General features: G+C 46.5%; 61 protein-coding genes and 1 riboswitch (2 of these 62 cut by a window edge). Of the genes, 38 read left to right on the top strand and 23 right to left on the bottom strand.

Features of this window, described 5'->3' with window-relative positions:
- The 6 genes from argF to EXZ60_RS06080 all read left to right on the top strand — a co-directional run.
- Positions 1-456, top strand: the 3' end of a protein-coding gene (gene argF, locus EXZ60_RS06105) for an ornithine carbamoyltransferase (protein ID WP_277435454.1). It extends 549 nt beyond the left edge of the window; 456 of the gene's 1,005 nt are visible here — the last part of the coding sequence; its start codon lies beyond the left edge, outside the window; it ends in the stop codon at positions 454-456.
- Positions 457-916: 460 nt separating this feature from the next.
- Positions 917-1,846 (top strand): aspartate carbamoyltransferase, encoded by a 930-nt coding sequence (gene pyrB, locus EXZ60_RS06100; RefSeq protein WP_013855987.1) that lies wholly within the window; start codon positions 917-919, stop codon positions 1,844-1,846.
- A gap of 16 nt (positions 1,847-1,862) precedes the next feature.
- Entirely contained in the window at positions 1,863-2,330 is a 468-nt protein-coding gene (gene pyrI / locus EXZ60_RS06095) for an aspartate carbamoyltransferase regulatory subunit (RefSeq protein ID WP_277435453.1), read from the top strand.
- 119 nt (positions 2,331-2,449) lie between these two features.
- Positions 2,450-2,839, top strand: coding sequence for a RidA family protein (locus EXZ60_RS06090; protein ID WP_013855986.1), 390 nt, complete (start codon positions 2,450-2,452; stop codon positions 2,837-2,839).
- Between the two features lie 189 nt (positions 2,840-3,028).
- Positions 3,029-3,580, top strand: a complete 552-nt coding sequence (locus tag EXZ60_RS06085) for a heme NO-binding domain-containing protein (RefSeq protein WP_064625910.1) — start codon at positions 3,029-3,031, stop codon at positions 3,578-3,580.
- Positions 3,573-4,520 (top strand): ATP-binding protein, encoded by a 948-nt coding sequence (locus EXZ60_RS06080; RefSeq protein WP_017047037.1) that lies wholly within the window; start codon positions 3,573-3,575, stop codon positions 4,518-4,520. Before EXZ60_RS06085 ends, EXZ60_RS06080 begins: the two co-directional genes overlap by 8 nt.
- A gap of 8 nt (positions 4,521-4,528) precedes the next feature.
- Here the strand turns inward: EXZ60_RS06080 and EXZ60_RS06075 are convergent, their stop codons facing one another.
- The 8 genes from EXZ60_RS06075 to mlaF form a co-directional block, all read right to left on the bottom strand.
- Positions 4,529-5,275 carry a 1-acylglycerol-3-phosphate O-acyltransferase gene (locus EXZ60_RS06075; protein ID WP_277435452.1) on the bottom strand — a complete coding sequence of 249 codons (747 nt, stop codon included), beginning with the start codon at positions 5,273-5,275 and terminating at the stop codon, positions 4,529-4,531.
- Between the two features lie 89 nt (positions 5,276-5,364).
- On the bottom strand, positions 5,365-6,630 hold the full coding sequence (murA, locus tag EXZ60_RS06070) for a UDP-N-acetylglucosamine 1-carboxyvinyltransferase (protein WP_026029130.1): 1,266 nt from the start codon (positions 6,628-6,630) through the stop codon (positions 5,365-5,367).
- 9 nt (positions 6,631-6,639) lie between these two features.
- The gene (gene ibaG / locus EXZ60_RS06065) at positions 6,640-6,894 is read right to left on the bottom strand and encodes a BolA family iron metabolism protein IbaG (protein WP_013855981.1); all 255 of its coding nucleotides are present in this window, start codon (positions 6,892-6,894) and stop codon (positions 6,640-6,642) included.
- 13 nt (positions 6,895-6,907) lie between these two features.
- Positions 6,908-7,216: a lipid asymmetry maintenance protein MlaB gene (locus tag EXZ60_RS06060; RefSeq protein WP_199868120.1), complete on the bottom strand. Its 309-nt coding sequence runs from the start codon at positions 7,214-7,216 to the stop codon at positions 6,908-6,910.
- Entirely contained in the window at positions 7,213-7,851 is a 639-nt protein-coding gene (mlaC, locus tag EXZ60_RS06055; protein WP_029190030.1) for a phospholipid-binding protein MlaC, read from the bottom strand. Before mlaC ends, EXZ60_RS06060 begins: the two co-directional genes overlap by 4 nt.
- Positions 7,852-7,901: 50 nt before the next feature.
- Positions 7,902-8,393: an outer membrane lipid asymmetry maintenance protein MlaD gene (gene mlaD / locus EXZ60_RS06050; RefSeq protein ID WP_010318826.1), complete on the bottom strand. Its 492-nt coding sequence runs from the start codon at positions 8,391-8,393 to the stop codon at positions 7,902-7,904.
- Between the two features lie 2 nt (positions 8,394-8,395).
- Positions 8,396-9,187 carry a lipid asymmetry maintenance ABC transporter permease subunit MlaE gene (gene mlaE / locus EXZ60_RS06045; RefSeq protein WP_013855979.1) on the bottom strand — a complete coding sequence of 264 codons (792 nt, stop codon included), beginning with the start codon at positions 9,185-9,187 and terminating at the stop codon, positions 8,396-8,398.
- Positions 9,184-9,981: a phospholipid ABC transporter ATP-binding protein MlaF gene (mlaF, locus tag EXZ60_RS06040; protein ID WP_026029128.1), complete on the bottom strand. Its 798-nt coding sequence runs from the start codon at positions 9,979-9,981 to the stop codon at positions 9,184-9,186. Before mlaF ends, mlaE begins: the two co-directional genes overlap by 4 nt.
- Positions 9,982-10,252: 271 nt before the next feature.
- Here mlaF and EXZ60_RS06035 point away from each other — a divergent pair, with 271 nt between their 5' ends.
- The 12 genes from EXZ60_RS06035 (at position 10,253) to mgtE (ending at position 19,479) form a co-directional block, all read left to right on the top strand.
- Positions 10,253-11,218: a calcium/sodium antiporter gene (locus tag EXZ60_RS06035; RefSeq protein ID WP_277435451.1), complete on the top strand. Its 966-nt coding sequence runs from the start codon at positions 10,253-10,255 to the stop codon at positions 11,216-11,218.
- Positions 11,219-11,237: 19 nt separating this feature from the next.
- The gene (gene kdsD, locus EXZ60_RS06030) at positions 11,238-12,212 is read left to right on the top strand and encodes an arabinose-5-phosphate isomerase KdsD (protein ID WP_277435450.1); all 975 of its coding nucleotides are present in this window, start codon (positions 11,238-11,240) and stop codon (positions 12,210-12,212) included.
- Positions 12,209-12,766, top strand: a complete 558-nt coding sequence (kdsC, locus tag EXZ60_RS06025) for a 3-deoxy-manno-octulosonate-8-phosphatase KdsC (RefSeq protein WP_277435449.1) — start codon at positions 12,209-12,211, stop codon at positions 12,764-12,766. The genes kdsD and kdsC overlap by 4 nt, the downstream gene beginning before the upstream one ends.
- Positions 12,763-13,326 (top strand): LPS export ABC transporter periplasmic protein LptC, encoded by a 564-nt coding sequence (gene lptC, locus EXZ60_RS06020; protein WP_013855973.1) that lies wholly within the window; start codon positions 12,763-12,765, stop codon positions 13,324-13,326. Before kdsC ends, lptC begins: the two co-directional genes overlap by 4 nt.
- Positions 13,307-13,807 (top strand): lipopolysaccharide transport periplasmic protein LptA, encoded by a 501-nt coding sequence (gene lptA, locus EXZ60_RS06015; RefSeq protein ID WP_013855972.1) that lies wholly within the window; start codon positions 13,307-13,309, stop codon positions 13,805-13,807. Before lptC ends, lptA begins: the two co-directional genes overlap by 20 nt.
- A 2-nt stretch (positions 13,808-13,809) precedes the next feature.
- Positions 13,810-14,535, top strand: coding sequence for an LPS export ABC transporter ATP-binding protein (lptB, locus tag EXZ60_RS06010; protein WP_013855971.1), 726 nt, complete (start codon positions 13,810-13,812; stop codon positions 14,533-14,535).
- Positions 14,536-14,586: 51 nt separating this feature from the next.
- Entirely contained in the window at positions 14,587-16,047 is a 1,461-nt protein-coding gene (locus EXZ60_RS06005) for an RNA polymerase factor sigma-54 (protein ID WP_013855970.1), read from the top strand.
- Positions 16,048-16,072: 25 nt separating this feature from the next.
- Positions 16,073-16,360 carry a ribosome hibernation promoting factor gene (gene hpf / locus EXZ60_RS06000; RefSeq protein ID WP_013855969.1) on the top strand — a complete coding sequence of 96 codons (288 nt, stop codon included), beginning with the start codon at positions 16,073-16,075 and terminating at the stop codon, positions 16,358-16,360.
- 2 nt (positions 16,361-16,362) lie between these two features.
- The gene (ptsN, locus tag EXZ60_RS05995) at positions 16,363-16,809 is read left to right on the top strand and encodes a PTS IIA-like nitrogen regulatory protein PtsN (protein WP_013855968.1); all 447 of its coding nucleotides are present in this window, start codon (positions 16,363-16,365) and stop codon (positions 16,807-16,809) included.
- A gap of 16 nt (positions 16,810-16,825) precedes the next feature.
- Positions 16,826-17,683, top strand: coding sequence for an RNase adapter RapZ (rapZ, locus tag EXZ60_RS05990; protein WP_010318814.1), 858 nt, complete (start codon positions 16,826-16,828; stop codon positions 17,681-17,683).
- Positions 17,684-17,693: 10 nt separating this feature from the next.
- On the top strand, positions 17,694-17,972 hold the full coding sequence (locus tag EXZ60_RS05985; RefSeq protein WP_277435448.1) for an HPr family phosphocarrier protein: 279 nt from the start codon (positions 17,694-17,696) through the stop codon (positions 17,970-17,972).
- Positions 17,973-18,123: 151 nt separating this feature from the next.
- Positions 18,124-19,479: a magnesium transporter gene (gene mgtE / locus EXZ60_RS05980; protein ID WP_013855966.1), complete on the top strand. Its 1,356-nt coding sequence runs from the start codon at positions 18,124-18,126 to the stop codon at positions 19,477-19,479.
- A gap of 97 nt (positions 19,480-19,576) precedes the next feature.
- On the opposite strand, the gene pmbA is transcribed toward mgtE, so the two are convergent.
- Positions 19,577-20,920 carry a metalloprotease PmbA gene (pmbA, locus tag EXZ60_RS05975; protein ID WP_277435447.1) on the bottom strand — a complete coding sequence of 448 codons (1,344 nt, stop codon included), beginning with the start codon at positions 20,918-20,920 and terminating at the stop codon, positions 19,577-19,579.
- 108 nt (positions 20,921-21,028) lie between these two features.
- Between pmbA and yjgA the strand changes: the two genes are divergently transcribed.
- The gene (yjgA, locus tag EXZ60_RS05970; RefSeq protein WP_010318810.1) at positions 21,029-21,556 is read left to right on the top strand and encodes a ribosome biogenesis factor YjgA; all 528 of its coding nucleotides are present in this window, start codon (positions 21,029-21,031) and stop codon (positions 21,554-21,556) included.
- Positions 21,557-21,611: 55 nt separating this feature from the next.
- Here yjgA and thiQ read toward each other — a convergent pair whose 3' ends face one another.
- The 5 genes from thiQ to mpl form a co-directional block, all read right to left on the bottom strand.
- Positions 21,612-22,316, bottom strand: coding sequence for a thiamine ABC transporter ATP-binding protein (gene thiQ, locus EXZ60_RS05965; protein WP_017046452.1), 705 nt, complete (start codon positions 22,314-22,316; stop codon positions 21,612-21,614).
- Positions 22,310-23,905: a thiamine/thiamine pyrophosphate ABC transporter permease ThiP gene (gene thiP, locus EXZ60_RS05960; protein WP_277435446.1), complete on the bottom strand. Its 1,596-nt coding sequence runs from the start codon at positions 23,903-23,905 to the stop codon at positions 22,310-22,312. Before thiP ends, thiQ begins: the two co-directional genes overlap by 7 nt.
- A gap of 13 nt (positions 23,906-23,918) precedes the next feature.
- A complete protein-coding gene (gene thiB, locus EXZ60_RS05955; RefSeq protein WP_277435445.1) occupies positions 23,919-24,911 on the bottom strand; it encodes a thiamine ABC transporter substrate binding subunit in 993 nt (330 codons plus the stop codon).
- Positions 24,912-24,977: 66 nt separating this feature from the next.
- Positions 24,978-25,097, bottom strand: a riboswitch (TPP riboswitch).
- Positions 25,098-25,126: 29 nt separating this feature from the next.
- Positions 25,127-25,756 (bottom strand): flavin prenyltransferase UbiX, encoded by a 630-nt coding sequence (locus EXZ60_RS05950; protein ID WP_277435444.1) that lies wholly within the window; start codon positions 25,754-25,756, stop codon positions 25,127-25,129.
- 29 nt (positions 25,757-25,785) lie between these two features.
- Entirely contained in the window at positions 25,786-27,144 is a 1,359-nt protein-coding gene (mpl, locus tag EXZ60_RS05945; RefSeq protein WP_064625920.1) for a UDP-N-acetylmuramate:L-alanyl-gamma-D-glutamyl-meso-diaminopimelate ligase, read from the bottom strand.
- A 271-nt stretch (positions 27,145-27,415) separates the two neighbouring features.
- Between mpl and fbp the strand changes: the two genes are divergently transcribed.
- Together fbp and ppa are read left to right on the top strand one after the other, a co-directional pair.
- Positions 27,416-28,426, top strand: a complete 1,011-nt coding sequence (gene fbp / locus EXZ60_RS05940; RefSeq protein ID WP_013855958.1) for a class 1 fructose-bisphosphatase — start codon at positions 27,416-27,418, stop codon at positions 28,424-28,426.
- A 177-nt stretch (positions 28,427-28,603) separates the two neighbouring features.
- Positions 28,604-29,131 (top strand): inorganic diphosphatase, encoded by a 528-nt coding sequence (gene ppa / locus EXZ60_RS05935; protein WP_010318803.1) that lies wholly within the window; start codon positions 28,604-28,606, stop codon positions 29,129-29,131.
- A gap of 234 nt (positions 29,132-29,365) precedes the next feature.
- Here ppa and EXZ60_RS05930 read toward each other — a convergent pair whose 3' ends face one another.
- The 3 genes from EXZ60_RS05930 to EXZ60_RS05920 are packed head-to-tail and all read right to left on the bottom strand — an operon-like array spanning position 29,366 to position 35,230.
- Positions 29,366-29,713 carry a gamma-glutamylcyclotransferase gene (locus tag EXZ60_RS05930; protein WP_029190032.1) on the bottom strand — a complete coding sequence of 116 codons (348 nt, stop codon included), beginning with the start codon at positions 29,711-29,713 and terminating at the stop codon, positions 29,366-29,368.
- A gap of 10 nt (positions 29,714-29,723) precedes the next feature.
- Entirely contained in the window at positions 29,724-33,521 is a 3,798-nt protein-coding gene (locus EXZ60_RS05925; RefSeq protein WP_277435443.1) for a translocation/assembly module TamB domain-containing protein, read from the bottom strand.
- Positions 33,518-35,230 carry an autotransporter assembly complex family protein gene (locus EXZ60_RS05920; protein ID WP_013855954.1) on the bottom strand — a complete coding sequence of 571 codons (1,713 nt, stop codon included), beginning with the start codon at positions 35,228-35,230 and terminating at the stop codon, positions 33,518-33,520. Before EXZ60_RS05920 ends, EXZ60_RS05925 begins: the two co-directional genes overlap by 4 nt.
- A 167-nt stretch (positions 35,231-35,397) precedes the next feature.
- Between EXZ60_RS05920 and msrA the strand changes: the two genes are divergently transcribed.
- The 8 genes from msrA to EXZ60_RS05880 all read left to right on the top strand — a co-directional run bounded on the left by msrA (position 35,398) and on the right by EXZ60_RS05880 (position 41,680).
- A complete protein-coding gene (gene msrA / locus EXZ60_RS05915; protein WP_277435442.1) occupies positions 35,398-36,036 on the top strand; it encodes a peptide-methionine (S)-S-oxide reductase MsrA in 639 nt (212 codons plus the stop codon).
- A 114-nt stretch (positions 36,037-36,150) separates the two neighbouring features.
- Positions 36,151-36,702: a YtfJ family protein gene (locus EXZ60_RS05910; protein ID WP_277435441.1), complete on the top strand. Its 552-nt coding sequence runs from the start codon at positions 36,151-36,153 to the stop codon at positions 36,700-36,702.
- Between the two features lie 140 nt (positions 36,703-36,842).
- The gene (locus tag EXZ60_RS05905; protein WP_081989810.1) at positions 36,843-37,136 is read left to right on the top strand and encodes a DUF2607 family protein; all 294 of its coding nucleotides are present in this window, start codon (positions 36,843-36,845) and stop codon (positions 37,134-37,136) included.
- A 95-nt stretch (positions 37,137-37,231) separates the two neighbouring features.
- Complete coding sequence (locus EXZ60_RS05900; RefSeq protein WP_277435440.1) at positions 37,232-37,933, top strand: DUF2796 domain-containing protein; 702 nt, start codon at positions 37,232-37,234, stop codon at positions 37,931-37,933.
- 69 nt (positions 37,934-38,002) lie between these two features.
- The gene (locus tag EXZ60_RS05895) at positions 38,003-38,719 is read left to right on the top strand and encodes an ABC transporter ATP-binding protein (protein WP_013855948.1); all 717 of its coding nucleotides are present in this window, start codon (positions 38,003-38,005) and stop codon (positions 38,717-38,719) included.
- Positions 38,716-39,975 (top strand): FtsX-like permease family protein, encoded by a 1,260-nt coding sequence (locus tag EXZ60_RS05890; RefSeq protein ID WP_017042870.1) that lies wholly within the window; start codon positions 38,716-38,718, stop codon positions 39,973-39,975. The genes EXZ60_RS05895 and EXZ60_RS05890 overlap by 4 nt, the downstream gene beginning before the upstream one ends.
- A gap of 9 nt (positions 39,976-39,984) precedes the next feature.
- Positions 39,985-40,485, top strand: a complete 501-nt coding sequence (locus tag EXZ60_RS05885) for a DUF3299 domain-containing protein (RefSeq protein ID WP_064625926.1) — start codon at positions 39,985-39,987, stop codon at positions 40,483-40,485.
- A gap of 295 nt (positions 40,486-40,780) precedes the next feature.
- Entirely contained in the window at positions 40,781-41,680 is a 900-nt protein-coding gene (locus EXZ60_RS05880; RefSeq protein ID WP_013855945.1) for a TIGR03899 family protein, read from the top strand.
- 42 nt (positions 41,681-41,722) lie between these two features.
- On the opposite strand, the gene cysC is transcribed toward EXZ60_RS05880, so the two are convergent.
- From cysC to cobA, 4 genes are all read right to left on the bottom strand, one after another.
- Positions 41,723-42,340 (bottom strand): adenylyl-sulfate kinase, encoded by a 618-nt coding sequence (gene cysC / locus EXZ60_RS05875; RefSeq protein ID WP_277435439.1) that lies wholly within the window; start codon positions 42,338-42,340, stop codon positions 41,723-41,725.
- 78 nt (positions 42,341-42,418) lie between these two features.
- Complete coding sequence (gene cysN / locus EXZ60_RS05870; protein WP_017049184.1) at positions 42,419-43,849, bottom strand: sulfate adenylyltransferase subunit CysN; 1,431 nt, start codon at positions 43,847-43,849, stop codon at positions 42,419-42,421.
- 17 nt (positions 43,850-43,866) lie between these two features.
- Positions 43,867-44,781: a sulfate adenylyltransferase subunit CysD gene (gene cysD / locus EXZ60_RS05865; protein WP_017046727.1), complete on the bottom strand. Its 915-nt coding sequence runs from the start codon at positions 44,779-44,781 to the stop codon at positions 43,867-43,869.
- A gap of 85 nt (positions 44,782-44,866) precedes the next feature.
- Positions 44,867-45,745, bottom strand: coding sequence for a uroporphyrinogen-III C-methyltransferase (gene cobA, locus EXZ60_RS05860; protein WP_094133341.1), 879 nt, complete (start codon positions 45,743-45,745; stop codon positions 44,867-44,869).
- 289 nt (positions 45,746-46,034) lie between these two features.
- Here cobA and cpdB point away from each other — a divergent pair, with 289 nt between their 5' ends.
- The 8 genes from cpdB (at position 46,035) to EXZ60_RS05820 (ending at position 54,074) form a co-directional block, all read left to right on the top strand.
- Positions 46,035-48,002, top strand: coding sequence for a 2',3'-cyclic-nucleotide 2'-phosphodiesterase (cpdB, locus tag EXZ60_RS05855; protein ID WP_017042864.1), 1,968 nt, complete (start codon positions 46,035-46,037; stop codon positions 48,000-48,002).
- A 316-nt stretch (positions 48,003-48,318) separates the two neighbouring features.
- Positions 48,319-48,906, top strand: a complete 588-nt coding sequence (locus EXZ60_RS05850) for a DedA family protein (protein WP_081245125.1) — start codon at positions 48,319-48,321, stop codon at positions 48,904-48,906.
- On the top strand, positions 48,903-50,036 hold the full coding sequence (locus EXZ60_RS05845) for a hypothetical protein (protein ID WP_017042863.1): 1,134 nt from the start codon (positions 48,903-48,905) through the stop codon (positions 50,034-50,036). Before EXZ60_RS05850 ends, EXZ60_RS05845 begins: the two co-directional genes overlap by 4 nt.
- 34 nt (positions 50,037-50,070) lie before the next feature.
- Positions 50,071-50,619 carry a hypothetical protein gene (locus EXZ60_RS05840; protein ID WP_013855937.1) on the top strand — a complete coding sequence of 183 codons (549 nt, stop codon included), beginning with the start codon at positions 50,071-50,073 and terminating at the stop codon, positions 50,617-50,619.
- Position 50,620: 1 nt separating this feature from the next.
- Positions 50,621-51,388 (top strand): NRDE family protein, encoded by a 768-nt coding sequence (locus tag EXZ60_RS05835; protein WP_277435438.1) that lies wholly within the window; start codon positions 50,621-50,623, stop codon positions 51,386-51,388.
- Positions 51,389-51,398: 10 nt separating this feature from the next.
- On the top strand, positions 51,399-51,836 hold the full coding sequence (locus EXZ60_RS05830) for a YHS domain-containing (seleno)protein (RefSeq protein ID WP_017049191.1): 438 nt from the start codon (positions 51,399-51,401) through the stop codon (positions 51,834-51,836).
- A gap of 13 nt (positions 51,837-51,849) precedes the next feature.
- On the top strand, positions 51,850-52,302 hold the full coding sequence (locus EXZ60_RS05825; RefSeq protein WP_013855934.1) for a hypothetical protein: 453 nt from the start codon (positions 51,850-51,852) through the stop codon (positions 52,300-52,302).
- 2 nt (positions 52,303-52,304) lie between these two features.
- Positions 52,305-54,074: a GNAT family N-acyltransferase gene (locus EXZ60_RS05820; protein WP_088729170.1), complete on the top strand. Its 1,770-nt coding sequence runs from the start codon at positions 52,305-52,307 to the stop codon at positions 54,072-54,074.
- Positions 54,075-54,124: 50 nt separating this feature from the next.
- Here EXZ60_RS05820 and dbpA read toward each other — a convergent pair whose 3' ends face one another.
- On the bottom strand, positions 54,125-55,510 hold the full coding sequence (gene dbpA / locus EXZ60_RS05815) for an ATP-dependent RNA helicase DbpA (protein ID WP_017042859.1): 1,386 nt from the start codon (positions 55,508-55,510) through the stop codon (positions 54,125-54,127).
- Between the two features lie 177 nt (positions 55,511-55,687).
- On the opposite strand from dbpA, the gene EXZ60_RS05810 reads away from it, so the two are divergent.
- Positions 55,688-56,140, top strand: a complete 453-nt coding sequence (locus tag EXZ60_RS05810; protein ID WP_277435437.1) for a GNAT family N-acetyltransferase — start codon at positions 55,688-55,690, stop codon at positions 56,138-56,140.
- 23 nt (positions 56,141-56,163) lie between these two features.
- Here the strand turns inward: EXZ60_RS05810 and EXZ60_RS05805 are convergent, their stop codons facing one another.
- A protein-coding gene (locus EXZ60_RS05805; RefSeq protein WP_064625935.1) for a LysM-like peptidoglycan-binding domain-containing protein crosses the window boundary here: on the bottom strand, positions 56,164-56,576 show its 3' portion. 151 nt of this gene lie beyond the right edge of the window; only the last 413 of its 564 coding nucleotides appear in the window; its start codon lies off the right edge, out of view — the gene reads right to left on this strand; the stop codon is at positions 56,164-56,166.

Raw genomic sequence — 56,576 nt, 5'->3', positions numbered from 1 at the left:
GATATTCGCCTTGTGGCACCCAAACAGTTTTGGCCAGAAGCATCACTCGTCACCACTTGCCAAGAAATTGCCAAGCAGACGGGAGCCAAAATCACGCTCACTGAAAATGTACAAGAAGGCGTGCAAGGATGCGATTTTCTCTATACCGACGTTTGGGTTTCCATGGGCGAATCAGCCGATGCATGGGATGAACGCGTGGCCTTAATGACACCTTACCAAATCAATATGAATGTGATTAAGCAAACTGATAATCCACAGGTAAAATTTATGCACTGCTTGCCTGCGTTTCATAACGACGAAACCACTGTAGGTAAAGAGGTGGCGGAAAAATATGGTATGAAAGGTTTGGAAGTCACCGAAGAGGTGTTTGAGTCTGAATATTCGATTGTGTTTGATGAAGCTGAAAACCGCATGCACACCATCAAAGCTGTGATGGTCGCGACTCTCGGCGCTTAAAAAAAACAAGGCAACAATGGATCGAAGCCCGATGAACTTACATGAGTAAGTGATTCGGGTGAGTGAAAACAGCTAACGCCGCGACAGTGCCAAAGCGACTTTTAATCCTCAAAATCATTGGTGCTGTCGCAAGGCAGCAAGAGAACGAAGCCCGATGAACTTACATGAGTAAGTGATTCGGGTGAGTGAAAGCAGCTAACGCAGCGACAGTGCCAATGATGAAGAGGATTGCGAGGTAATCGCTTGCGCTCACACAACGAAAGCGTATAATTCCCAGCAATTTGTCTGAGGGGTAGCTATGAAAACGGACGTTGTTATTCACATCTACAACGCAATTCGATTCAATGTAGGTCAGCGTGCTGACTTACTGGGCGCGTTATTTTTCCCCTCTCTTGATTTTTAAAGCCTCCCTATTGGGGGGCTTTTTTATGGCTATTAGAAAATTATAGGGAAGACGACCATGGTGAATTCGCTTTATCAAAAGCACATTATTTCGATTCCGGAGCTCTCTCGTGACGAGCTGGAATTGATTGTGAAAACCGCAGGCCAACTCAAAGCGGAACCAAAACCAGAGCTGATCAAGCACAAAGTGGTAGCAAGCTGCTTTTTTGAGCCGTCGACTCGTACTCGTTTGTCTTTTGAAACCGCTATTCAACGCATCGGCGGCAGCGTGATTGGCTTTGATAATGGTGGCAATACGTCACTGGCGAAAAAAGGCGAAACATTGGCCGATTCTGTACAAGTGATCTCCTCTTATGTGGATGCGTTTGTGATGCGCCACCCCCAAGAAGGCGCAGCACGTTTAGCCTCTGAATTTTCAAACGGCGTTCCTGTGATTAACGCTGGCGACGGTGCTAACCAGCACCCAACCCAAACACTGCTTGATTTGTTCACCATTGCCGAAACACAAGGCCGTTTAGATAACATTAATATCGCCTTTGTTGGCGACTTGAAATATGGCCGTACCGTCCATTCTTTAACCCAAGCTTTGGCTAAATTTAACCACATTCGCTTCTTCTTTGTTGCGCCGGATGCGCTGGCTATGCCTGACTATATTTGCGAAGAGTTAGATGATGCAGGCATTGAGTACAGCCTGCACACCGATATGGAAAGCGTTATTCCACAGTTAGATATTCTGTATATGACGCGCGTCCAAAAAGAGCGCTTTGATGAATCAGAGTACGCGCACATTAAATCGGCGTATATTTTAACAGCCGCCATGCTTGAAGGTGCGCGTGATAACTTAAAAGTGCTGCATCCGCTTCCGCGCGTGGATGAAATCACCGTTGATGTGGACAAAACGAAGCACGCTTACTTCTTCCAACAAGCAGAAAACGGGGTCTACGCCCGTGAAGCTTTGCTGGCGCTTGTGTTAAACGAAACCCTGTAATAAAGGAGCCCCAACCATGACTAAAGAGACTCAATTGCAGGTTGAAGCAATTAAAAACGGCACGGTTATCGACCACATTCCTGCGCAAATCGGTATTAAAGTATTAAAGTTATTCGATATGCACAATTCTCATCAACGTGTCACGATTGGCTTAAATTTACCCTCTTCCGCGCTGGGCGCAAAAGATCTGCTGAAGATTGAAAATGTGTTCATTAATGAAGCCCAAGCCAATAAATTAGCACTTTATGCACCGCATGCGACTGTCAACCAAATCGAAAACTACCAAGTGGTGAAAAAGCTAGCGTTGACACTGCCTGAGCAGATCAATGATGTTTTTGCCTGCCCAAACAGCAACTGTATTTTCCACAATGAACCAGTCGAAAGCAGCTTTAAGGTTTTCGAAAAGAAAAACGATATTCGTTTGAAATGTAAGTATTGTGAGAAAGTTTACTCACGTGAGATTGTGACCGAACGCGAGTCATAATTAACCCCGTTTAAGTCTATCGATGCCTCACTTTAGTGGGGCATTTTGCACTTTACCTGCCGTTTCTTTAAAGGCAAACTGACGCCTACCCTTCCCATAAAAACAGATGGAACACAATCATGACTAAAGTACTTCATACCGAATCCGCTCCTGCCGCAATTGGCCCTTATGTACAAGGTGTCGATCTTGGCAATATGGTGCTAACTTCAGGGCAAATTCCAGTCAACCCAGTCACCGGTGAAGTGTCAGCAGATATCGCAGTGCAGGCTCGTCAATCTCTCGACAACGTAAAAGCCGTGGTCGAATCTTCTGGCTTAACAGTTTCTGACATCGTAAAAATGACTGTATTTGTTAAAGATCTGAATGATTTTGGCACGGTGAATGAAGTCTACGGTAAGTTTTTTGATGAACATAACGTGGCAAACTACCCAGCGCGTTCATGCGTAGAAGTCGCTCGCTTACCCAAAGATGTGGGTATTGAAATTGAAGCGATTGCGGTACGTAAATAAGTATTGCTCATAATCAGCACAGTGTAAGCACCACCAGCATACCACTCTGACGTGAATGTGCTTTTTCAAACCTCGAACCCCGTTCGAGGTTTTTGTTTAATCCAAAAAATCAATTTTTACACCTCACACTTGCTACTTTAGGGTTAGTCACCAACACTTATCATACTTTGAACCGTTCGAGGTAGTGAAATGCAAGGGATTATCTATACCGTTCTTTCTGATTTAGTCATCGAAAAATTTGGCGCACTGTTTTGGGATCAAATGCTCGAGGATTTAAAACCTAGCTCTCAAGGTATATACACCGCTGGAGAGCAATACTCCGATGACGAACTGCTTGCAATGGTGGCTTATTTGAGCGAGAAGAAAAACATCCCCACCGATGATTTAGTCCGGCTTTATGGACAATACCTATTTTCTCGCCTGTACAACAGCCTTCCTGAAAATTACCCAAATAAAAACAACTTATTAGAGTTTTTGATTTCGGTCGATCAAGTGATCCATAAAGAAGTGAAGCGGCTCTACCCTGATGCCTATTTGCCGCAATTTCAATATAAAAGCGAGGGCGATCGATTAACCATGTATTACACCTCGAAAAGAAAATTATGCGCTGCGGCGGAAGGACTCATCATCGGCGCTTCAGAACAATTTGGTGAAGAAGTCGAAATCGAGCAGCCCCAATGCATGCATCATGGTGCTTCATTTTGTGAAATTGTTGTCACCTTTAAGGGCAAACATGAGTGAAATAGAGCAATACCAACGCATTTATGAGCGTGAGCGTCAGGCTCGTTTGCTGGCAGAGCGGTTACTGCAAGAAAAAAGCCGCGAGCTCTACGATAAAATTTTAGAGCTGCAAGAGACTCTAGATCAACTTCATAGCGCGCAAGCACAGCTTGTACAATCAGAAAAAATGGCCTCTGTCGGTCTGCTGGCGGCTGGCGTTGCTCACGAGATCAATAACCCAATCGGTTTTTGTCTGAGTAATTTAAATACGCTGCGTGATTACTCTCACGCCTATATAGGAATTGTCGCTTTGGTAGCACAGCACAAAGCCGAAATTGCTAACACGGATTTCTACCGCAATTATCAAGATTATTATCAACGACATGATATTGGTTTTGTCGAAAGTGATTTAACTGACATGCTTCAAGAGACTTCGGGTGGATTGCTCCGCGTAAAAGACATTGTCACTAGCCTACAAAGCGTTTCTCACTCCAGTGATGGCCGATTTGTCGAGTGTGAGTTAAATTCGTGTATTGAATCAACACTACACATGGTCTGGAACCAATTTAAATATACGATGGAGGTCGAGCAGCGATTGGATGAGGCTTTGCCGAAAATCAATGGGATATCAGCAGAGCTACAACAAGTGTTTATGAACCTATTTATTAACGCCTCTCACGCTTGCGAAGCACAAGGAAAGTTAACGATTAGCACAGATTCTGTGGTCGAAAAAGGGAAACGCTGGGTGAGGGTGACAGTGGCAGATAATGGGCATGGCATGAATCAAGACATCATCAACAAGGTGTTTGATCCTTTCTTCACCACCAAACCTGTCGGCGTAGGGACGGGTTTGGGTTTATCGATTTCATACAGCATTGTTGAAAAGCATGGTGGGAAAATGCAGGTCGAATCTGAAGTGGGACAAGGTACCACCTTCATACTTCTTTTTCCCACCATTTAGTAAAGCGGTTACTGACTGCGTGATGTGACTTTCTTACCATCAAGCATCGCCACTTCTTCATCCAGCTGCGCTAATTTGGCCATCATCTGCTCACGGCATAATGTCGCTAATTCCCGTAAATTTTCTTTTCCATATCCTTCAATACCGATCGGTGGCAGCATCTCAACAATCACATGACCATTGTCCCAACGGTTAAGCTTAATATCATTAGTTGAGCTGCAAACGATGGGGATAATCGGTACACCTGAGCCAATTGCCGCATGAAATGCACCCATTTTAAAGGGCAGCATGCCACGGCCACGCGAGCGAGTACCTTCTGGAAACATCCACACAGACACATCACTGGTTTTTATGCTATCGACAACTTGATCAATGGTGCCTTTGGCTTTGTTGCGATTGGATCTATCAATTAAAATATTCCCTGCTAACCAATACAACTGACCAAACACAGGTGTCCAAACTAAACTTTTTTTCCCTACTGTCACAACTTTCGGCGTTACCGCCGCAGCAACAGTACACAGATCCCAGTTATTTTGATGATTCGCAATGTAGATGTGCTGGCCACGTTGATAAGCATCTTCTGGGATACGCAGTTCTAATTTAATACCCATCAATTTTGACATACGGGCGAATAAACGCCCAAACGTAAATACATGTTTTGGATTGCGTGGGCTAAGTAAGCAGTAACCACATCCAAAAACAAACATCACAATGGCAAACAGTGCGACTGCCAATAGACGCAAAAGAGCAATCATTTCAGTTCTCCATGGAACAAAGATAAAAAACGAGCAAGGATAAAAAAGCCGAAACCCAGAGATTTCGGCTCCATTGCATGAGCGAGAGTTTAACTGCTGACTTGAATGCGCTCAATATTAGCGCCAAGAGCCGACAGTTTATCTTCAATTCTTTCGTAACCGCGATCGATATGGTAGATGCGATCGACGATGGTTTCACCTTTTGCGATACAACCGGCAATCACTAGGCTGGCTGAGGCACGTAGATCGGTCGCCATCACCTGCGCGCCACTCAACGATTCCACATCACCACAAATCACTGTATTCCCTTCAATCTCCGCTTTTGCTCCCATACGCATCAGTTCAGGAACGTGCATAAAACGGTTTTCAAAGATGGTTTCAGTGATCTTGCCACCACCTTTTGCCATCATATTGAGTAGGGTAAATTGTGCTTGCATATCGGTTGGAAAGCCAGGATGAGGCGCAGTGCGAATCGAAACCGCCTTAAGCTCTTTTCCGGTCATATCAAGGCTTATCCAGCCCTCACCTGTTTCAATCTCAGCGCCCGCTTCTTCCAGTTTTGCTAACACGGCCTCTAACAAATGCGAGTGAGTGTTGTGGCAAACAATTTTTCCGCGAGAAACAGCCGCCGCGACTAAAAACGTGCCCGTTTCAATGCGATCAGCCACAACAGCGTGTTTACCACCACCCAAACGTTCAACACCTTCAATGGTAATGGTATCGGTGCCTGCACCGGACACTTTTGCACCCAGCTTATTCAAAAACAGTGCGGTATCGACAATTTCAGGCTCACGCGCAGCGTTGTCGAGCACGGTTGTGCCTTCGGCAAGGGTTGCGGCGCACATAATGGTAATGGTGGCACCCACGCTCACTTTATCCATGACGATGTGTGCACCTTGTAGACGACCTTCGACACTGGCTTTCACGTAGCCATCTTCTAAGGTGATGGTGGCACCAAGCTGCTCTAAACCGTGAATATGCAGATCGACAGGACGAGCGCCAATGGCACAGCCTCCAGGTAGCGAAACTTGGCCATAACCAAAACGAGCCACTAATGGACCGAGAGCCCAAATAGAAGCACGCATCGTTTTGACTAAATCATACGGCGCGCAATATTCATCAATTTGACTAGGGTCGACATGAACTGAGCCATTACGTTCGACTTTAGCGCCTAAACGTTTGAGTAGTTCCATTGTGGTATCAATATCACGAAGGTGTGGCACATTGGCCACTTCTACTGGCTCAGAGGCCAAAATAGACGCAAATAAAATAGGCAGTGCAGCGTTTTTGGCACCTGAAATGGTCACTTCACCTTGAAGAGGTTGTGTTGACCCAATAACTCGAAACTTTTCCATCAATAAACCTTACAGCGACATCAACTTTTTATCACGAGCCCACTCTGTTGGTGTGAACGCTTTAATAGAAAGGGCATGAATGTCGTTTCTTTGAATGTACTCCATCAGTGGAGCATAAATAAGTTGTTGTTTTTTAACGCGACTCATCCCTGCAAAACAAGCATCAACAGCGATAACTTCATAGTGGCTACCTTCACCTTTGACGTGGATCTCTTCAAGGTTTAGTGCTTGTTCTAATAACTGTTGTACTTTTGCGCTATCCACAATGTTCCCCTGCTTAATTCTTTATATGTTGAGCCATTAAACGATCAATGTTGCTCAATTGGAATAGTGTGCGCAGTTGCTCTGGCACGAAACTGAGCATTATATGACAGTTTCGTTTTTTTGCATGCTCTATTAGGTGGATTAACATCACCATTCCGGCAGAGTCTATGCGTTCAACGTTTTTCAGTTCAATCTCAAACTGTGTACTCACCGGGTTCCATTTTTGGATAAACCCCCATAAATCAGGCACATGCTCTCTGTCTAATGCGCCCGACAAAGCCGCAATCGGTATATCAGTTTGATGCCACTGCGGATGAATCATTGCGCTTTACCTTCAAAACGGATCGGCTGATCCGCCAATTGTTGCAGTTCATTGGCAACCGCTAAGATGCCATCTTGGCGAATTTTACCGCTCCATTCAGATTGCTTACTGGAGAGCAAACTCACTCCTTCTGCAATCATATCAAAGACTTGCCATTCGCCATTTTTCTCTTTGCGCAATTTAAACTCAAGCTTGATGTTCGGTCGTGGCGTATCAATAATATCCACCTTCACGCTGGTAATGCGTTTATCATCCGACACCGCCTGTTCAGGCTCGAACTCAATAATTTGGTTACTGTACTGAGTCAATACTTGCGCATATGCACTGACAAGATAGGCACGAAATGCGGTGATGAAAGTGGCGACATCTTCACGCTTGGCCCCTTTTAAGTTTGGGCCCAATAACTTCAGTGCCGCATACTGCTCATTGACGTAAGGCATCAGCTCCTGTTCCACGATTTCTTTCAAATATTCAGGATGGTGGTGAATCGCTTCTTGTTCGGCTTTCAAACGAGTAAATGCCGTTTCAGACACCTGCTTCATCATGGTATAGGGCTGGGTTTTATCCACATTGGCCGCTTGCACAAACATAGCGGCAACGAGGGTAAATACAAAAATCAACGTCCGTTTAAACACTTTTTTTATAAACTCTGTTTTTATAAACACTGTCGTTATAAACACTGTTGTTACTCCTTACCTTTTTCTTGTGAGCCACCACCGACGCTATACAGCACTTGGCCAATCAAATCTTCTAATACAAGGGCGGATTTTGTGTCTTCAATTAAGTCGCCCTCTTTTAACATCTGTTCATCTTCAAAGACAAACCCGGGCACAAGCCCAATGTACTGCTCACCAATCAATCCAGAAGTTAGAATTTGTACACTCGACGTTTCTGGAAATTGATCATATTGACTGTTAATAGCCATAGTAACCACAGGCAGCAAGCTCTCTCTATCGAGTTTAATCTCGGCCACTCGCCCAACGACTACACCACCCACTTTGACTGGCGAGCGCACTTTTAAACTACCGATATTGTCAAATTCAGCTTTCAGTTGGTAAGTATGGTTGGAACCCAACCCTTTTACGTCAGCGACCTGAAAAATCATCACCAGAATTGCGCAAATTCCAGCAAGGACAAAGCTACCGACCCAAAGTTCTATTTTTCGTGTTTGCTGCATGATTAATTCCCAAACATCAATGCGGTGAGTACAAAGTCTAGCCCTAATACAGCTAAAGACGAATGCACTACGGTTCTTGTGGTGGCACGGCTAATACCTTCCGAGGTTGGAATAGCATCGTAACCGTTAAACAGTGCAATCCAAGTCACTGTGATGGCAAACATCACGCACTTGATCATACTGTTGCCAATATCTTGCCCTAGCTCTACCGATGACTGCATCGCAGACCAAAAACTGCCGTGATCAATCCCTTTCCAATCCACGCCAACAAGCTGGCCTCCCCAAATTCCGACCGCCATAAAAATCATCGCTAGCAACGGCATTGATATTAGCCCAGCCCAAAAGCGAGGAGCGATAATACGTTTGAGCGGATCAACCGCCATCATCTCTAAACTGGAAAGCTGCTCGGTGGCTTTCATCAGGCCGATCTCAGCGGTAAGTGCAGAACCAGCACGCCCAGCAAACAGCAGCGCAGTCACCACGGGCCCAAGTTCACGCAATAAAGAGAGTGCAACCATCTGCCCAAGGCTACCTTCCGCGCCGTAATCGACCAAAATCACATAGCCTTGCAGGCTCAACACCATGCCAATGAACAAGCCAGAAACGACAATAATCGCCAGCGACTGAACACCAACACTGTAGAGCTGCTTCACTAACAATGGAAAATTCTGAATAGGCCGTGGGCGGCTCACTAATGCGCCAAACAGCATCAAGCTCGCTTTGCCAAAGGCTTGGCAAAATTCGAGCGTACGGCGACCGAGCCCTTCAATCCAGTCAGTCAATGTAGACATCATGAGAATAAATCCTTTTCTAGGCTTTGCGCTGGAAAGCGAAATGGTACTGGGCCATCAGCCTCGCCTTGTAAAAATTGTTGTACGCGAGGATCGCTATTTTGATAAAGATCGTTTGGCGTTCCTTTGGCAATCACTTTGCCGTCAGCCAGCAAATAAACCCAATCGGCAATGCTCATCACTTCAGGAACATCATGAGAGACCACTATCGAGGTCACCCCCAAAGCTTGATTCAAATTGCGGATCAACTCCACCAGCACGCCCATGGTGATCGGGTCTTGCCCCACAAACGGCTCATCATACATGATCAGTTCCGGATCCAGCGCAATCGCGCGCGCTAATGCTGCCCTTCTTGCCATGCCACCGGATAATTCGCTCGGCATGAGCAAGGCGGCACCGCGCAGACCGACCGCTTCTAATTTTAATAAAACTAATGTCTTAATCAGCGATTCATCTAATTGAGTGTGTTCACGTAAAGGGAAAGCCACATTATCGAACACATTTAAATCGGTGAATAACGCACCCGACTGAAACAACATGCTCATTTTTTTACGAGCTTGATACAGCTTTTTGCGACTGAGCATCGGGATGTTTTGTTTGTCGAACCAAATCTCACCTTGTTCAGGAAACAGTTGTCCGCCAATAAGACGTAGCAAAGTGGTTTTACCAATACCCGATGGCCCCATAATGGCGGTAATTTTTCCTTGCGGAACGCTGAGACTCACGTCATCGAAAATCTTCCGTCCTGAACGGGAGAAGGTTAAATTCTTGATTGTGACAAGATCGTTGATTGGCATCATGAGTGTTTCACTATTGTTGTCCGCCCCAAAATGATGGGCAATCATAAGCATAACGTTCTAAAATTAAAAGCACTGTTCAATTACATCCTAAAGTAAAGCATCATCTTTCGCCAAAACAATCTTCCGGTCATTTATTGATGGATAGCTAACTAAACCATGAATTGAACGTAATTAATTGGATCTTCAGCTTCCCTTTTCGCAACCAACACGTCAAAATTAGCGGTTAATTACATCATTTTTTCACTCATTTCATTAATTAGGTATCATCATGATCGAAGCGGTAGCGTTTCTCATTGTAGGTTTGGTGTTTTTAGTCTGGAGCGCTGACAAGTTAGTCTTTGGTTCTGCCGCGCTTGCTCGTAACTTTGGCATCTCGCCATTAGTGATCGGCATGACTATTTTAGCAATGGGATCGTCAGCACCAGAGATGATGGTATCGGCAACGGCCGCTTTGGATGGAAAAACCGATACTGCCGTCGGTAACGTACTCGGTTCTAACATCGCTAATATTGCTTTGATCTTGGGTATTACGGCTCTGATCAAACCGCTGTCAGTTAGTTCGGCGGTGCTCCGCCGTGAACTGCCGCTGATGATTGCGGTCACATTACTTGCGGGTGCGTTATTGTGGGATAACCACTTAGGATTCTATGAAGGTGTGTTGCTGTTTGCACTTTTCGCCGTGTTTATCATCGCGATGCTACGCATTAGCCGTAACGAACAAAAAAATGGTGACGCGCTACTTGCCGAGCAGGAATCTGAAATACCGCAAGGCGTGAGCAATGCAAAAGCGGCTATTTGGGTAGTGATTGGGCTTATTATCCTGCCGATTGCTGCCAGCGTGTTAGTCGATAACGCTGTCGTCATTGCCAAGTTTTTTGGTATGAGTGATTTGGTGATTGGTCTGACGATCATCGCTGTTGGGACCAGCTTGCCAGAGTTGGCCGCCTCACTCACAAGCGTGTTGAAAGGTGAAGATGATATGGCTGTGGGCAACATTATTGGCTCGAACGTATTCAATATTCTTGCCGTGATGGGCTTACCCGGCATTCTTAATCCATCGATACTCAGTGAGCATGCGATGGGACGCGATTTTTGGGTAATGCTTGGCGTATCTCTGCTACTGGTTACCATGGCTTTAGGGAAATCGCGTAGTATTAACCGCATTGAGGGAGGCGTGCTCTTCCTCGCTTTTATCGGATACCAAGCTTATCTACTTATGAATATGGCCGCTTAACCCAAACTCGGAGTATCGAATGTCGAATCAGTTTGATTATCGCAGTGTTGCACAGCAAGTTCTCGCCACCGAAATGGCGGCTTTACAGCAGCTAGAGCAATACTTTGACGACTCATTTTGCCAAGCGTGTGAAATGATCATTGCCAATGATCACGGCAAAGTGGTGGTGATGGGTATGGGTAAATCAGGCCATATCGGTAAAAAAATTGCCGCGACCTTAGCCAGTACTGGCACTTCGGCATTTTTCGTACATCCAGGAGAAGCAGCGCACGGTGATCTTGGTATGATCGAGCGTGGCGACATCGTAATTGCTATTTCAAACTCTGGCGAATCCTCGGAAATTTTATCACTGTTTACTGTGCTAAAACGGCTCAATATTCGCATCATTAGCATGACAGGCAACCCGTCATCGAATATGGCAAAGTTGGCCGATCTTCATTTGCAAATCACAGTCCCACAAGAGGCATGCCCGCTTGGCCTTGCGCCAACCTCCAGCACCACAGCAACGCTAGTGATGGGCGATGCGTTAGCCGTCGCACTCTTGCAAGCACGCGGCTTTACCGCTGAAGATTTTGCGCTGTCTCATCCCGGTGGGGCTTTAGGGCGAAAATTGTTGCTCAAGCTCTCTGATATCATGCACACTGGCGATGCATTACCAACAGTGCAACCAAATGCATTGATCCGCGATGCCTTACTTGAGATCAGCCAAAAAGGGTTGGGGATGACCGCGGTAGTAGACAACAACATGCAGCTTATTGGCATCTTTACTGATGGCGATTTACGCCGCATCTTAGACAAACGAATCGATATTCACAGCGCAGCAATCAGCGAGGTGATGACGCAAAACCCAACGGTAGCAAACCCTAACATGCTCGCGGTCGAAGGGTTAAACCTAATGCAAGATAAACGAATCAATGGCTTGATGCTGTGCGAAAATGGCACATTGGTCGGTGCATTAAACATGCACGATTTGCTCAAAGCAGGAGTGATGTGATGACCATGATTGATACACTCTACGGCCCGGTCTCACCGCCTATTCTCGACATAGCTAAGCAGATAAAACTGCTGATCTGCGATGTGGATGGCGTCTTCTCTGATGGCTTAGTTTATATGGGCAATCAAGGCGAAGAGCTAAAAACCTTCCACACTCGAGATGGCTACGGCATAAAATCATTGACGAATGCTGGCATTGAAGTGGCGATCATTACAGGTAGGCAGTCAAAAATTGTCGAAAACCGTATGGCCGTATTAGGCATTACACTGGTTTATCAAGGTCAGGATGACAAGGTCAAAGCCTATAACGACATTTGTCGCCAGCTCAATATTGCCCCAGAACACACAGGGTATATCGGTGATGACTTGATTGATTGGCCGGTAATGGAAAAAGTCGCGCTGAAAGTCTGTGTCGCGGATGGTCACCCGCTATTAGTTAAACGCGCAAACTACGTGACCCATATAAAAGGTGGGCATGGCGCTGTACGCGAAGTGTGTGATTTGATTTTGCAAGCTCGCGGTGAGTTAGATGTGCACAAAGGCTTAAGTGTATGAGTTTATCTCGTGTCCTCTATGTGATACTGATTTTTATCGCATCGTGGTCAGCCTATTACTTGTTCGATAAAGAACAAAATACCGATATACAAGTTGCTCCGAACTTGGAGTTACCGTCGTTTAGTGGAAAAAATCTCGACAACACCACCTATAACGAGCAAGGTATCCGCAGCTACATCATTCAATCGACGCATCTGGATCATTACGCAAAAAGTGGCGACACCATTTTCGAGTACCCGATACTCAAAGTCTTCCGTGATGGTATTTTGCAAGAGTGGGAGATTACCGCCAAACGCGGCGTACTCGATGAAGAGCAAGTACTCACACTGTATGACGACGTACTGGCAAAAAACCTATTAGCAGATTCTGGTTTTGATACGCTTTCAACCATTAAGATGAGCATTCAACTCAATAATCGCGATTTTTGGGCCGATAATCAGGTCGATTTGGTTGGGCCACAATTCGAAACACAAGGACAAGCGATGAAAGGCAATTTTGCCGACAATACCGCTATTCTTTATAACCATGTACAAGGTAGATATGAAACTCTCACACCTTAGTCTTATTGCTTGTTTAGCGATTTCTGGTCACGCATTGGCATTGTCCACCGATAATGCTCAACCGGTTTACATCGATTCTGACAGCCAACAGCTCGACATGAAAAGCAACAAAGTGACTTTCCTTGGTGATGTCAAACTCAAACAAGGCAGTATCAGTATCAACGCCGACAAAGTGATTGTAACCCGTGATGCAAAAGATGGCTCCATTCAAGAAATTGAAGGATATGGCAACCTCGCCACTTTTTCGCAATTAACCGACGATGGCAAAACCTTGTATGGTGAGGCGAAAGAGCTCTATTACAAATTGGCCGATGATCAGTTGACGATGATCGATCAAGCCATGTTGTCACAAGATGATAGCATCATCCGTGGTACGAAAATTCGCTACAAAATTTCGTCACAGAAGCTGATGGCTGATGGTAACTCTAACGAGCGAGTATCGACCGTGCTTCAACCGCAAGCCACTACGACACAAGAATAATTATGGCCATACTTAAAGCAGAACATTTAGCGAAAAGCTATAAAAAACGCAAAGTCGTCTCTGACGTCAGCTTGCAAGTAGAATCGGGGCAGATTGTTGGCTTACTCGGCCCTAACGGCGCAGGAAAAACCACATCGTTTTACATGATCGTCGGCCTTGTCGCTCGTGATGAAGGTAAGATCAGCATTGATGATCACGACATCAGCATTTTACCTATGCACAGTCGCTCACGCTTAGGGATCGGCTACTTACCTCAAGAAGCGTCTATTTTTCGAAAATTATCGGTCGAAGATAACATCATGGCGGTACTTGAAACCCGTGAATCGATGACCCGTGAAGAGCGCCAAGATAAACTCGAAGATCTACTAGAAGAATTTCACATTCAACATATCCGCCATAGTGCGGGAATGGCGCTATCGGGTGGTGAACGTCGCCGAGTTGAAATTGCCCGCGCTCTTGCCGCAAACCCACAATTTATTTTGCTTGATGAACCCTTTGCAGGGGTCGACCCCATTTCCGTTATCGACATTAAAAAGATCATCCAACACCTGCGAGATCGTGGCTTAGGCGTTTTAATCACAGACCACAACGTTCGAGAAACATTGGACGTCTGTGAAAAAGCCTATATTGTAAGCCAGGGTCGTTTGATCGCAGAAGGTACACCACATGACGTGCTCAATAATGAAGAGGTAAAACAAGTTTATCTCGGTGAACAATTCCGTCTATGATTAAGTAGAGAGTGACATCAATTCTAAAAATAATAAGGTAACTGGCACTGAATGAAACCCTCATTACAACTGAAGCTCGGCCAACAATTAGCGATGACACCGCAGTTACAACAAGCCATTCGTTTGTTGCAACTCTCCACATTGGAACTCCAGCAAGAGATCCAAGAGGCTCTAGAGTCTAATCCATTATTGGATGTTGAAGAGGCCTATGAAGAGAATGCCACCGCTGATGTTCATAGCATCAATGAGGAGAAAGAAGCCAGTGCTGAGGTGTTAGATATTGAGCCACAAGACAGCTCTGACTTAATTGAAAAATCCGAAATCAGCAGCGAGCTTGAGATCGACACCACATGGGATGATGTCTACAGCGCGAACACAGGCAGCACAGGGATCGCCCTTGATGATGACATGCCCGTGTACCAAGGTGAAACAACGCAAACCCTGCAAGATTATCTACTGTGGCAATTAGATCTCACACCGTTTAGCGACACCGACCGCAGCATTGCTCTTGCCTTGATTGACGCCATCGATGACTACGGTTATCTCACCGTTTCTTTGGATGATATTTTAGAAAGCTTTGCCGATGAAAATATCGAGCTTGATGAAATTGAAGCCGTTCGTAAACGTGTTCAGCAGTTTGATCCCCTCGGTGTGGCTTCAGTCAACCTTCAAGACTGCCTGCTTTTACAATTAGCGACCTACCCTGCCAGTACCCCTTGGTTAGAAGAAGCTAAACAGCTGCTGATCCAACATATTGATCTGCTCGGCAATCGTGACTACAAGTTGATCATCAAAGAAACCAAGTTAAAAGAAGAAGATCTGCGAGAGGTATTGCAGCTCATTCAACAACTTGACCCAAGACCGGGAAATAATATTTCAACCGAGCACGCCGAATACGTTGTGCCTGACGTGTCTGTTTACAAAGATCACGGCAAATGGGTGGTAACAATAAACCCAGATAGCGTACCAAAACTTAAGATAAATCAACAATATGCAGCATTAGGCAAAGGTAACAGTGCCGATAGCAACTACATTCGCAGCAATTTGCAAGAAGCAAAATGGCTAATTAAGAGTTTAGAAAGTAGAAACGAGACACTGCTCAAAGTTGCCAAGTGTATTGTTGAACATCAACGTGATTTCTTTGAGTATGGTGAAGAGGCGATGAAGCCAATGGTACTCAATGACGTTGCTTTAGCGGTAGAAATGCATGAATCCACCATATCAAGGGTGACAACGCAGAAGTACATGCATACTCCGCGTGGTATTTTCGAATTGAAATACTTCTTCTCCAGCCATGTCAGTACCGACAGCGGGGGAGAGTGTTCATCGACTGCAATACGAGCACTGATTAAAAAACTGGTGGCCGCTGAAAATACAGCCAAACCATTAAGTGACAGTAAAATTGCAGATCTACTGGCTGACCAAGGGATTCAGGTAGCTAGACGGACGATAGCTAAATACCGTGAATCGTTGGGCATTGCTCCATCGAGTCAGCGCAAACGCCTACTGTAAGGCACAAAACAGAGAAGGAAAGTCTATGCAAATCAACATTAATGCCCATCACATTGATCTGACCGATTCAATGCAAGACTATGTAAACTCGAAGTTTCAAAAACTTGAGCGATTTTTTGACCATATCAATAACGTACAGGTTGTTTTACGTGTTGAAAAAGTACAACAGATCGCTGAAGCTACGCTCCACATAAATCAAGGTGATATCCACGCCGTGGCCGACAATGAAAATATGTATGCTGCCATTGATAGTTTAGTGGATAAACTCGTAAGACAACTCAACAAGCATAAAGAAAAGCTAAGTAGTCATTAATCATGCAATTAAGCGAAGTACTCTCATTGGACTGCACGAAAAGTGCGGTCCAATGCACCAGTAAAAAAAGAGCCCTAGAAATCATTAGCGAAATCGCTGCTGAGTATTCAGGTCAAAATTCCACCGAGCTGTTTGAATGCATGCTCAGCCGAGAAAAAATGGGCAGTACTGGTATTGGTAATGGCATCGCCATTCCTCATGCAAGAATGACCAACAGTGATCGTGCCATTGCCGTTTTGCTGCAGTGTGAAGAACCGATTGAGTTTGATGCCATTGATAATCGACCTGTCGATCTACTGTTTGCGTTGCTCGTTCCTGAAGAGCAGTGCAAAGAGCATTTAAAAACGCTCGCTTGTATGGCCGAGCGCCTCAATGACAAACAAGTTTTAAAACAGCTTCGAAGTGCACAAAGCGATCAAGAGCTGTACGACATCATGACTAACCAATAACCACCGAGCCGAAACTATGCGTTTAATCGTTGTGAGTGGTCAATCAGGCGCAGGGAAAAGCGTTGCTTTACGAGTACTGGAGGATCTCGGCTACTATTGTGTCGATAACCTTCCCGTCAACTTGTTGGATGCGTTTATTCAATCAGTCCAAGGCAGCAAACAAAATGTCGCGGTGAGTATTGATATCCGTAACTTGCCCCAAGAGCCTAGTTTGGTTGCGGATGTTTTAGAGCAGCTAAAACAGAATAACGATGTTAGTGTGCTGTTTCTCGATGCCAGTAAAGAGACACTACTCAAGCGCTACAGCGAAACGCGTCGTATCCATCCTCTCTCATTAAACGCCGATAAACCTTCGCTTGCGCAAGCGATTGAATTGGAAAAGTCGCTGCTTGCGCCGCTCAAAGAGCAAGCCGATTTAGTGCTCGATAGCAGTAATCAATCGTTGCATGAGTTGAGCGAAACCGTACGCATGCGAATTGAAGGACGTGAGCGCAAAGATCTGGTGATGGTCTTTCAGTCTTTTGGCTTCAAATATGGACTACCCAGCGATGCAGACTACGTGTTTGATGTGCGTTTTTTACCCAACCCACACTGGGAACCCGATCTTCGCCCATTAACTGGCCTGGATGCGCCAATTAAGTCGTTTCTTGAACGCCATAGTGAAGTAATTGAACTTAAACAACAAATTCAAAAGTTTGTTGAATACTGGCTGCCGATGCTCGAAAAAAACAACCGCAGTTATCTCACAATTGCGATTGGTTGCACCGGTGGTAAGCACCGCTCCGTTTACCTGACTCAACAGCTTGGCGAGTACTTTGCTCAATTGGGTCACCAAGTACAGATACGCCATACATCATTAGAAAAACAGCAATAGGAGCGATGGTATGCCACTATTAAGTAAAACGATTTTAATCCAAAATCGCTTGGGCCTTCATGCTCGTGCAGCCGTTAAGCTGGTTGAACTGTCGCAATCTTTTGATGCGGTGGTCACCATTCAAAGTGAAGAAGGAAAAGAAGCCACTGCAGACAGTGTGATGGGTTTATTGATGCTCGAATCCGCACAAGGTCAATACATCACCATCAATGCTGAAGGCTCACAAGCAGAGCCTGCTTTGCAAGCGGTTAGTTCGCTGATTGAACATAAATTCGATGAAGACGAGTAAGCACAAGGCTTACACTCCACTCTCCCACAGACAGCGCATGCGCGCCCCTGATAGTCAAAATAAATTCAGTGCTTAATAAGAACTTATTAAATAAGGCCTAGAATTAAGTTACTATTCAACACATTGTAAGAATCCTAAGTAGGGGGAAACCATGGCCGAGCAAATTGAATTTGATCAAGCTCACCTAACCCTCCAAGAAGTCAGCGAAGCTTTAGAAAATGGTCGTTTTGTCCATGTCCGTCGCCAATTGCAGGACATGGAGCCAGAAGATATTGCTCACCTCTTAGAAGCCTCTCCACGTAAAAGTCGGGAGGTGTTATGGCAACTCACCGACCCAGAAGACTACGGTGAAATCCTTGATGAGCTCAACGAAGACGTCAAAGATGCCCTAGTTTCCAAAATGGCACCCGAAAAACTGGCGGAAGCGACCGAAGGCATGGACACCGATGACGTGGCCTATGTACTGCGTAGCTTGCCAGATGACGTGTCACGCGAAGTGCTTTCGCAGATGGACAGCGCTGATCGCCAGCGCGTTGAAACCGCGCTCTCCTATTCAGAGGAAACAGCCGGCGGGATCATGAATACCGACGTGATCACCATTCGTGGTGACGTTGATATTGACGTGGTTTTACGCTATTTACGCATGCGCGGCGATCTGCCCGAAGCAACCGATGCACTTTACGTGATTGACGATGAAAGTAAGCTGATTGGGCATCTCTCACTCACCACCTTGCTGACCACGCAACCGGATATTCCAGTAAGTGAAGTCATGGATGATGCCGATGAGGCGATTTTGGTCACCACCAGCGACTCAGATGTTGCCAGCCTGTTTGAACGTCGCAACTGGGTGTCCGCGCCTGTGGTGGATGAAAACCAGCACTTGGTCGGTCGGATCACCATTGATGACGTCGTTGACATCATTCGTGAAGATGCCGAACACTCAATGATGAGTATGGCTGGTATGAACGATGACGAAGATACCTTTGCTCCGGTAGTCAAATCCGCACGTAAACGGACTATCTGGCTTGGGGCAAATGTTTTGGCCGCCCTCGCCGCCGCCTCTGTTTCCAACATGTTTGAAGCAACACTGGATCAAATGGCCGCCATTGCCGTGCTAATGACCATAGTGCCCTCAATGGGTGGTGTCGCAGGTAACCAAACCGTGGCCTTGGTCATTCGTGGTTTAGCATTGGGACATATCGGTGACAGTAACCAACGCGAATTGCTATTCAAAGAAGCGGCAATCGGTTTTTTAAATGGCATCATGTGGGCTACCATTATTGGCGGCATTGTGGTGGCATGGAAAGGCAATTGGATGCTTGGCGGCATCATTTCCGCAGCAATGATGGCCAACCTACTCATTGCCGGGATCGCCGGCGTCACCATCCCAATTTTACTGAAAAAAATGAAAATCGACCCGGCTCTTGCTGGCGGAATGGCGTTAACAACCGTCACCGATGTGGTTGGGCTTTCTGTCTTTCTCGGCTTGGCGACCATTTTGATGTAGCCCTATTTTGATGTAACCCTATTTTGATACATACCCAAACCACCCATAAAAAAAGCTTGGTTGTTATACCAAGCTTTTTCATATTCAGCTTAAGCGATTATTCGCCCGCAATTTTCATCGATTCAAGTAAAATAGACCCGGTTTGGATTTGCGAGCGTGTTTCGACATCACTCCCTACCGCCACCATTTGCTGGAACATATCTTTCAAATTACCCGCGATAGTAATCTCAGATACAGGGTATTGAATCACACCGTTTTCAACCCAGAAACCAGCGGCGCCACGCGAATAATCACCTGTCACTGCATTAACACCTTGGCCCATCACTTCAGTGACTAACAAGCCTGTGCCTAACGCTTTAAGCATCTGCTCAAAATTTTGTCCTGTGGATTGAACATACCAGTTATGGATGCCACCCGCGTGACCAGTTGGAGTCATCTTCATTTTACGAGCGGCATAGCTGCTCAGAAGATAAGTAGAGAGCACACCATCGGTAATGATTTGGCGGTCTTGCGTAAATACCCCTTCACTATCAAATGGGCTTGATGCCAACGCACGTAATACATGGGGTTTTTCGGCAATATTGAACCAATCGGGTAAAATTTTCTCGCCTAACTTATCAAGTAAAAAGGAAGATTTACGATACAAGCTGCCACCACTGATCGCCATCACCAAATGGCCAATCAAACCTGTCGCTACATCTGCGGCAAACATCACCGGAACTTTGCCCGTCTTCAGTTTTTTTGCATCTAAACGGCTGATGGTTTTTTCTGCGGCTTGTTGCCCGACCAGCTCTGGCGACCATAAATCGTCGCGGTGACGTGCAACGGTATAGCTATAATCACGCTCCATCTCACCATTTTTACCCTCACCAATCACGCAGCAGCTAATGCTATGACGGCTAGAGGCATAACTCGCGAGCAAACCATGGCTATTACCATACACTTTCACACCGTAATGGCTGTCATAACTTGCGCCATCACTTTGTTTGATCTTGTTGCTGTAAGCTAACGCTTTCTCTTCTGCAGCAATGGCAATTTTAGCGGCCATGTCCGGGTTAGGTTCATCCGGATGGAAGAGATCTAAATCAGGAATCTTTTGCACCATTAACTCTTTAGGTGCCGGACCTGCATAAGGATCTTCAGAAGTGTACAGCGCAATATCAAGCGCGGCAGCGACCGTCTGCGCAATTGCTTTTTCACTGAGATCTGACGTCGACGCACTGCCTTTACGTTGCCCACGATACACAGTGATGCCTAATGCCCCATCACTGTTAAATTCTACGTTTTCAACTTCACACATTCGCGTCGAAACACTCAGGCCGGTACTTTTGGTGATCGCCACTTCAGCAGCATCAGAACTGAGCGCAGCCATCTCTAATGCCTTAGCAACCGCCGCTTCAAGTTCGATGCGCTGCTGAGCAACTTGTTGTTTTACGTCCATATCTCATCAATTATTAGCAAACAATGTCATTAGGATAACAAGAATTTCGCTTTCTCCCCACGATTCTTGCTAAAATAGCTGACATACATAACTCAATAGATGAAGAAAATGGCGCGTAAGAATCAAAAAGCTCCTTGGGAAGAAGAAGAGGAGATCATTTGGGTTAGCAAAACCGAAATGAAAAACGACATGACTGAGCTACAAAAACTGGGTGAAGAGCTGGTTGCTCTGAAGCCATCTCAGTTAGCAAAAATTCCGATGTCTGAAGATTTGATGGATGCCATCAAAGATGCTCAGCGTTTTAGCATGGAAGCCAGACGCCGCCAACTGCAATACATTGGTAAAATGATGCGTACCATCGATGCTGAACCGATTCAAGCGGCATTGGATAAACTGCGTAACAAGCACTCACAAAATACCGCCATGCTGCATAAGCTCGAACAGATGCGTGATCGTATTGTGGAAAAAGGTGACAGCGCGATTGAAGATGCGATGGCACTCTATCCAGAGATGGATCGTCAACGTCTGCGCCAATTAGCGCGTCAAGCAAATAAAGAGAAAGCCAACAGCAAACCACCAAGAGCATCACGAGAGATTTTCCAAGTGCTCAGAGAGCATAACGATAAGTCAGTTTAACCTGTCATAGTGCTGATTAGACGCAAAAACCTCACCTAAACGTGTGAGGTTTTTTTTATTCCCCTGCACGCACAAAATCACTGAGCTGCGCGTCTGCGTGTTGCGCGGAAAGTGCCTCAATGCGATCACTCACTAACACATGTCCTTGAGCCATAAACGCAAAATGGCTCGCAATCGCTTTGGCATCACTAATATGGTGCGTCACCATCACAACAGTGATCGCTCTTTCTGCGGCTAACTGCTTAACCAAAAGCAGCATCTCTTCTCTGAGTAGCGGATCCAAGGCGGAAAAGGGCTCATCCAGCAGCCAGATAGGATGTGGTTGTACAAAACAGCGCGCCAGAGCAACTCGCTGACGCTGCCCCCCTGATAGCTGCTCAGGCAAGCGATCAAGTAGCGCAGCCAAACCCACTTGCTGCGCAGCGCACTCAACTAACGCCTTTTGCGAAGTGGTTAATTTCAGCCCCGGATGTAACCCAAGGCTAATATTTTCACGCACAGTGAGATGGGCAAAAAGATTGTGCTCTTGAAACAGCATCGAAAAAGGACGCAAGTGTGGCTCCTGCCCAAGTAAGGATTGCCCTTGCACTTGGATATCGCCGCTTTTCGGTGCAATAAAGCCCGCAACTAAGCTCAGTAAAGTCGACTTGCCCGCGCCACTTGGCCCCATCAAAGAGAGAATCGCCCCTCGCGGTACAGAGAGCGAAAATTCAAACCACTCCTGTTGATACTCATAGTGTACGGCCTTGAGTTCTAACATTGCTTTACCTTTGAATATGAGTGAAATAACCGCTCAATGAGGGCAAAACAACCCACACTGAGTAACAACAGCGTAAGAGAAACCACCGCCGCCGCTTGCATTTGGTAACTGCCCAGCAGTTGGAACAGGTAAAGCGGTAAGGTTCTAAACTCTTGGCTACCAAATAGAGCAATCGCACTTAAATCCCCCATTGAGAGCAAAAAGCTGATCGCAAAGGCATGCGCTAAGGGTTTACGCAACGCACGCAGCTCAATCACTTGCAAACGCTGCCACCCTTTAATGCCAAGGCTGGCACATAACCATTGATATTGCTGCGCGATATGCAGCATAGGTTGCGCCAATGTTTTCAACACATACGGCAATGCCATTAAGCCATTGACGAAAAAAACTACCCAATACGCTAGGCTAAATGCATCTGTCCAGATACGCAGCAACAGAAAAAGCCCGGTGCTGATAACAAGCCCTGGCGTGACCAAAATAATCGCGCCAATCAACTCTAGTTGGTCCGCCTTACGGTTGTGCTGCTGCAGGCGCCAAGCGCGAGTCGTGATCAGTATGGCAACCCCAGCCGAAACAGCAACCACGCTTGCCAATAACGCCACTTGCAGTGAAGCCCAAAGTGCACGCCAGAATTGCTCATCACTCAAGACGTGAAAAAGCTGCGAATTTAAACCGCTCAAGATGACCATCACCAGCGGCGGAAGTACTAACAGCAACGCAAGGAAGATCCATGTGCCGTCCCAACATTGCGCTTTGCGATTATCTCGACTAACCACATAATCACTCGCTTGACGCCCTGTGGTGATGGATAACGGCTTCGCTAAGCGTGAAATGGATAGAGACAGCAGCCCGCATAACAGCATCTGCCACAGCGCAAGCAGCGTGCCGGCTTGTAAATCAAAATCAAATTTGATCGCCTGATAAATCGCCAGCTCAATCGTGGTTGATTTAGGCCCGCCGCCAAGTGCCATCACAGTGGCAAAACTGGTAAAACAGAGCATGAACACCAAACCACAGACATGAGGAAGCTGCTGACGCAAACGCGGCCATTCAACCCAACGAAATTTGTGCCAATGACTCATGCCAAGATGCGCGCATAACTTATGTTGTTCAGCCGGGATCGACTCTAACGCTTGCAGCAATAAACGGCTGGCATACGGGAGATTAAAAAACAGATGCGCCAGTAAAATACCGTTTAATCCGTAAATGGAAAACGGCAGTTTGCTATCAAACCACGCGAGCAGCGAGGCGAGCAGACCGCTATTACCATAAATGGCCAACAAACCAAATACGCCCACCAGCACTGGAAGCACTAAGGTCGTTGCAAACAATTTAATCAGCAGCGCGCGTCCGTAAAATCGACGACGGTAAAGTGCGTGAGCAACAGGAACCGCGAAACCAACACTGAGCAGCATCGACAAGCTGGCTTGGTAAAAACTAAATTGAGTAACATGGCGATAATACGGGTCTTGCCATACGTGCATCACATTTAAGCTGGGTGCTTGTAACAGCAACGCCGCCAATGCACTGATGACAAAGGTCGCGACAAGCATCGCGACCCCAATGCCTATTTTAGGAATAGCATTCAAACTTTATCGAACCTTAAAACGTTAAGGCGGTTTGCCACTCACGGATCCACGCTTTACGCATCTCAGACACCTCTTGTGCGCTAAAGGTAAGCGCCTTTGGTGGCACAGCCAGCGTTTCAAAACCTTTCGGTAGCGCGACAGACGTCACAGGATACATCCAGTTTCCGGTTGGCATCACCGACTGAAATTGATCACTTAAAATAAAGTGCATGAACTCATCGGCCAATTTGCCGTTATCACTGTGTTTTACTTTCGCAGCCACTTCCACTTGCATGTAGTGTCCTTCGGCAAAATCAGCAGCCGCGTACTTGGCGTCATTTTCCGCAATTAAATGATAGGCTGGAGAGGTGGTGTAAGAGAGCACCAGATCGGACTCACCCTTAAGAAACATCGCATAGGCTTCTGACCAACCTTTGGTGACTGTCACCGTCTTATTGGCGAGCTGTTGCCATGCTAAATTGGCTTTCTCACCATAGACAGATTTCATCCACAGCAGTAAGCCTTGACCGGGTGTTGAAGTGCGTGGGTCTTGATAAATAACTTTAAGATCATCGCGCTTCTCTACCAACTCTTTTAAGCTTTTCGGTGGGTTTGCTAATTTCTCTTTATTGTAAACAAAGGCAAAATAGCCGTAATCATAAGGAACAAACGTTTCATCACTCCAACCACCGGGTAGCGTGACTTGGCTCGTCTCGACATTATGATTTGTCAATAAGCCAGTCTGTTTGGCCTCAGCCATTAAGTTGTTATCTAAACCGAGTACGATGTCTGCTTTACTGTTATTACCTTCAAGACGTAAACGGTTTAGGATCGATACCCCATCATCGAGTGCCACAAACTGAAGATCGCAAGCGCATTGTGCTTCGAATGCTTTTTCAATCGCCGGTCCCGGGCCCCATTCTGATGCGAACGAGTCATAGGTATAAACGGTAAGGATATTGTCAGCGGCATGCGCTGAAAAAGAGGTGATGGTAGCAAGTGCAATGGTATTAAGAGTGGTGTTCAACTGGTCGCTCTCCTTGGTTGAGCGGCACAGGCTTGAGGAGGATGAGAATATTCCATTATTCCTATTCTGAGATCCTAACCCAATTCCTACGCCAGCATTATCTGGTTCAGGTTTACGGGTCCCAAGCTCACGCTTGATCTCAGCAGCATTCATTGAGATGAATGATTTGCTCCCCGTTGAGTGAGGTGGATTGTAATTGGAATTAACGCAATAAGCTACACCGTTGGGCGTGAGTCATATCCCCAACGCGGCACAAGCCCTTGTTCAACGCCTAAATGGTCCAAAATACGCGCCACCATAAAATCGACCAAGTCTTCAATTGACTGTGGCTGATGATAAAAACCGGGGGCAGCGGGCATAATGGTGACGCCCATTTGCGACAACTTGAGCATGTTTTCTAAATGTAAGGTGGAAAACGGAGTTTCTCGCACCACTAACACCAGTTGGCCACGCTCTTTCATCACTACATCGGCAGCACGTTCGATCAAATTATCGGACATGCCATGGGCAATCGCCGCAACGCTGCCTGCCGAACATGGGCACACCACCATCTGTTTTGGCGCGGCAGAGCCCGAAGCCACTGGAGAGAACCACTCTTCTTTACCGCACACAACAAGCTGTGAGGCATCGCAGTGTAAATGTTCCACCAACGCTGTTTTGGCTGCCTCAGTCCCACTGGGCAACTTCAAACCGTGCTCGGTTGCAAGCACAACACGCGCGGCCGAAGAGATCAACAGATACACTCGGTAATCTGCAGCCAATAAACACTCCAACAGACGAAGTCCGTAAGGAGCACCTGAAGCGCCAGTAAAGGCTAAAGTGATGGCTTTCTGTTTTGTTGTCATAACTCTCTATTTCGTTTGTGTCGCTGGCATTACATGGCTTGATTTAATGCAAGTAGGAGCTTGTTATGAATACCTTCAAAGCCACCATTGCTCATCACCAAAATGTGATCGCCCGGCTGGGCTTCCTGCGCAATTTGCGCGACGAAAGCATCAATATCATCATTCACTTGCGCTGGTTGTGAGCATTGGTCAGCCACATCCTGCACCGACCAAGCAAGATTGTTCGGCTGATAGAGATAAACTGAATCGGCTTGCTGTAATGACGCCGCTAAAGTTTGCTTATGTACGCCCAACTTCATCGTAGCCGAACGAGGCTCTAAAACCGCGATAATTTTCTGATCGCCTACCTTATTACGTAAACCACCCAAAGTAAGTTCAATGGCCGTTGGATGATGAGCAAAATCGTCATACAACGTAATACCATTCACTTCGCCTTTGAGCTCTAAACGACGTTTGGTATTGATAAATTTGCCCAAAGCTTGACAGGCTAAATCTGGAGTGACCCCTACGTGACGCGCCGCACCAATCGCCATTAAGGCGTTATCGACATTATGATCGCCAACCAAATCCCAAGTTACGCGCCCCACGCGTTCATTGTCAAAGAACACATCAAATTGCGAACCATCACGCGTGATTTTTTCAGCTTTCCACTGCGCTTGCTCACCGGTAAACTCGGTTTCGCTCCAGCAGCCACGTGCGAGAACATCCGCTAATGCGCGCTCTTTTTGCGGAGCAAAAATACGACCATTGCCCGGAACAGTACGCACTAGATGATGAAATTGGCGCTTAATCGCTTCAAGATCGTCAAAAATGTCCGCATGATCAAACTCTAAGTTGTTCAACACTAAAGTGCGTGGATGATAATGGACAAACTTAGAACGCTTATCGAAAAAAGCACTGTCATATTCATCGGCTTCAACCACAAAAAACATGCTTTCGCCCAAACGCGCAGAAATGCCAAAGTTGCCAAGTACGCCTCCCACCAAAAAGCCCGGTTGGTAACCACAATCTTCCAAGATCCACGCCAACATGCTCGACGTGGTGGTTTTACCGTGTGTGCCAGCCACCGCAAGGACCCAGCGGTCATGCAACAGGAACTCTTGCAACCATTGCGGGCCAGAGGTGTAACGCAAGTTGTGGTTCAGCACATATTCAACACACGGATTGCCGCGACTCATGGCGTTGCCAATCACCACCAAATCAGGCTTGGGCTCTAATTGAGCAGGGTCAAAACCTTCGATAATCTCGATCCCTTGAGACTCCAATAACGTACTCATCGGTGGGTAAACGTTGGCGTCGCTGCCGGTAACTTTATGACCTAATTGCCGCGCTAAAACGGCAACACCGCCCATAAACGTACCGCAAATCCCAAGAATGTGAATATGCATAAATCCTAGCCTCGCACATGGCGTTGTGAGTGATTGCCTCCATTATCACCATCCATTTAAGAAAAGCGAGCATGTTTGCAACTTCTAAAAAGTCGACAAACAAATTGAGATCTCAATCTGTTACTTCATTACCATTAAAAAGATCTAAGCCCTAAAATCGCAGTGTTACCCAAACGTTATCAAATGGGTCACTCGTTTCGGCCGACATCCCAACAAGAGGATGCGTTGTGAAACAATCACTCCCCCTATATAGCTATGTTAAGGAAATAACATGTCTGAGATTCGCACTCTTGGCGAGTTTATTGTTGAGAAACAACATGACTTCCCCCACGCAAGCGGTGATCTTTCATCTCTGTTGTCCTCTATTCGTCTTGCGGCAAAAATTGTTAATAGAGAAATCAACAAAGCAGGCCTTGCTGATATTACCGGTGCAGTTGGTACGGATAATATTCAAGGCGAAGAACAACAAAAACTCGATGTCTACGCCAACGAAAAATTTAAAGCGGCGCTTGAAGCGCGCGATCAAGTGTGTGGTGTCGCCAGTGAAGAAGAAGATGAAGCGGTTGCGTTTAGCAAAGAGCTCAACAAAAACGCAAAATACGTGGTGTTGATGGACCCGCTGGACGGCTCATCCAACATCGATGTCAATGTCTCTGTCGGCACGATTTTTTCTATTTATCGCCGCGTATCGCCAGTCGGCACGCCACCAACACAAGAAGACTTCTTACAACCCGGTAATAAACAGGTTGCGGCTGGTTATGTTATTTACGGCTCTTCAACCATGTTGGTGTATACCACTGGCAACGGCGTAAATGGCTTTACTTATGATCCGTCACTCGGCACTTTCTATCTTTCACACCCCAATATGATGACCTTCGATGATGGTAAAATTTACTCCATCAATGAAGGTAACTACATCCGCTTCCCAACCGGCGTCAAAAAATACATTAAATACTGCCAAGAGAATGTGCCTGAAGATAATCGCCCTTACACGTCACGTTACATTGGTTCGCTAGTGGCGGATTTTCACCGTAACCTGCTCAAAGGTGGGATCTATCTATACCCAAGCACGCAAAGCCATCCAAACGGCAAGCTGCGCCTATTGTACGAATGTAATCCAATGGCGTTTTTGATTGAACAAGCAGGCGGTATTGCTTCTGACGGTGTCAATCGCGTGTTGGATATTAAGCCGACAGAACTGCATCAACGTGTGCCATTCTTCTGCGGTTCAAAAAATATGGTCCATAAATTGGAAGAGTTCTTGGAACTCAATCGCGATTAAATCAGCTCAATGAGCGCCTAACTCTAGGCGCTTTTTTTATCGATAAATATGAGGCAAGACTCTCTTTTTACGGTTTACACCGTTTCCTATTTACCGCTAAAGTTGCAACACAAGCGTTTACGTTCTGTTAATCAACCCAAAACAATTCAAGTCCAGCGACGAAAAAGGAAATGCTAAATGAGCTTAAACAACGTTCCGGCAGGAAAATCACTGCCTGATGATATTTACGTGGTGATTGAAATTCCAGCCAACGCCGACCCAATCAAATACGAAGTCGACAAAGAATCTGGCGCGGTATTTGTGGACCGTTTCATGTCTTCACCTATGTTCTACCCATGCAACTACGGTTATGTGAATCACACCTTATCGCTCGATGGCGATCCTGTCGATGTGTTGGTGCCCACGCCTTATCCGCTCATGCCAGGCTCGGTGATTCGCTGCCGCCCAGTTGGCGTATTGAAGATGACCGATGAGTCTGGTGAAGATGCCAAAGTGGTGGCGGTTCCTCACTCCAAGCTCACCAAAGAGTACGACCACATTCAAGACGTAAATGACCTGCCAGCACTACTGAAGGCGCAAATTACACAGTTCTTTGAACGCTATAAAGAGCTTGAAGCGGGCAAATGGGTCAAAGTCGATGGATGGGAAGATGCCGCTGCCGCGCGAGCTGAAATCCTGACTTCATTTGAACGCGCTCAAAAATAGTCACCATCATTAAACAGTCACGATAGTTATATACCCAAACAACTTGGAGTTGCAGGTAGGCGGCAAGTGAGTGAGTCCCCATGAGCATAGGCAAACTATGTGATTGGGGTGAACGAACGTAGCCAACACCGCTGCAGCTTCAAGTAGGAAGGGGATAAGTGTCGTTATAAATAAAAAGCCACATCCTGCTAATACGCTGTGTGGCTTTTTTATTTCCATTTTCAACGCCGTTCGTTACACCCGTTGGCACCAGTCTCCAGAATCAATCACAGCAGTAAGACGGCTGTGATCTTGATAGAGATAAATCCACGCACGGCCAAATGGGGTTTCGATCGTTTCACGGCGATATTCGATGGGAATATCTTCTAAAAGATCGAGTTTTGCTAGTGTTTGCTCATCCACTCGATATACCTCACCAACTATCGATTGCTGTCCCTGAGCCAAGCCAGGATATGGACCTAGATCATACAGCGCATAGTCAGCCGGCGTGTAGAACGATCCTAACATTTCGCTTGTCTCAAGCAGATGCGCATTACTTTCACCACGGCGTAATGTGCCGTAGACAAAAACCAGATGTTGCATATGACTGTCCCTAGTTAAATTCAAACTGATACAAAAGATCCACCGCGCTATCTAAGCCGGATACCGCTTCAACGTACAAATCCCTCATCAAGCGGTAACGCACGGTAAATTCGCCCACCGAGCTGAAAATACCAACACCATATTTCACTTGTAGCCCCGGTAAAATATAGCCGCTTACCGTCACTTGTGAATCATCACCGGAACCAGCCGTATCCAATTGCAGATCTTGCACGCCGAAGGCTTGACCAATTTCGCCCACCACCTTACCGCTTTGTGCCAAGCTCAAACCAATCAGTGCAGTGGTCATCGCATTGCCACCCGCCTCGCCATCAATATTCTGACCACGAAGTAGGTAAGAAAGTGCATTGGCTTGTGGCATCGCGGGTTCTGAAAAAATGGAGACTATGGGTTCATCGGCAGAGCCGGTCACTTTTACTCCTGCAATCACGCCATCTTGTGTGTTATCTGGGTTGCGCACCGCTTTAATCGAAACATAAGGTTGATCAACCGGTCCATTCATTAAAATTTTGCCTTCTTGGATCAGCAAATCTTGTCCAAAGGATCGATACGAACCATTTTGGATATTTACTTCTCCAGTAATAAAAGGGCCTTTATCCTTTTGCGCCACATTGAGGCGGCCAATCAAGCCGCCTTGCAAACCAAAGGCACTGAGCCGGAAATCATCACCAATCGAGATGTTTACATTCGTTTCAACGTTAAATGGCATGGCGCTTTGCTCGCTCACAGGCTGTAAAGCAGCGTCCAATATCACTTGATCTTTGGAGACACCAATCGCGCTCGGAGGCAACTCTTCTACCACGATACGTCCCCAAGGCAGGTTAATATTCCCTGTCACAGTGGCCAGTTGAGGTTCTAGTGTGATGCTCATGTCTGGGATAACTTTAATCTTGACGATAGGCGGCAGATCCACCAATAGCTCATCGGCCAACACGCGCAGGTTGGCACGCCACTGCTCCATTTTCTGCCAGTCGGCATCCCCCTTGATACTCAACTCGCCATCCGCAGTTTGAATCGCTGCATTGAGCAAGGCTTGGTAACCATTAAAGTCCATCGCCACTCGGCCCGAGGTAACATCCAGCGGCGAAATATCGCCTTTGACGACAATGTCATCCACCACCACGCTGCCCGTCACTTTCGGGTGCAACATCGGCCCACTGAAGGCAAGTTGACTGCTAATCTTCGATTTCGCTTGGCTATAATCCCCAAGCAGCGGCTGTAGAAAATCAATATTAAAGGTGGAAAGCGTTAATGCGCCATCCATCATTTTTTCTTTTGCCATTAGATCCGCAATGGTGATTTGCCCCGACAGATCGCCATTATCGGTCACATCCACTAGCCAACGAGCAAACAGCTTGTTCTGTTTAAGCGTACTTTCAATAGTGACGCTATCCCAACCTAAAGTAATGGCTTGGTCGATGTGCTGCGTTACTTCACCTTGGCTTAAGCTGAGTGACACTTTCGCTTGAGGCGCTGTATTGGGCGCCCATTGAGCTGTGAGACTGACATCGGCTTGGCCTTTAAGTTGAGTCTCTTGTGGTAAAAACATTGCGATTTGCTGAAAATCAAAATGGTTGAGAGAGAGCTCGGCCGCGCCACTTTGCCCCACAGTCGCGTCTTTATCTAAGCAGAGCGATGCTCCCTCTTGCTGCCAACAATGCGCGGCAATCGTGACTTGTTGTTTCTCGATATTAACCGCAACAGGTGTCGCTTGGTTTAATAGCCACGGCCCTTGTTCTGTGGACAGTTGTACTCGTTCCAGCGCACCTTGCCACTGCATCGTCGGCTTATCTTCAAAAGATCCGCTGATCGCCAAGCTGGTTGAAATCAGATTTGAAATGACGTCTAAGCTCAGTTGATGCTGCGCCTGCGTGCCTGAAAAACGCAAGTCCACACTATCAACTAACTGCTGCTGGTAGCTCAACTGGCTCGCCTGCAATTTCACTTCGGCTTGTGGTACAGGAAGTGGCGTAACATCACCAGTTAAAGTCACCTGCTTTAGGGTCGCTTGTTGCTGCCAAGCAAGATCATTTGCATTGAGGCGCAGCTTGATTTGTGGCTGCTGTAAATCACCACGCAGATAAATATCGCCAATCACTTTGCCGTGCAAATCAGGAACACTTTTCACCAAATCCGAAAAATCAACCGATAAGCCCATACGCCACTCTTTATCCAGCTCACCTTTGGCCGTAATCTGGTTGGGTCCATGGGCTAACGTTAAGCCGCTGGTCGACACAGTAAAAGCGCCTTTCCCTGTCATATCTGATGCGTTTAATTGACCTTCAATATTCAGTGGGTAGCCACGCAACACACCCTCAATATCCAAAATAGGCAGCGCAACGTTCCAACCGCCCTGCTCGGTCAACTCACCCGTGGTTTCGAGCTTACCGCTGATCACGCCTTCGGCTTCCGGCCACTGTAATCCCGGCTGAATCTGTTCTAAATTCAGCGCCGCTTGCCAGTGAATTGGGGCTTGCCAGTTGGCCATCACTTGGCCAGCAATTTGCCCCCCTAAGGTATCGATTAGCAAAGAATCTAAGTTGATTTGCTGTAAAGTGCCTTTACCAGCAACATCCAGCCTCACATCGGGCAGATCTTTACCTTGCAGTTGGCCCTTGAGCACCACGCTATATCCGTCGAGTGAGCCTTGAGTTTTTAAACTCGGCACGCGAACAAAATAGTCTCCTTGCCCAATCAATGGCCACTGTGCTTGAACATCATCTAACGAAATATCAAACGGGATCTCAGGTTGCAGTAGCGCCAATTGCGCATTTAAGTTTGCTTGTGCAAGCCCGCCCAGTTTCGCGTTGAGCGTTAAATCACCCAAGCTCCCCGAAGCCTCTAGTGCCAGTGTTTGCCCCTGAGCTTCGGCCATTTTGAGCGTGCTTTTTAAAGAGAGATTGAGCGGATAGTCTCCCTTCAGCTGCGCATCAGCTTTTAGGTTGGCAATCAATTGTGGCAGCTCAAGCTCAAGTGATTTTAATGAAACACTGCTCTGATAAGCATTGGCGACCAAACCAAGATGCTTGACAACCAAAGGCTCAGCTTGCTGAAGAGTAAACTGGTTGATATCAAAACGCTCCACTTCCAATTGCAGCGGAATGATCACCTCTTGCAAGGTGATGGGCGTTTTCACCGCAGGTGCCGCCGTCGATGATACGGTTGTGGATGGAGTGGATTTGGATTGTGCGCTTGAGGCTGAATCGACATCTTCATTGCTCGCAAGCTTCAGTTGAATATCGCTCCAACTGGTTTTGCCAATCCGTAAGCGATTACCTTGAAATGAGGCATGGGTAGAAAATTGCTTCCATGCCAGCGTATTACCCAAAATATCCAGCTGAATATCATTGAGCTCCACACGGCCAACCTTAATTGGCACCGGTGTAGAGATTGACGTAATGGGATCAGAGGCAGACGAAGGCTCACCTTGCGTCGAAGGGGGAAGCTCTGGCAGTGCCAGCCTTAATCCACTGATCGCAAGTTCATTTAAGCAAATTGAAGGCTCCAATAAGCAGCTAGCACTTATGGCTAATGTCACGCGCTGCACATCGAGATCGAGCTTTAATGCTTCATCGGAAAAGGTGACTTGGTTGAGCGTGAAACGTGGAAAAATGGCACCTTGAGCACTGGCAACCTGCAGTTGTGGCAGCGCTTTTTGCGCTCCCCACAATAGGCCGTTAAGCCCTGTATTGGTAAACAACAAGGCTGCGAGTGCAATAAATACCGCGCCCAACAAGGTGAATAAAATCGCCGATGCCCATTTGGTTATCTTCAACATCACTTTGGTCATAGTTCAGGCCCCAAGGTGAAATGCAGCTGAAATTCATCGCCGGGATTGGCGTCAAGCCCCCATGCAAAATCTAAGCGGATCGGTCCAACCGGAGAAGCCCAGCGAATCCCGGCTCCCACACCAGTTTTCCAATCCGGCGAGTCATTAAAGGCATCGCCATAATCGACAAACAGCGCGCCCCACCAATTTCCAACCAAGCGATATTGATACTCCAACGAACTGGTGGCGATGTATTTGGCCCCAGTCAGTGCGCCACTGGCATCTTTAGGTGAGATAGATTGATAGCTATACCCTCGTAAATTGTTATCGCCACCAGCAAAGAAGCGCAGAGAAGGCGAGAGTTTGTCAAACTCTTCACTGAAGTTTGCGCCGCCGTCTAAACGCAATAAACCACGGTGGTTTTGCCCAGCGCTGCGTATCCAAGCCGTGCCCGCCAACAACCGCACCACACGCGTTTCAGAGACGAAATTTGGATCGCCATACTCAAGTGTGATGCTCTGTTTATCGCCCCACATCGGCATTGAACCACCACGAACACGCGTACGAGAATAGGTCGCTCCCGGTAATACAAACTGGCCGACATCGCTTTGCAAACCTTGTTCGTAGTTTTCTATCAAATAACGAACGAATAGGGTTCGATGCCAACCACCATCACGCAGCCAGTGGCGTTCAAACGATAAGTTAGACTCCAAACTCTTCGTATCACGGTTATCGACATTCTTCATTCCATACTGAATTCGATAATATTCACGCCGCACATCTTCTAGCGGTATTTTGTAGCCAGCGGTAATAGTCTGCTCTGGGGCAGAAAGGGAGAAACTGCTATCAAAACTGTGGCCGAGGCTGTTAACCCAAGGTTTCTTCCACTTGAATGAACCACGCACTCCCACATCCGTTGAGTAACCTAAACCGGTTTCAAGCTGATTTCGAGCTTGCGGTGCAAGGGAAACCTTCATCGGCAGTTCGCGACCGTTCTCCAGTTGGCTAAGATCGGGTTCAACAAAAACAGAGGAAAACCAATCGGTATTGGATAAGTTTTGGTTATATTCCCCTACCTTGGAAACAAGGTAAGGATCATTGGTTTTATAGGGCTGAAGTGAGCGAACTCGCTGATCTTCAATTTGGCTGCCAGTAATGAGCGAGGGACCAAAATGGTAACGAATACCACTGTTAAAATGAAGGCGTACGAAAGCTTCATTCAACTCTGGCGCAACTTCCAAACGGCTTAATTCAAAATTCCCGTTAAAATAACCTTTTTGCAACGCTAAGTTACGGATACCCGATTTCAAAGCATCGTACTGGCCATGATTAACCGCCGCGCCCACTTTAAGGGCATTGCGGTTAATAAGATTGGCAAAATCAGCATCAGATTCAGCTTCCCCGCTGATCACCACATCCATCTCTTTAATGGTTGTTAGCGGTCCAGGATTGATATTGACCATCAGCTCTTGCTCATCGCTCACCACCACAAACTCAAATTGAGGATGGTAGTAACCCAGCGCGACAAGCGCTTCCGTCATGCTTTTCTCTAAACGAGATTGAAAACGAAGATGCGTTGAATAGTCGCTCTCTGGAATCGACGATAAATAGGCTTCAACGTTGTTTTCTAATTCACCCTCTAAACCATTAATGGTTAACGCCACCTTGGCATACGCCGAAGTGGAAATAAGTAGCATCGTGAATAGAACTGGTAATGATTTTCGTCTCATGCTTAATTAAAGGAACAGTTGAGTAAACAGATCGTTAATGGATGGAAATCATACCGCCAATAGCAAGCTCCGTCTGTATGAAATCAGTCAATTATTCGGGCTGAATGTGAAACAGTGGCTCAACAACAATAAATAAAGCCAAAAATCGGTACACAAAAGGAAAGCTCATGCTCAATAAACAAACAATGGTCAGCGCACAAACAGCACTGAAAGGACGAGAAACCCCTATGTCAGTGGAGGAAATTCATTACGTTAACCACAGCAACATCACTGAGCAGCCTAATGAGCATCAGCAACAAATAGTGATTGGTATGGGCTGTTTTTGGGGCGCTGAACGCTTATTTTGGCAACTCGATGGTGTGGTGTCGACTTCAGTAGGCTATGCCGGCGGCTTTACCCCAAACCCAACTTACGAAGAAGTATGCAGTGGTGAAACTGGCCATACTGAAGTGGTACGCGTAATCTTTGATCCACAGCGCTTGCCATTAGAAAAGCTATTAAGTCATTTTTGGGAAAAGCACGATCCGACCCAAGGCATGCGTCAAGGTAACGATAAAGGCACTCAGTATCGCTCCGCTATCTATACCTATTCAGAACAACAACAGCAAATAGCACAGGCCTCAAAGCAGCGATACCAGCAGGCGTTGTCAGCCAGTCAACGAGCCTTAATTACCACCGAAATTGTACCCGCTGGTCCTTACTACTACGCCGAAAGCTATCATCAACAATATTTAGCTAAAAATCCGAATGGTTATTGTGGGTTAGGAGGAACAGGCATCTGCTTCCCACCCCAGCTCAGCGAATAAAGCGTGTAGAATTGAGGCTTTGTTAGCATTTTGTTAACCGCTTAATGGCCTCTTTTCGTGGTTTTATTGATTCTATGCTATACCTTTGTTGCTCAACTAAAAGGGACCCCTACAATGAAAAGTAAACGAGTGATCGCCATTCTAATGGCCTGCTGTCCAGCGCTTACCATGGCACACAACATTACCCAAGGTCAGCAAGTTGCTGATGTTTCAGTGGAAAAACATGGTGAAATCATCCTACAAGATGATAAAACGGCCTTTCAAACTTGGGATACCAGCCAACTGCTAGGCAAAGTGCGCGTCATTCAAGCCATTGCTGGTCGCAGCAGTGCTAAAGCGTTAAATGCACCATTGATGGCTGCCATTATGGCCGCACAATTTCCCGCAGAAAGTTATCAAACCACCTCGATCATCAACCAAGATGATGCGATTTGGGGCACAGGATCGTTTGTCAAATCTTCCGCTCAAGACAGCAAGAAAGAGTTTCCGTGGTCTTCCATGGTGCTAGATGAAGCGGGAAATGTAGCCAAAGCGTGGGATTTAAAAGAGGAATCATCAGCGATCATCGTTCAAGATAAGCAAGGTAAGGTACTGTTTGTTAAGGAAGGTGCATTGAGTGATGAGGAAATTCAAACGGTTTTAGGCTTGATCAAACAGAATTTATAATAACCTTAGGTGGCCGATAACACGGCTGCCTTTGCTAAACATATCGTGGTGAAAGGTGCTTTTATAAAAATAAGAGTACGCTTTATTCTCACAATATTGTTATATTATAACAATTATCATTTTACTACTGTATTGGTTTGATGTTTACCCGTCTACGTTGCCCCCATTACCGAGCTCAAAGCATTGCATTATGTGCCATGCTGCTGATGCTATGGTTGAATGTCGCTTATGTAGATCATCACCTCGATACTAATCCTGCGCATCACGCGCAGCATCATTGCCAACTTTTTTCTGGCTTTCAAAATGGTCTAAGCAGTGCGCTGCCTATCCTTCCTGCCGTTAGTGGCTGCGAAATTCGATCATCAGTAGAGAAAACTCAGCGTCGCCCCTCAGTTCATTACGCTTATCTTGCTCGCTCACCTCCTCACTTTTAGACGTCTTATCTAGTTATTTATGATTTGTTACCCAAAGCCAAAGCGCTAAGGGCTAAGGGCTAAGGGCTATTTTGATGTTTAAAAGGAATCACCCAATGTTTATCCAACGTAAACTCGCTCTCTCTATCGGCCTAATTTTAAGCATGCCAGCACTGGCAAATGAAGAGTTTCGCCAACATGAGGCTCATGTACATGGCCACGTCGAGTTCAATATTGCTCAAGATGGGCAAGATTTACTGATTGAAATCACCGCCCCCGGCGCTGATGTAGTCGGCTTTGAACATGCACCACAAAATGATGAACAACAACAGCGCTTAAATAAAGTCCTTGAGCAGTTCAGCCACGCCGATGGCATTTTCCAACTGCCCGCTCCGGCCAAGTGTCATTTAGAAGAAAGTCGTATCGCGCATACGTTAAATGGTGAGCACCACGACCACGACCACGACCACGACCACGACCACGACCACGACCACGACCACGACCACGACCACGACCACGACCACGACCACGACCACGACCATCATGAAAAACATGATGATAAACATCAAGATAAAGATGCTCAACACGCACACCATGACCATAAAAAAGATGTGCATGATGAAGGCGAGCATAGTGGTCACGGTGAATTCACGATTCAGTACCAATATCACTGCGATAACATGCCGCAATTGCAGTACCTCGACACGCAATGGTTTAACTTGTTCCCAAATACCCAAACAATCTCTGCCAATGTACTGACAGACAAAGCACAATCTGCCTCTGAGTTGAAAACAAACAGCACTCGCATTACGTTTTAAGGCGTATAAGCAACAACCTAGAGTAAGCACACACTTACTCTAGGTTCATTGTCGTTAAAGGAATTCACAATGAGTGATTTGCATATTCTATCGCTGACGTCTGTCATTGAATTGAAAGAGGTCGAATTTCGTTGGCCGAATAGCTCACAACCAGCCTTATCTATCCAGGATCTTTGTGTAAAACGTGGAGAGCACCTTTTTATTAAAGGGCCAAGTGGTTGTGGCAAATCGACCTTACTGAGCTTACTGACTGGGATCAACCAAGCACAACGAGGGGAGGTCTCTATTTTAGGCACCAACCTGTCGACGTTAACTTCCCGTCAACGGGATCGTTTTCGAGCCGATCACATTGGCTACATTTTCCAACAATTTAATTTATTGCCTTATCTCTCAGTGATTGAAAACGTTACGCTACCTTGCCATTTTTCCAGCACTCGCAAGCAGAATGTGGCAGGCGATCTGATTGAGAAAGCAAAACAGTTACTCACTCGCCTACATCTTGCACCTGAACTACTGACTAAACCGGTTATCGAACTGAGTATTGGCCAGCAGCAGCGTGTCGCGGCGGCGAGAGCATTGATTGGCGAACCCAAGCTGATCATCGCTGATGAGCCAACCTCGGCGCTGGATCACGACAATCGACTCGCGTTTATCGAACTGCTATTGGAAGAGGCGAATCGGGCAGGTTCAACACTGGTGTTTGTGAGCCACGATCCCACCTTAGAAGCTTTATTTGACCGCGCAGTTTACCTCCCTCAATTGAATCAGGCAGGAGTGACAGCATGAATGTAATTACCAATCTGGCGTGGAAAAGCGTACTTAACCGCAAAACCACAGCGCTACTCTCCATTCTGACGGTCGCCATTTCAGTCATTCTGTTAATGGGGGTTGAACGCATTCGAACTCAAGCCAAAGAGAGCTTTGCAAACACCATTTCAGGGACGGATCTAATCGTCGGTGGCCGCTCTGGACAAGTCAACTTGCTGCTCTATTCGGTATTTAGAATTGGCAATGCCACCAATAATATCGACTGGAAAAGCTACCAAGCCTTCAGTGAACATCGCAGCGTCAAGTGGGCGATCCCCATTTCATTGGGTGACTCACACCAAGGGTTTCGCGTTATGGGCACCAATCACCATTATTTCGAGCATTTCAAATATGGAAGTAAGCAACCACTCACTTTCTCTCAAGGCACTGAATTTCATGGTTTATTTGAAACGGTATTGGGTTCTGATGTCGCCAAAACCTTAGGTTATCATATTGGCAGTGACATCATTATTGCGCATGGGATCAGCGATGTGGGTTTTAGCCGCCACGACAACCTCCCTTTCAAAGTAGTGGGTATTTTAGCGCCAACGGGAACGCCCGTAGACAAAACGGTGCATGTCTCATTAGAAGCGATTGAAGCCATTCACGTGGGTTGGGAATCGGGTGCGCATTTAGGCAATTCACCATCCAAAGAGCAGCTTGAACAACACAACTTTCAACCCAAGCAGATCACCGCCATGTTGATCGGTTTAAAATCGAGAATTCAAACCTTTGCACTGCAACGTGAAATCAATAACTATCGCCAAGAACCTTTGAGCGCCATTATGCCCGGCGTCGCTCTGCAAGAACTGTGGGGTATGATGTCGATAGCAGAACAAGCTTTAATGGCAGTGTCGGTCTTTGTGGTGGCGGCAGGGTTACTTGGCATGCTCAGCAGCTTACTGACAAGCTTGCAGGAAAGACGCCGTGAAATGGCGATTCTGCGCGCCATGGGCGCACAACCTAAACATATTTTTGCTCTGCTTATCAGCGAAGCGACGACGCTGACCTTCATTGGCATCTGCGTTGGATTAGCGGGGTTGTATTCACTGCTCGCACTGGCGCAACCTTTTATTGCGCAGCATTATGGCATTCAAATCACACTCAGCACCTTAAGCGGCTATGAGTGGCAATTATTAGCTTATGTACAGCTGGCTGGCATTATTATTGGTGTCATCCCGGCTCTGCGCGCCTATAGACAATCACTTAGCGATGGAATGACCATTCGAATTTAGGACTTAACGATGAAAAAACTACTGCTTATCAGCACGCTGCTGCTATCGGGCTTGTTACCGATGTACGCACAGAGTAATGAACAAGTACTGACGCTCGATTGGATCGATCTGATCCCGGAAAACGAACGTAACCAATTCAACGCCGATGGTATGCCAGCATTGAACCATGATGGCGAAATGACGGCTGCACAATCAAAAATCGGCGGAGTTAGAAAAGAGCTCAATGGCAGCCTGGTCAAAATACCCGGCTTTGTGATCCCACTGGAAGGTGACGCCAATAACGTTACTGAGTTTCTACTGGTGCCCTACTTTGGCGCATGCATTCACGTGCCGCCACCGCCACCAAACCAAATTATTTATGTGAAATATCCGCAAGGTGCTCCAATCCAGCAGCTCTGGGATGTAATTTATCTGATTGGGACACTGAAAACCGAAAGTGTTAGCCACGATCTGGCCGAAACAGCGTATGTGATCGAAGGCACTGCGATCGAAGAATACGACGACATGTAGTTAACAAAATAGCAACCTATTGATTCATCTAAACTAAACGATATATTTAGATAAATACGCTAGCAAAGCGACATATATCAACAATAGTAAAGTAATCGATAGGTGCTTTTTCAGTCTATTTTCTTTCCAACACTTCATAAGCGCCCCACAAATTCCGATAACAATTTTAACAAGTTATTATCATTAGGGATAGCGCAAATTTATGATCTAGAACGAATGTTTTTCCTAGATGGAAAATGCGTTACACGTTACATTTTAATCCATGAATGAAATGGGTGATTGAAGCGGACATAAAATGGCAGATACCAACAACCCTGTAGTGATTGAACATCAAGCCAACTCAGGTCAAAGCCACGAAAAAAAATCGAGCTACATCAAAGACAGTGGTAGTCGCATTTTGAATATTGCTCAATATCACGGCTTAGATGCGCTGCTACAAACGGATCCGCCAGAAAAAACCTCGCTTGATCGCGCCTTATTTAGAGAACAGCAACGTAAAGAGCAGCGACAAAAAAACCTAGAGCAGATCGTCAAACTGGCGCATATCTCTTGTAAAAATGAGACCGCGGGAGAGCCTGATCAAGATTGGTTACACCGTTTTTTCGATATGGCGCAAGACATCCACAACTCTTCGATGCAGCGACTTTGGGCGCAAGTACTCAAACGCGAGGTGACCAACCCCGGTTCAACCTCAATGAAAGCACTGCAAGTATTACAAGACATGACACCAAAAGAGGCGCAGATACTCCAAAAAGCCTCAGCGTTAGCCTGCTGTTTTGGTAGCGATAACAGCCGCAAGCTGTTGGTCGGCATTCGTGCTACTAACGGTATTTTTAGTTTAGGGAAGCGCATCAGCACATTTGTCATCAATATGGGTAGTTTCCAATTACCCTATTCGAGCCTATTAGTACTGATCGAGCTTGGCTTACTGCATGCCACTGAACTGGAATCTGGAGAAATTGAACTTGAACCGGCACTGCTGTTGACCTATCAAGGCAAGAATCTGTCACTGCAATCGATGAGTAAAGGGGTAAGGCTGCTCTATTACCGTTTCAGTCCCACTGGCAATGAGCTGTGTAAGCTACTGGGTAATAAACCGAATATGCAGTACTACGATCAGATGTTGGCGGTGCTTAGCCAGAAATTCACTGTCCACACCGAAGTTGCCAGCAGCTCTTTTCATCACGCTGTCTAGCCTCAAAAATAAAGGGCTCAAGCTGATGAGCCCTCTTCTGCATTAGGCGATAATCGCTCGCACTTTCAGCGCTGTTAGGCAAATTTCCACCAGCTCATCAATGCTTTTTTCGCCAGCCGCAAGATCGACCTCAGGGTTTTGCGGCGACTCATACTCAGAGTCAATGCCCGTAAAATTACTGATTTCACCAGCGCGCGCTTTTTCATACAGCCCCTTCGGGTCGCGCTGCTCGCACACGTCCAACTTGGTATTGACAAACACTTCGATGAATTCACCTTGTGGCAGCATATCGCGCACTAATTGACGCTCAGCGCGATGCGGTGAAATGAATGCAGATAACACGATTAACCCAGCATCGGCCATCAGCTTCGCGAGTTCACCAATACGGCGAATATTTTCTCGCCGATCTTGCTCTGAGAACCCAAGGTCGCTGCACAAGCCGTGGCGTACATTATCCCCATCGAGTAAATAGGTGTGATACCCGAGTTGAGCTAAACGCTGTTCCAACGCACCAGCAATGGTTGATTTTCCCGCCCCTGACAGCCCCGTAAACCACAATACTGCTGGCTGTTGTTGTTTTAAGTTGGCGCGGAACGACTTATCCACCGTATGCTGATGCCAGACAACATTTTCATCTTTATTGGCCAAATTCGTACTCATTACTCAATCCTTTGTTGCCTCAAACTAGCCAATAGAGGGACGCTGTAAGCGGCAATCCCTCCCAGCGAATCACCACAGTTAAGCCTTGAGTAACTGACGAAGATCTTTAGCTTCCCAGTGTGGAAAGTGCTTGCGGATCAAGGCATTCAATTCCACTTCAAATGCAGAGTGGGCGCTTTGAGCATGAGCGATGTTTTGCAAACTATCTCGAACTAAGCCCGCCCCCACCGTCACATTCGTCAGGCGATCGATGATGATAAATCCACCAGTATTGGCACTGTCTAAGTATTTATCCAGCGCGATCGACTCTGTTAGCGACCATTCACACAAGCCAATGCCATTGAGCGGCAACTCTTCACTGTGATAAGTCGATAAATTATTAATATCGTACTGGTGACGTACTGCTTGCAACTGGCCGACGGTTTTCTTACCTGCAATTTTGATGTTGTATTCACGCCCGGCTTTGAGCGGTTGTTCTGTCATCCAGACCACATCGGCTAATAGATGGTTAGTTGATTCAACCTGCGCTCCTTGCAGCACAATAAGATCACCACGGCTGATGTCAATTTCATCGCTGAGCGTTAACGTCACCGCTTGGCCTGCTTGCGCTTGCGGCAAATCTCCATCGAAAGTAACAATACGTGCCACGGTGGATGTTTTTCCGGACGGAAGTGCAGTGATTGCATCTCCAACGCTGATGCTGCCCGCTGCAATCGTGCCAGCAAAACCGCGAAAATCGAGATTCGGTCGGTTCACATACTGCACTGGAAAACGAAACTCACCGGCTCCTTTTTGCTGATCTACGTCCACCGTTTCAAGCAGCTCCAGCAGTGATGGGCCTTGATACCAACGCATATGTTGACTTGCTTCGACCACGTTGTCCCCTTCCAGAGCAGAAAGCGGGATGATCTGAATATCAGTATCACCTTGCAGATGCTTTGAAAATTCCACGTAGTCTTGACGGATCTGCTCAAAACGATCTTGTGAGTAATCGACCAGATCCATCTTATTCACCGCCACCACAAAATGCTTCAAACCTAAAAGATTGGCAATGAATGAGTGGCGACGCGTTTGATCCAAAATGCCTTTACGGGCATCGATCAAAATCACCGCGAGATCGCAAGTGGATGCGCCCGTCGCCATATTGCGCGTGTACTGCTCATGCCCCGGAGTATCGGCAATGATGAATTTGCGCTTTTGGGTAGAGAAATAGCGATACGCCACGTCAATGGTGATCCCTTGCTCACGTTCCGCTTGCAGGCCATCAACTAACAGAGCTAAATCGGGGCGCTCGCCCGTCGTGCCAACACGCTGGCTATCGGAATGGACGGCGGCCAGTTGATCTTCATAAATCTGTTTTGTGTCATGAAGCAAACGACCAATCAAGGTACTTTTTCCATCATCAACTGAGCCACAAGTCAGAAATCTCAGTAACGATTTGTGCTGGTGTTGCGTGAGATAAGCTTCAATACCGATCTCAGAAAGCTGAGCCTGAACTGCACTATTCATAATCTTTCCTTAGAGGCTTAGAAATAACCTTGGCGTTTTTTCAATTCCATCGATCCTGATTGATCGTGGTCGATCGCGCGGCCTTGTCGTTCACTGGAAGTGGCCACCAGCATCTCTTCAATGATGCCCGTTAGCGTATTGGCCTCTGATTCAATTGCGCCAGTAAGTGGATAACAACCTAACGTGCGAAAACGCACACTCTTGTGCTGAACTTCTTCTCCAGGTTGCAGCTTCATCCGCTCATCATCAACCATGATCAGCATCCCATCGCGTTCGACAACTGGGCGAATGTCCGATAAATACAGCGGTACGATCTCGATGTTTTCCAAATAGATGTATTGCCAGATATCCAATTCAGTCCAGTTCGACAACGGGAAGACACGAATGCTCTCACCTTTATTGATTTGGCCGTTGTAGGTTTTCCATAGCTCCGGACGCTGGTTCTTCGGATCCCATGTGTGGTTCTTGTCACGAAAAGAATAAACACGCTCTTTCGCGCGTGATTTCTCTTCATCACGACGCGCACCACCAAAAGCAGCATCAAAACCATATTGGTTCAACGCTTGTTTTAAACCTTGGGTTTTCATGATGTCGGTATGCTTTGAAGATCCATGCTCAAAAGGGCTGATCCCCATCGCGATCCCTTCTGGGTTTTTGTGTACCAAAAGCTCAAAACCATACTTGTGCGCCATGCGATCACGAAATTCGATCATTTCACGAAATTTCCAATCGGTGTCCACATGCAGTAGTGGGAAGGGAATTTTCCCCGGATAAAAAGCCTTGCGTGCTAAATGCAGCATCACCGAAGAGTCTTTACCAATCGAATACATCATTACTGGGTTATCAAATTCAGCGGCCACTTCACGTAAAATATGAATACTTTCGGCTTCGAGCTGTTGTAAATGGGTTAAGCGTTGTTGATCCATCTGCATGCTTCCTTTTCGCTCGCATTGCGAGCCTTGTGCAATGAGAAATTGGTTTGAGTATTGAGTTGGAACTAACTGACTAGCCTTGCAATCAGGCGTAATTCACTTGGTTTTGCTGCGCGGGTTGTTCACCAAACCAATGCAGTTTTTCCGACAGCGCCACCACTTCGCCCACCACAATCAAGGCCGGAGCCTGCGCCCGCGCCGCCAGTTGTGATAAGTCACTGAGCTGCCCTTTGAAGACTTTTTGTGAACGCTGAGTACCGCGTTCAATAATCGCGATTGGTGTGTTGGCTTGGCGTCCATGTTCAATTAACTGCTGCTGGATATAACTCGACTTCATCAAGCCCATGTAAATGACTAAGGTTTGATTACCACGCGCCAGTGTTGACCAATCCATGTCATCGTTTTCCGCTTTAAGGTGACCAGTGACAAACAGAGCGGATTGCGCATAATCACGATGAGTCAGTGGAATACCCGCATAGGCCGTTGCGCCTGCCGCCGCTGTAATACCGGGGATCACCTGAAATTTCACCCCCGCATCAAACAGCACTTCCAACTCTTCACCACCGCGGCCAAACATAAACGGATCGCCGCCTTTAATACGCACGACTTTGTAACCTTGCTGCGCAAAATCGATCAGCAATTGATTGGTTTTTTCTTGAGGAACACTGTGGTGTCCAGCGCGCTTACCCACGCAGACTAAGATGGTATCGCTCGGCACCAGCGCCATAATTTCATCAGACACTAGGTAGTCGTACAACACCACGTCGGCTTGTTGTAGAAAGCTCAACGCTTTGAGCGTCAGCAGTTCTGGGTCGCCCGGCCCTGCACCAATCAAAGCCACTTCACCGCAGGTCAATTGGCTTTTGACGTACGATGGAGCGCTACTTGCCAAAGCATCATTGTTGACCGCGACTAAGCGCGGCCCTTTGATTGGCAACTGAGAAATGGTTTCCGTCGTACTCATTGTTGTTATCCATAACTTAATTCATGGATGCATTATGGCGGGCTCTTCATATTACCTGAAATTCTAAAATTTCATTTTTTATATCAAAAGCTGATAAGGGAATGGATAATTCCGAATAAGAAGTGACTATCTCTCTGATTAAAAGCCAATCAATGATGAGATCTTGTCGACAGAATGCCGGTGAGTTAACGCGTAACATCACAAATTGATATTCATTGAAATCATCGTTTCATAAGATTTTGTTACATTAGACGAGTTATTTGTTCCCTACCCCTAACTGGAGTACACAATGAAAGTGGCAGTGAAACCTCTCTCCATCGCGATTTTGAGCGGTATGTTAGCAATGGCTGGCCCAGCAATGGCGGACACCATTAAACTGCGTATCGTCGAAACGACCGATATTCACACCAATGTGATGGATTACGATTACTACAAAGACAAGCCATCGAACCAGATTGGTTTATCCCGTGCGGCGACGTTAGTGAAGCAAGCGCGCAGCGAAGTCGAAAACAGCATTTTGGTCGATAACGGTGATTTACTCCAAGGTAGCCCAATGGGCGACTATATGGCCGCCAAAGGCATCAAGGTTGGTGAGGTTCACCCAGTTTACAAAGCGATGAATCAGCTCGGCTACGATGTGGGTAACATTGGTAACCATGAATTTAACTACGGTTTGTCCTTTTTAAAGGAGAGTATTAACGACGCCGCATTCCCGTATGTCAATGCCAACGTCTATGACCAACAAACGGGCAAACACCTCTTCAATCCCTATCTCATTAAAACGCACACGTTCAAAGATACCGATGGCAAAGAGCACCAAATTAAAGTGGGTTACATTGGTTTTGTCCCACCACAAATCATGGTGTGGGATAAGAAAAATCTGGATGGCAAAGTGTTTGCCAAAGACATCAAGCAAACAGCCGAGGAGCTGATCCCGCAGATGAAAAAAGAGGGTGCCGATGTGATCGTGGCAATCCCGCACTCTGGTGTCTCAGCTAACCCATATTCCGTTGGTGCAGAAAACTCGGTTTACTACCTCACCCAAGTAGAAGGCATTGACGCGATTGCTTTTGGTCACTCTCACGCGGTATTCCCTAGCCAAGATTTTGCCAAACTGCCAGGAGCAGATGTGACTAAAGGCACCATTAATGGCGTAACCGCTGTCATGCCGGGGCGCTGGGGTAGCCATGTTGGTGTGATGGATCTGACTTTGCAAAGCAAAGATGGCCAATGGTCAGTCGTGAATGGTCAATCCCAAGCTCGCCCAATCTTCGATAAAGCCAATAAGAAATCACTGGCAGCAGCCGATACAGGCATAGTGAAAGCCTTAGAGTCGGACCATAAAGGCACGCGAGATTTCGTGAATCAACCGATTGGCCAAGCGAATGATGTGATGTACAGCTTTTTAGCCTTGGTACAAGATGACCCAACCGTGCAAATCGTTAACCTTGCACAAAAAGATTATGTGGAACGCTTTATTCAAGGCGACCCAGATCTTGATGGTTTGCCAGTGTTATCGGCCGCGGCACCTTTTAAAGTCGGTGGCCGTAAAGATGATCCTGCCGGTTTCACTGAAGTCGAAGCTGGCCAACTGACATTTCGTAACGCAGCAGATCTCTATCTTTACCCTAATACATTAGTCGCGCTGAAAATGACGGGTAAAGAAGTGAAGGAATGGTTGGAATGCAGCGCGGGGCAGTTTAATCAGATTGATCCGCACAGCACTCAACCACAATCCTTGATCAATTGGGCTGATTTCCGCACGTATAACTTTGATGTGATGGATGGGGTGAATTACCAAATCGATGTGACTCAACCCGCCAAATACGATGGTGATTGTAAAGTGGCGCATAAACATAAAGATGCTGAGCGCATTGTAGGCTTAACTTATCAAGGTAAACCTATCGATGTAAAACAGACCTTTATTGTCGCCACCAATAACTACCGCGCTTACAGCAATAAATTTGCAGGCACGGGCGCACAATTTGTTGCCTTTGACTCACCCGACGAAAACCGCACGGCCGTCGCCAACTACATTTCGCGCGTGAGTAAAGAAAAAGGTCAAGTTACGCCAAGTGCTGATAACAACTGGTCGTTTGCTCCGATTAAAACCAATACTGCATTAGATATTCGTTTTGAAACCTCTCCAAGTGAGAAAGCAGCACAGTTCATCAAAGAGAAAGGCCAATACCCAATGACTTTGGTGGAAAACGATGAGGTTGGTTTTGCGGTTTACAGGATTGACCTTACCCAATAGCCCACTCAAATCGATTGAAAGAGGCCCATGAATTAAGGCGCTTTCACCTCACAAACGCAGCCTTTCGCTGCGTTTTTTATTTCCCGCTCGACAACCCTAACTCTGATCTTGATGGTTCTTGACTATCCACGCTTCATTTAAGGTTCGTTACAACCTCTGTTTAATTTTCAAACATTAGTTTGATTAAATTTAATTATAAAAAATCATCAAATATGCAATTTTTCTATTCTTTGGCAGGTCTTTGTCCTCGTAATGAGAATAAAAGCGCAATCAGCGCCTTATTCTATACTTGATCATAATTTGCTAAGGAGGAAGTGTGGCGCTTGCTATCGACATTCAAACCTTTCTAACAGCCGAAAGTCATTCACTGACTTTACTATTCATCGGCGTAATTTTGCTTTCCTATTTGTTAGAGGATGTCGCTATTGTCACCGCTGCCACACTGGCTTTGCAAAATCTCATGCCCCCCGGCTTGGCGTTGTTGGCTATTTTTGTCGGCATTGTCAGTGGCGATCTCGGTTTGTATTACTTAGGCCAAGTGGCACAACGCGTTCGTCCGCTTCGTTATCAAGCGCTGACCAATAAACATTTTCGAACCGTCCGTCGCAAGCTGCACCATCATACTTTTTTAAATCTGTTTATTATTCGCTTTGTCCCCGGCCTAAGAACGGTGGGCTTTACTTTGAGCGGCTTTTTTTCTATTCCGTTGGCGCTATTTCTGTGCTCCGTACTGACGGCCACAGCACTGTGGACACTGATCGTTTTTTCAACGCTTTATTACCTAGGGAGTCAGGTTTGGCAACAGTCCTCTCATTATCAATGGATCATTATTCCTATCGCGATTGGGCTATTAATGCTCACCAATCGTCTTCTCAACAAATCATTTTCTAAAGGATTGTCATGAACGCCAAATTAGAAATGCCTTGCATTGCACATGGCAAAATCAACGCGGGTATGCCGCTTTTAGAGCAAGACACCAAACGCAGCATTTCTCCTTATGAATTTCTGCCCAGTTGGTTTTTCTACACTCCGGTGGTGATTCAAAGCCTGCTGCAAGGGCTGCGTTATGGCAACTGGGGCTTACCCTTAATTGCAAACCCCGGCATCAAGCTCAGCGGCATGGTTGGAGAGTCAAAACACGACATTCTTAATCTAGCCGGTGAATACGCTCAGCAGTGGATATCGCCCTTTATCACCCGAACGAAAAGCCATCAAACCGCTCAGCAGCAAACAGCACAGGCTCTGTCTGCAATGCAACAAGCATCGTTGGATTTCCCTCTTGTCGCTAAACCAGATTTAGGCTGCCGCGGCGTTGGCGTCAAACTGCTGCAAAATGAACAGCAACTGAGTGACTACATTCAATCATTTCCGATTAATGCCCGTTTTTTACTGCAACAAAAAGCGCCGTATCAGGCTGAAGCTGGCGTATTTTATGTGCGCTATCCCGGTGAGGCTCAAGGCAACATTATTTCCATCACACTTAAGTATGCCCCGTTTGTCACTGGGGATGGCATTCACACTTTAAAGCAGTTAATTGAACGCTGCCCACGCGCAGGGCAACTCCCTCATCTCTATTTTCCTCGCCACCTTGAGAAGCTCGATTGGGTTCTTGAAGCAGGGCAGGAGTTTCAACTCGCCTTTGCGGGCAGCCATAGTCGCGGATCGATTTTCCGCAATGGTAACCGTTACATTACTCGCGCTCTCACCAACAAGTTAGATGAGATTTTTAACAATGTTGACGGGTTTCACTATGGGCGGCTCGATATCAAGTTTGCCAATATTCACCAATTGATGGCTGGAGAACAGTTCACGATTTTGGAAATCAATGGCGCAAGCAGTGAAGCCGCTCATATTTGGGATAGAGAAACACCGCTGCGAGAGATCTTCTCGACCTTACTCAGACAGTACCGAATCTTATTCGACATTGGCGCGCAACAGCGAAAGTTAGGCCATCAAACACCCAAAATGGCTGAACTGCTGAACGCTTGGCGCAAAGAAAAGGCCTTAACCGAACACTACCCAAGCACGGATTAACCTTATCCATAAGAACAATCATAGGGATAGAAATATGTTTGCAATCACCACAAGTTCACAACAAAGCGCATCGCAGCCTAATCATGCCCCCGTGATCCAAGGCGGCATTGAAACACTGGAACAAGCGCACCAGTTTCTCGAACAGTTAGAAGATAGGCACTACACCCACTTAGCCACGCCAATTGTCGCCAGTTCAGTGGGGCAACATTTTCGTCATTGGTTAGATCTGTTTCATGCGCTGGCTAACTCAACTAGCACTATTGATTACAACCAACGCCGCCGGGGCCACCTCGTTGAGACGTCCCGTGCTGCGGCCTTGGCCGAAATTGAGTATTTAATTCAATGGTTAACGCAGTGCTCGGCCTCACTCCAAAAATCCGTTACGGTACTTGTTGAAACCTCATTGCAGGAAACGCAAGTGTGCTCTTTATCATCAACATGGGAGCGAGAGCTAAGCTTCGCCACTTTGCATGCACAGCACCATTTTGCGATGGCTAAAGTGGTCGCTCATTTGCTGCATGTAGAAACCGATGCCGCTTTCGGCTTAGCGCCAGCCACGGCCTCCTTCATTCGGGGGCAATAACATGTGCTCAGTTTCTTGGTTACTCGACAAACACGGCTATCATCTGTTTTTTAACCGTGATGAACAAAAAAACCGCCCATTAGCGTTGCCACCTAAACAATACACGCAAGCTGGTGTTGAAGTGTTGATGCCGATTGATCCTGCTGGTGGAGGCAGTTGGATCAGCCTTAATGAATGCGGTTTGGCTTTGTGCTTGCTCAATAATTACCAAGGTAAAATCCCCCAAGGAGCCGATGCCGAACGCTTAGTGAGCCGCGGTCAATTGCTTAAGCATTTATCCAGTCAAATCAGTGTTGAGAAGGTTATCCAAGCGTTTGCACAGCTCAACCTTCAGCAATTTGCACCATTCACTTTGCTTGCTTTCGACCCTGATTTAACTGATGTACAAGGCAATGTAATGGCTCTGGCGTGGAATGGTGAACAGAGCCAAATCGCGGTGACGCAATCGCCTCTATTTTCATCCAGTGTCGATTTAGAACAGGTGCAACACTACCGCTCGCAGCTCTATCAAGCTTTAATCGCCGAGGAAGATAGTGTGCAACAGCGACTAAAGTTTCACGCCCACCACCATGTCGCCCATCCACATTGGGCACCCTGTATGCATCGTCAAGATGCGCACACCGTTAGCTTTACCTATTTACGCGTCACACAACAGCAGCAGTATATGACCTATATCTCAGGTTCACCTTGCTTACAGCTCAGTGAGACATCACTCCACCAGCAGCGCGATGAGATCGACAAAACCACGCCTTGGGTCGCCAATTTATGAGGAATCAACAATGAAACGTTTACTAGGACTATTACTACTACTTGTCAGCAACGTGAGCCTCGCTGAGGATGAAATTTACACCAGCTTTCTGAGCAATAAAGCGCTGAGTGGCTATGACACCGTCGCCTACTTCACCGAAGGAGAGCCAGTAAAAGGCTCCTCCGATTTTTCGACCCTTTATAAAAATGCGCAGTGGTATTTTTCTTCAAAAGAGAACCTTGAACTGTTTCTGAATAACCCTAACCAATATGCGCCGCAATATGGCGGCTACTGCGCTTGGGCCGTCTCTGAAAAGAATGATTTTGCTCCGGGAGATCCCAATCAATGGGCGATTGTCGACGGCAAGCTCTATCTCAATTACGACAAAAAGATCAAAACATTATGGGATGCCAACCAAGCGGTGCACATCCAACAGGCCGATAAAAATTGGCCCAATTTAATTAAGTAGTAGGAGCCACACCATGACGTTTAAAGCTAGCCAACATCTTCCCTCACTCTTGATTGCGTTTGTTTTTATTCAATCGCTTGTCTTTAAGTTTTCCGGCTCTTACGAAACCAACTATATTTTTGGCACCTTAGGTGCGTGGTCTGGCCTCGGTTGGTTTGCTGTGTATGGCGGGTATTTAATCGGAACGGCTGAACTGATAGCCTCTATTTTGCTGTTTAGCCGCTGGCATGGCCTTGGTGCACTGATGAGCGTCGGCATTATGAGTGGTGCGATTTTCTTTCATTTATTTACGCCTCTTGGCATTGTGATGCCAGAGTTTAACCAAGTAGGAGAAGTGGTCGGCAATGATAGCGGCCTGCTATTTGCGATGGCTTGTCTTGTTTGGTTGTGTGCGGCTTTTTTGGTGCGACGAGATCTCAAAAACGGTGATGGTTTATTGCACCAGTGGCTGAATAAAGGAGTGTAATTATGCTAGCCAGTCCTTTTCGTTTACCACGACACACTCCATTTGGCGTCGCAGAATCAATTGTTGAATGGGCCTCTGGGCTTGCAACACTGGATAAACTGTATCAGCAGCGTCCTGCCAAACCCTCTTGCTTTGAGTTTATGCGCTACACGCTAGCGGCACTCAATATCGAATATCGCCTTGCTTTGGGCAGCATCGATAACATTCCACAAACAGGCCCAGTGGTGATCGTCGCTAACCACCCGCTGGGCGCAATTGAAGGGGTGATATTAGCCGATTTAATTGGTTCAGTACGCACCGATATTAAAGTGCTGGCGAATCAGTTGCTAAAGCGCCTGCCTGAAATTAGTGAACTCTTTATCGGTGTCGATGTGTTCAATAGTAAAAGTGCTCGCAGCACCAATGCGCAAGCCATTCGAGATGCGAACCTTCATTTGGCTCAAGGTGGCTTATTGATTATCTTCCCCGCTGGTGAGGTATCTACTTACCCTAAAGGATCGCAAACACTGTCGGATATCGAATGGAGTCAATCCGTCGCCAAATTTGTTAAACGCGCCCAAGCCACCACCGTCCCGATCTTTATTAATGGTAAAAATAGCACTCTGTTTTATCAAGCGGGGCGAATTCATCCATTACTGCGAACGGCATTGCTCGGCCGCGAGCTACTGAATAAGCAGGCGCACAACATTGAAATTTCCATCGGCAATCCCATCCCCTATTCCGAAGTAAAAGCATTTGAACAAGAACGGGACATTGTTCATTATCTGCGTCTCAATACCTATTTAATGAGTGCAGCACCCACTGCAACGCCATCCTCACCAGAATTAGTAACATCGCCCCTTCCTATTATTGATGCGCTTATTGTAGAGAAACTCGAGCAAGATCTCGCCGCGCTGCCAAGCGAAAGCAAGCTCTTAGAGCAAGGTGATTGGATTGTCTATTGCGCCGCAAGCGAGCAGTTGCCCCACATACTGCAAGAGATTGGTCGAATTCGTGAAGAGAGTTTTCGCGCCGTAGGTGAAGGAAGCGGCTTAGCTTGTGATCTTGATGAGTATGATCGCCATTACTACCAACTCTTTGTTTGGCACAAGAAAGACCGTCAAATTGTTGGAGCTTATCGATTGGGGTTAGTGGATGAACTGATAGCGAAGCAAGGGTTAGCAGGGCTCTATTCCCGTAGCTTATTTCAGTATGATGAAGCCTTCATCAACACACTCGATACCAGTATTGAGCTAGGCCGCTCGGTGGTTTCCTCGAAATACCAGCGCAACCTCAACTCACTGTTAATGCTGTGGAAAGGTATTGCTGCGTTTGTCGCGCGTCATCCACAATACACGCACTTGTTTGGCCCAGTAAGCATTAGCAACGATTACAGCCACTCCGCGCGACAATTAATGGCCGCCACACTCTCTATTCATCATTATGATCATGAAAAGGCAACCTTGGTTTCACCTTCCACTCCACTACGGAGCAATGGGAACACATTTTGGCAAACCAACTTGCTCTCCTCTTTGGCAAGCATTTCTCTGCTGTCGAAAGTGTTAGCAAAAATGGAAAATGGCAAGGGCCTTCCTGTATTGCTGCGCCAATATTTAGGGATGAATGGCAAGCTCGTCTGTTTTAATGTCGACCCCGCGTTTAACAATGCGTTGGATGGCTTAATTGTGGTGAACTTGAAACAAGTTCCACTGCATACACTGGCAAAATACATGGGTAAAGAGCAGGCCAGCGCTTATTTGGATTCGACACCTTTCAGTTCAAAGCCCTCATAAACGCAAAAGCCAGCGAGTTGTTCGCTGGCTTTAATTCTAAATGAAGGGGCTTATTTTAGAAGGCGTGCTCTAAATTGGCGTCCTTTCATCTTACCGCTTTCCATTTTCTTCAGTGCTTTTTTCGCCACCGATTTATGGACTGCAACGTAGCTGCGCATCGGTAACATGTTAATTTTACCGACATATTGACCGTCAATACCGTCGTTACTGGTCAACGCCCCTAGAATATCTCCCGGGCGCACTTTCTGCTTTTTACCGCCATCAATCTGGATAGTGACCATATTGGCTTGATAAGGCGCGTTGTTTAGCGCACTGGCATCAGGCAATTTAGCAGGTTCGATGGGCATATCCATATATTCATCAATCATCGCCACTCGGTGCATTTCACTGTCACTGAAGAAGCTAAAAGCTAAACCTTTACTGCCCGCTCGGCCAGTACGCCCAATGCGGTGCACGTGCACTTCAGGATCACGTGATAACTCAAAGTTAAATACCGCATCTAAGTTATCGACATCAAGGCCACGTGCCGCCACATCGGTTGCAACTAAAATGGAGATACTTTTATTAGCAAACTGCACCAAAGCTTGGTCACGGTCACGCTGCTCTAAATCACCATGCAGTTCCACCACACTAAAGCCCTTGTGATGTAGATCTTCAGCAACACTTTGTACTTCTTTCTTTGTATTACAGAACACCACGGCAGATTCAGGCTGATGGTGTAAAAGCAGCAGTTCTAACGCGCGATCACGCGCCTCTGTACCCTCTACTTTATAAAAATATTGCTGAATGCTGGACGTATCATGGGTGGATTCAACTTTGACCATTTCAGGCTCACGCATAATCCGCTGCGCAATTTGTTTGATTTGATTTGGGAACGTAGCACTAAACAGCAATGTTTGACGGCTGGTTGGCGTTTCATTGATGATCGCATCCAGCGCTTCTTGGAAACCCATTTCGAGCATTCGGTCCGCTTCATCAAGCACTAACGTATTGAGTTCAGAGAGATCGATACGACCTTTGTCTAAATGGTCAAGAATACGCCCCGGAGTACCAACCAAAATATGTGCACCGTGCTCTAACGAACCAATTTGTGGCCCCATTGGCATGCCGCCACACAAGGTGAGCACTTTAATATTATGAATGGCGCGGCCGAGTGTGCGAATATCCGTTGCGACTTGATCGGCTAACTCCCGCGTTGGGCATAGCACCAAAGCTTGAACGCGAAAACGCTTAACGTTGAGGTTAGATAATACGCCTAAACCAAACGCTGCTGTTTTTCCTGAGCCTGTTTTTCCCTGGCCAATCACATCCTTACCCGCCAAAATGGTTGGCAAGCTTAACGCCTGAATCGGCGTCATCTTGGTGTATCCCAAAGTATCGAGGTTAGAAAGAAGTTCTGGTTGTAGATTTACCGTTGAAAAAGAGAGATTACTCAAGAGACCGTCCTTTCGTTAGACGAAAATTAAACGCCTATTATCGTTATTTAACCTCGTGTGGCTAGTGAATCTTTATTTATCATTCATCAAGTTTGTAGCTCACTCTTAACCTTTGTTAATGAATCATGCACTTAAGCTTGATAGAGTAACGACATCCATTTTTAAAGGGGCACTACGATGATTACTTGGCACTGTCTTTCATTCTCACAATTAACCACTCATCAACTTTATGCGCTACTTAAACTGCGCGTCGATGTCTTTGTGGTCGAACAAACCTGTCCTTACCCTGAATTGGATAATAAGGATATTCAGCCGAGTGTTTTTCATTTAATTGGTGAACAGGATCAGCAGATTGTTGCCTGCGCGCGCTTACTCCCTGCGGGGATTAGCTACCCAAGTGTCAGTATTGGTCGCATTGCAACCCAAAAAGAAGCGAGAGGAAATGGCCTTGGACACCAATTAATGCAGCAAGCATTAGCCGAATGCCAGAAGCTGTGGCCCAATCAAGATATTGAAATTGGTGCACAGCACTATCTTGCTAGCTTCTATCAAAGTTATGGTTTTCAACAAACGTCGGCGATGTATCTAGAAGATGATATCCCGCATATCGACATGCAGCTCAGCAAGTAAATAACCCCCTTGATCAAAGCGTGTTATTTACTACGGCCAAATCCGCCATCTGAGCGCCTGAAAAACATCACTGATTGATCGTTTTTCTCAAGTTGCAGGATATCGAGTTGCCCATCAGCCGCGAGTTTGAAGCGAACTAATTGGCCTTGGGTAATTTGGCTGAGCGGTTTGTCACTGCCTTCAATTTTGACTAAGGCATTAAGATCAGACATCGGTAAATCATTTGCCCGAAAAACCTGCGACAAAGTGTCCCCGTTTTTAACCGTGTACTCTCGCCAGAACTCAGATTTACGATCGGTTTGTTGAGGCGTTTTTTGTTCACTCAACCCAACCGTATTTATGCTAATTTCCACACGCTCACTACTTTTCGGTACAGCGGCCTGCTCTGTTCGCTCAGGAAAAGGAATAATAATGAGCAAACACACTACTGGAACGA

The sequence above is a fragment of the Vibrio sp. 1151_11 genome (assembly GCF_029478525.1).
Lineage (GTDB): Bacteria > Pseudomonadota > Gammaproteobacteria > Enterobacterales > Vibrionaceae > Vibrio > Vibrio anguillarum.
Note: the sequence above shows the minus strand (reverse complement) of the source record. Positions and strands in the feature narration are given on the sequence as shown.

What these genes read in the sequence shown, in the direction of transcription:
- EXZ60_RS05845 (WP_017042863.1), top strand. Translation starts at nt 48,903, where the DNA reads ATGAACGCCAAATTAGAAATGCCTTGCATTGCACATGGCAAAATCAAC.
- EXZ60_RS06080 (WP_017047037.1), top strand. Translation starts at nt 3,573, where the DNA reads ATGAGTGAAATAGAGCAATACCAACGCATTTATGAGCGTGAGCGTCAG.
- EXZ60_RS06005 (WP_013855970.1), top strand. Translation starts at nt 14,587, where the DNA reads ATGAAACCCTCATTACAACTGAAGCTCGGCCAACAATTAGCGATGACA.
- hpf (WP_013855969.1), top strand. Translation starts at nt 16,073, where the DNA reads ATGCAAATCAACATTAATGCCCATCACATTGATCTGACCGATTCAATG.
- lptC (WP_013855973.1), top strand. Translation starts at nt 12,763, where the DNA reads ATGAGTTTATCTCGTGTCCTCTATGTGATACTGATTTTTATCGCATCG.
- lptB (WP_013855971.1), top strand. Translation starts at nt 13,810, where the DNA reads ATGGCCATACTTAAAGCAGAACATTTAGCGAAAAGCTATAAAAAACGC.
- ptsN (WP_013855968.1), top strand. Translation starts at nt 16,363, where the DNA reads ATGCAATTAAGCGAAGTACTCTCATTGGACTGCACGAAAAGTGCGGTC.
- mlaE (WP_013855979.1), bottom strand. Translation starts at nt 9,187, where the DNA reads ATGATGTCTACATTGACTGACTGGATTGAAGGGCTCGGTCGCCGTACG.
- mlaF (WP_026029128.1), bottom strand. Translation starts at nt 9,981, where the DNA reads ATGCCAATCAACGATCTTGTCACAATCAAGAATTTAACCTTCTCCCGT.
- EXZ60_RS05925 (WP_277435443.1), bottom strand. Translation starts at nt 33,521, where the DNA reads ATGACCAAAGTGATGTTGAAGATAACCAAATGGGCATCGGCGATTTTA.
- fbp (WP_013855958.1), top strand. Translation starts at nt 27,416, where the DNA reads ATGTCTGAGATTCGCACTCTTGGCGAGTTTATTGTTGAGAAACAACAT.
- EXZ60_RS05840 (WP_013855937.1), top strand. Translation starts at nt 50,071, where the DNA reads ATGTTTGCAATCACCACAAGTTCACAACAAAGCGCATCGCAGCCTAAT.
- cysC (WP_277435439.1), bottom strand. Translation starts at nt 42,340, where the DNA reads ATGAGTACGAATTTGGCCAATAAAGATGAAAATGTTGTCTGGCATCAG.
- EXZ60_RS05930 (WP_029190032.1), bottom strand. Translation starts at nt 29,713, where the DNA reads ATGCAACATCTGGTTTTTGTCTACGGCACATTACGCCGTGGTGAAAGT.
- EXZ60_RS05985 (WP_277435448.1), top strand. Translation starts at nt 17,694, where the DNA reads ATGCCACTATTAAGTAAAACGATTTTAATCCAAAATCGCTTGGGCCTT.
- pyrI (WP_277435453.1), top strand. Translation starts at nt 1,863, where the DNA reads ATGACTAAAGAGACTCAATTGCAGGTTGAAGCAATTAAAAACGGCACG.
- lptA (WP_013855972.1), top strand. Translation starts at nt 13,307, where the DNA reads ATGAAACTCTCACACCTTAGTCTTATTGCTTGTTTAGCGATTTCTGGT.
- kdsD (WP_277435450.1), top strand. Translation starts at nt 11,238, where the DNA reads ATGTCGAATCAGTTTGATTATCGCAGTGTTGCACAGCAAGTTCTCGCC.
- EXZ60_RS06060 (WP_199868120.1), bottom strand. Translation starts at nt 7,216, where the DNA reads ATGATTCATCCGCAGTGGCATCAAACTGATATACCGATTGCGGCTTTG.
- rapZ (WP_010318814.1), top strand. Translation starts at nt 16,826, where the DNA reads ATGCGTTTAATCGTTGTGAGTGGTCAATCAGGCGCAGGGAAAAGCGTT.
- msrA (WP_277435442.1), top strand. Translation starts at nt 35,398, where the DNA reads ATGCTCAATAAACAAACAATGGTCAGCGCACAAACAGCACTGAAAGGA.
- EXZ60_RS05810 (WP_277435437.1), top strand. Translation starts at nt 55,688, where the DNA reads ATGATTACTTGGCACTGTCTTTCATTCTCACAATTAACCACTCATCAA.
- cpdB (WP_017042864.1), top strand. Translation starts at nt 46,035, where the DNA reads ATGAAAGTGGCAGTGAAACCTCTCTCCATCGCGATTTTGAGCGGTATG.
- EXZ60_RS05900 (WP_277435440.1), top strand. Translation starts at nt 37,232, where the DNA reads ATGTTTATCCAACGTAAACTCGCTCTCTCTATCGGCCTAATTTTAAGC.
- EXZ60_RS05820 (WP_088729170.1), top strand. Translation starts at nt 52,305, where the DNA reads ATGCTAGCCAGTCCTTTTCGTTTACCACGACACACTCCATTTGGCGTC.
- EXZ60_RS06075 (WP_277435452.1), bottom strand. Translation starts at nt 5,275, where the DNA reads ATGATTGCTCTTTTGCGTCTATTGGCAGTCGCACTGTTTGCCATTGTG.
- EXZ60_RS05830 (WP_017049191.1), top strand. Translation starts at nt 51,399, where the DNA reads ATGAAACGTTTACTAGGACTATTACTACTACTTGTCAGCAACGTGAGC.
- yjgA (WP_010318810.1), top strand. Translation starts at nt 21,029, where the DNA reads ATGGCGCGTAAGAATCAAAAAGCTCCTTGGGAAGAAGAAGAGGAGATC.
- pmbA (WP_277435447.1), bottom strand. Translation starts at nt 20,920, where the DNA reads ATGGACGTAAAACAACAAGTTGCTCAGCAGCGCATCGAACTTGAAGCG.
- thiQ (WP_017046452.1), bottom strand. Translation starts at nt 22,316, where the DNA reads ATGTTAGAACTCAAGGCCGTACACTATGAGTATCAACAGGAGTGGTTT.
- cysN (WP_017049184.1), bottom strand. Translation starts at nt 43,849, where the DNA reads ATGAATAGTGCAGTTCAGGCTCAGCTTTCTGAGATCGGTATTGAAGCT.
- EXZ60_RS05835 (WP_277435438.1), top strand. Translation starts at nt 50,621, where the DNA reads ATGTGCTCAGTTTCTTGGTTACTCGACAAACACGGCTATCATCTGTTT.
- murA (WP_026029130.1), bottom strand. Translation starts at nt 6,630, where the DNA reads ATGGAAAAGTTTCGAGTTATTGGGTCAACACAACCTCTTCAAGGTGAA.
- EXZ60_RS05950 (WP_277435444.1), bottom strand. Translation starts at nt 25,756, where the DNA reads ATGACAACAAAACAGAAAGCCATCACTTTAGCCTTTACTGGCGCTTCA.
- pyrB (WP_013855987.1), top strand. Translation starts at nt 917, where the DNA reads ATGGTGAATTCGCTTTATCAAAAGCACATTATTTCGATTCCGGAGCTC.
- EXZ60_RS05895 (WP_013855948.1), top strand. Translation starts at nt 38,003, where the DNA reads ATGAGTGATTTGCATATTCTATCGCTGACGTCTGTCATTGAATTGAAA.
- EXZ60_RS06085 (WP_064625910.1), top strand. Translation starts at nt 3,029, where the DNA reads ATGCAAGGGATTATCTATACCGTTCTTTCTGATTTAGTCATCGAAAAA.
- EXZ60_RS05825 (WP_013855934.1), top strand. Translation starts at nt 51,850, where the DNA reads ATGACGTTTAAAGCTAGCCAACATCTTCCCTCACTCTTGATTGCGTTT.
- mgtE (WP_013855966.1), top strand. Translation starts at nt 18,124, where the DNA reads ATGGCCGAGCAAATTGAATTTGATCAAGCTCACCTAACCCTCCAAGAA.
- EXZ60_RS05880 (WP_013855945.1), top strand. Translation starts at nt 40,781, where the DNA reads ATGGCAGATACCAACAACCCTGTAGTGATTGAACATCAAGCCAACTCA.
- EXZ60_RS06090 (WP_013855986.1), top strand. Translation starts at nt 2,450, where the DNA reads ATGACTAAAGTACTTCATACCGAATCCGCTCCTGCCGCAATTGGCCCT.
- EXZ60_RS05905 (WP_081989810.1), top strand. Translation starts at nt 36,843, where the DNA reads ATGTTTACCCGTCTACGTTGCCCCCATTACCGAGCTCAAAGCATTGCA.
- EXZ60_RS06035 (WP_277435451.1), top strand. Translation starts at nt 10,253, where the DNA reads ATGATCGAAGCGGTAGCGTTTCTCATTGTAGGTTTGGTGTTTTTAGTC.
- cysD (WP_017046727.1), bottom strand. Translation starts at nt 44,781, where the DNA reads ATGCAGATGGATCAACAACGCTTAACCCATTTACAACAGCTCGAAGCC.
- mpl (WP_064625920.1), bottom strand. Translation starts at nt 27,144, where the DNA reads ATGCATATTCACATTCTTGGGATTTGCGGTACGTTTATGGGCGGTGTT.
- EXZ60_RS05910 (WP_277435441.1), top strand. Translation starts at nt 36,151, where the DNA reads ATGAAAAGTAAACGAGTGATCGCCATTCTAATGGCCTGCTGTCCAGCG.
- mlaD (WP_010318826.1), bottom strand. Translation starts at nt 8,393, where the DNA reads ATGCAGCAAACACGAAAAATAGAACTTTGGGTCGGTAGCTTTGTCCTT.
- cobA (WP_094133341.1), bottom strand. Translation starts at nt 45,745, where the DNA reads ATGAGTACGACGGAAACCATTTCTCAGTTGCCAATCAAAGGGCCGCGC.
- EXZ60_RS05885 (WP_064625926.1), top strand. Translation starts at nt 39,985, where the DNA reads ATGAAAAAACTACTGCTTATCAGCACGCTGCTGCTATCGGGCTTGTTA.
- ppa (WP_010318803.1), top strand. Translation starts at nt 28,604, where the DNA reads ATGAGCTTAAACAACGTTCCGGCAGGAAAATCACTGCCTGATGATATT.
- EXZ60_RS05890 (WP_017042870.1), top strand. Translation starts at nt 38,716, where the DNA reads ATGAATGTAATTACCAATCTGGCGTGGAAAAGCGTACTTAACCGCAAA.
- EXZ60_RS05920 (WP_013855954.1), bottom strand. Translation starts at nt 35,230, where the DNA reads ATGAGACGAAAATCATTACCAGTTCTATTCACGATGCTACTTATTTCC.